The sequence below is a fragment of the Planctomycetota bacterium genome (genome assembly GCA_016125255.1).
In the GTDB taxonomy this organism is placed as follows: domain Bacteria; phylum Planctomycetota; class Phycisphaerae; order Phycisphaerales; family Zrk34; genus RI-421.
Genome location: WGMD01000002.1, coordinates 633,660 through 689,952, shown reverse-complemented (window position 1 = coordinate 689,952; position 56,293 = coordinate 633,660). Strand labels below are relative to the sequence as shown.

Sequence of the window (56,293 nt, the reverse complement as noted above, 5' to 3'; positions counted from 1 at the left end):
CATATCCGATCTGTTCATCCCACGCATCCGACCAATGCCCGCGCTCATCACCCGGCAGCCACAACCCATAACCGGATTTGACGACGTGATAACCCAATGTCCGCGCCATGCGTGACTCCCTGTAAAGCCGCGACCGCTGGTCGCGCTCCGCCAAACGTGGACAACCATACAAAAAGAGCGCGACCGCCGGTCGCGGCTTTACATCATCGAATGCGATCCGCGTCGCGATTCATCTTGATCTTCCCGCCGACAATCGTCGCGATCGCGCGCCCGGTCACGTTCCATCCCCCGAACGGACAATTGCGCGACTTGCTCTCGAACGCGTTCACATCAATGGTCCATGTCTCTTTCGGATCGATGATCGTCACATCCGCATCCGCTCCCTCGGCGAGCGTGCCCTTGCCGTGCAGCCCGCACAGCTTCGCGGGATTGATCGTCATCATCGCCAGCATCGCCGCCCAGTCGATCGCGCCCGAGTCGATCAGCGCCAGGGCGTAAAGCGGCAGGGCGCAGTCCAGGCCGATGATCCCGAAGGGGGCGCTGGCGAATTCCAGTTCCTTTTCCTCGCGCGTGTGCGGGGCGTGGTCGGTGGCGAGGATCGTGATGACGCCGTCCTTGATGCCCTTGATGATCGCCTTGATGTCCGCCTTCGTCCGCAGCGGCGGATTCATCTTCGCGTTGGTGTCATACTCGGCACAGGCGTCCTCCGTCAATAGCAGATGATGCGGCGAGGCCTCGGCGGTCACGGGTTGGCCCGCCTTGCGCGCCCGGCGGACGATGTCGACGCCGCCGGCGCTCGTCAGATGCTGCACGTGATACGCGCAGCGGATCGATTCGTTGAGCATCACGTCGCGCTGGATGATCAGTTCCTCCGCCACCGCCGGCCAGCCGCCGAGTCCCAACCGCGTCGCCAGCAATCCCGCGTTCATCACCCCGCCCTTGGTGAGCGACGGCTCCTCGCAGTGCTGCATGATCGGTCGGCCGGTCGTGGCGATGTAGCGCAGCGCCTTGGCCATCACCGACGCGCTGGCCACCGCGATGCCGTCGTCGCTGAACGCCACCGCGCCGCTGCGCGCCATCAGGTTGATCTCCGCCAGCTCCTCGCCCTTGCGGCCCTTGGTGATCGCGCCCACCGGATACACGTTGCACAGGTCCGCCTTCGCCGCCTGCTTGTAGACGAATTCGATGCGCCCGTCGTCGTCGAGCGCGGGCCGCGTGTTCGGCATGCAGCACACGCTCGTGAACCCGCCATGAACGGCGCTGGCGGCGCCCGTGGCGATCGTTTCCTTTTCCTCCTGCCCCGGCTCGCGGAAGTGCACGTGCGGATCGATCAGGCCGGGGCTCACGAGGCAGCCCGACGCGTCGAACACCGGACCGGTCGGCTTGGCCACCTTGCCGATTTTGGCGACTTTTCCAGCCGAAAGCGTGATGTCCGTCACCGCGTCGAGGCCCGACGCCGGATCAATCACGCGGCCGTTCTTGAGGGTCAATGTCGACATAGAGCCGGTAGATTAACCGCAACGCCCCGTTTCACCAAAGGCGGGGGCACTTCAGTGCCCCCGTGCCTTCACGCGCGCTCAAGTCTCCGTGCGGATCACGCCGTTTTCCTCATCCTGCTGCGTGACGACCTGATGCGCCGCGCGGATGATCCGGTTCATCGTGCCCGTCGGATCGCGATACACCTGCGGGGTCCACACTCGATGCAGCGTCCAGCCCTGCGACTCGAGCACCATCGTGCGGAACGCCTCCCATTCGATCGGGTCCTCCGCCTTCTCGAAGCGCGTCAGGTCGCACAGCACGCCCAGCGTCCGGTCCTCCGCCCGCACCGGATGATGCAGCGCCATGTCCACGCAGAACCCGTCGTTGCCCCAGTGCACATCCGACCCGACGTTGTGCGCGCCCGCCAGATGATGCGCCGTCGCCGCCGCGAACTTCGAGGGGAACGCGCTGGACCGCACGAACACCTGCGCCTTCTCCGCCGTGCGCGCCGCTTCGAGAATCCGGAACTGCTGTTCGTACAACTCGGCGAGCCGCTCCGCGTAATGCAGATACGAAAAGAGCAGATACCCGCCCGTCGGCGCCTGCCCCGGCGGAATCGGCGGCAGGGCGCGGTAGATCTCCGCCGGGATGCTCGTCACCAGATGCACCTCATCGCGCGCCCGCGTGACGAGCACGTTGAGCCGCCGCCCCCCGCCGGCGCGGCCCAATGGGCCGAATCGCCGGTAAAATCGGCCCTTTTCGTCCGGGCCGTACGTCGTGCTGATGATCATGTGATCCCGCTCGTCGCCCTGCACGTTCTCCAGGTTCTTGACGAACAAGCCCTCGAACGAAGCCGTGCCGCGCCGCTGCCGCGCCTCCGCCAGCCGTCGCCCGAACTGGGCATCCTCCATCGCCGCCGCGTCGAGCGTCTCGACGATCAAGTCGCGCTGCGAAAGATTGAAGCACGCGATGCCGATCGACGGCGGACTCGCCCGCTTCAGTAGATCGCGCACGATCTGCACCACGCGCTGGGCCTCCGCCGGGTTTGTCCGATCCTTGTAGATGCCGCCGGCGGTGTAGAGCGTCAGCGGGGCGTAGCGCGTGCGGTTATTCGGATGCCCCGGAATCGGCTGCAACCGGCTGTGATAAAACTGATCGTTGCTGAACGCGATCAGATCGGAATTGCTCGAGCGGTAGTGCACGTCCAGATAGCACGACTGCACCTCCAGACTCAGCGCCGCCGTGAGCAGGTCCTCGATCTCGCCCGTCTGCGATTCGAAAAGCTGCTCCTCGTTTTCGATTTCCTCCGCTTCGGAGGCGACGACGGCGGACTCGAAAAACCGCGTGGGCGGAAGCTGCTTCGGGTCGCCGGCGATGACGACGCGCTTCGCCCGCGTCAGCACGGGTAGCGCTTCCTCCAATCGGCACTGCGAAGCTTCGTCGAACACGACGACATCGAACACCGGCGTGCGCCCGAACACCTGCGCGACCGTCTCGGGACTCGCCATCCACACGGGCCGCAGGTCCATGAGCGGATCGCCCCCCTCGACCGTCGCGCCCAGCGCGACGACCTGCCGCAGGCGCAGCGCATTGCGCCCGCGCATCGTCAGGCGGCGCTTCATGTCTGCGCCGACGCTGTTGAGCCGAGAGCCCGTCGACGCCAGCAGCCGCTCCTTCTGCACGCTCAGCCACCGATGCACGACCGCGTCGCGCACCAGCGTCTTCTTATGTTGATCGAGCTGGCGGTAGCGCGTGAAGCTCGCTTCGATGCGCTGGCCGTCGATGTTCTGCAGGTTCGCATCGCTCTTGAGCCGCCGGGCGATTTCGGCGGCAAACCCGGCTTTTCGCAACACCGCAAGCCCCGGCTCGACGCGCGAGCCGGCTGTAATCAGCGGCTTGACCAGATCGCGCATCGTCTGCGGCAGCGCCGCCAATCCGTCCCGCACGCGCAGCACGCCCTCCAGATGATCCAGCGACTCCGCCAGCGCCGCCACATCGTCGCCGATCGTCTGACCCGCCAGCACATGACCCCACGCCTTGTCCAACCACGCGACCGTGAACAGCTTCGTTCCGCGCAGCCGGGCGAACAGCGCCTCGAGCGCGGCCGCCCGCTTGGGCGACGCCTCCAGTCCGACCATCAGCGGCTCGACGGCCGGCGCCTCCGCCTGCGCCATCGCCTCGAAGATCGCCTTCGCGCATGACTTGAGCGCCGCTTCGCCGTCGACGCGCGTCAGCAGATCGAGCACGGCGGTGTGATCGATGATGCACCGCTCGAGCGTCGCGTCATCGAGCTGCGGCGAAACGGGCGTCTGATGCGTCAGCTCTGCATGCAGTGCGGTGAGCACCATGCGGGCGCGCACGCCTTGCAGGAACGTCTTGAGCCGCTCCGCTGATGCCGCATCGACGCTCAATCCGAACGGCCGCAGCGTCAGTCCCGCCGCCTTCTTCGCGCCCAAACACAGCAGCGCGTACCACTTGTCCGCGATGCTCAGATACGCATCGAGCGCGCCGATGTGCCGGGCCACGTCCGCAATGCTCAGCCGCATCTCGCGGGCGATCATCGCCAGTTCGCTCTCCAGCGGGGCCGCCAGGAAGGTTGTGACATGCGGCTGAGCATCGGCGAGTTTCTGCTTGGCGGTCAGCCGCGCGGCGGGCGTCGCCTCGGCCCAACCTTTGCGCGGCGCCGGCGGAATGTGCGACATCACTTTGCGCAACTCGGGCGCGATCGCCGCCCGCGCCGCCGCCTGCTCGCCGATCGGCGGCGCGACATCGAAGGGCAAACCTCCGGGGGTCGCATCCGCCGCGCGTGCCGCCGTCACGCAGTCGCTCATCGCCGCGCGCACGTCCGCCATCGGCCGTGCCAGAAAATCGCCCAGCGCGACGCCCGCACACTGTCGCCACGGATTCGTCGGATACCCGACCCGCCGCGCATGCTCGAGCACGGTCGTGACATCCGTGACGTGTGCTTCGACCATGTCGGGCGTGACCGCCGCCGCGGCTTCCGCCGGCAGCGTCACCGGCTCGTCGGGCGTGATCGACATCCACTGACCCATGAGCTGATGAAACCCCGCCGCGCCTTCGTGGCCCGGCTGCATGAGCGTGCGCCAGTGGGCGTGCAGTTCGCTGTGAATCTTCTGCAGCTCCTCATCGGTCTTCGCCAGCGCCCGCTCGGCGTTCGCATCGCTGCGCGCCTCGGCGAGATTCTCCAGTTGTTCGCGGATGCTCTTGTAAAGATCGTTCTGATCACGCCGCGGATCGTGCACCAGGGCGCACAAGCTGGCCAGGCCCAGATGTTCGAGTCGATTCGACACCACATCGAGCGCGGTGCGCTTGTCGCAGACGAACAGGACGCGCTGCCCGCGGGCGAGGTGGTCGCCGATGATGTTGGTGATGGTTTGCGATTTGCCGGTGCCGGGCGGGCCGTGCATGACCAGTCCGCGGCACTGGCGGGCGAGCGTGACGGCGCGGGCCTGACACGGGTCGGCCTGCGCGACGAGGCGCTCGTCGGCGAACACGCGCGGGCGTTTGGTCTGCGGCTCGTCGGGCGGGGCGTCGGCGTCAACGATCGGATGATCGAGACTCACGCCGACTTTGATGAAGCTTTCGACGGGCCCGCTCAGCGCGTCGCCGTCGAGCATCGCCTGCGTGTCGCGCATGAGACTTTCGTTGGCCAGCGGGAACAGGCCGATCACCGCACTGGGCAAAATCACCGCGGCGTCGTCGAGATCGTCCGTCCGGGGCGTGGCGCGAAGTTCGAGCGCCGACGGCGGATCGTCGACCTTGAACAGATCGGGCACATCGATCGACAGCGACCCGCAGACGTAACGGACAATGTGCGCGATCTCGCGCCACGGCTGCGTGCCTTCCTCATCGTCAAACAGTTCCGTCGGCGCCTTACCGGTTTGCCGTTCGAGCCACGCCAATAGCGCCGCATTGGGCACGACGCGGTCGATCTCGTCTTCCTTGCAGGCGAGCGTGACGCTCTGCGTCGCGCCGCCGGCGACGGTCAGGGCGACGGGGATGAAGGCGACGGGCGCGAGGATGCGCCTTCCGGCCGATCGGGCCGCGCCCGCGCCGACGCCCGGCGGCAGACTCAGAAGCGGAAACCCGATGTTGAGCACATACGCGCCGGTGTCGGATTCGTACGTGCTCGCTTCGTCAGCGACGATGCGCAGCTTGGTGAAGAGACCGGCCTGATCGAGCCACGCCTGTCGGGCCGCCTTCAGTTCTTCGGTCAGAGGTTGATCATCGTCGTCGGCGTCGAGCGCGCGCCTGGGCGGCGGTTTGACGTGGCCGGTGAGTTTGATGTGTCGCTCATCGCTGAGCATCGTCAGCAGGGCGCGCCCGCCGTCGACATCACCGAGGCGGCCGAGCTGATGAAGATCGACGCGCTGACGGCTGTGATGCGGACGGCAGTTGAGGGAGGGACTGTTGGCCAGGGCGCCGAACAGACGATCGAGCATCATGGAGAGGATGCGAGTTCCCGGTTCGGTCATGATGATACAGCGTAGGCGAAGACAGGAGCCCGCCGCAAGCGGCGTCGCTAAACGGGGGGTACGGCGGTAGGATGGACGCATGAGCGATGTACGTCCGACAATCGGGATCACGATGGGCGACCCGGCGGGGATCGGGGCGGAGGTCGTGGTTAAGGCGCTGGCGGATCCGGCGCTGCGGGCGGAGGCGCGCTTCGTCATTTACGGGATGAACGAATTGCTGGCGTACGCGGCGGACCTGGCGGAGATCAATCCGTACTGGTGGCGCGTGCAGCACGATCAGGCGCGGATCGGGCCGGACATGGTGCATGATGTGACCGTGCTCGATTACGACGAGTACACGCTGCTCGGCCCCAACACGCCGCAGGCGACGCGTCAGGGGGGCGAGGCGTCGATGTCGTTTTTGAATGACGCGATTGATGCGGCGCAGCGCCCGCCCGGCGATCCGGGGCGGCTCGATGCGATCGTGACCGGGCCGATCTGCAAGGAATCGTGGTTCCTGGCGGGGCATCGCAAGTATCCGGGCCACACCGAGCTTTTCGCCGCGCGGACGCAGAGCCGGCGGAGTGTGATGATGTTCTGCTCGCCGAAGCTCAATGTCGCGCTGGCGACGATTCACCTGCCGTTGATGGACATCCGCAACGTGCTGACGATCGGGCGCGTGTTCGATCCGATCGATCTGGGGCACGCGGCGCTGAAGGCGATGGGCGTCGAGGAGCCGGTCATCGGCGTGTGCGGCCTCAATCCGCACGCCGGCGAGCACGGGCTGTTCGGCGACGAGGAGGAACGCCTCATCGCGCCCGCCATCACCATGGCGCGCGAGCAGGGCATCGACGCCCGCGGACCGTTCCCCGCCGACACGCTTTTCATCGAAGCGTCGCGCCATCGCTACGACCTGATCGTCGCCATGTATCACGATCAGGGCCTCATCCCGCTCAAGATGCTCGCCTTCGACGAAGCGGTGAACGTCACGCTCGGCCTGCCCATCATCCGCACCAGCGTCGACCACGGCACGGCCTTCGACATCGTCGGACAAAACAAGGCCAGCGCCCGACCGATGGCGGCGGCGATCCGGCTGGCGATCGCGATGACGAAAATGCGGGCGAAGTAGTGCCTTGTCATCCGTGATATTTCATGTTTTCGTTCAGCCGCGACCCGCAGGTGAGCGTCATCTGTCATCGCGCTGGGGCCCATGTCGAAAAAAACCGGCCCCGCGCTTGACTTTGATTAACATATCGGTTAAATAAGTGATATGTTAAACATATCCGATCCACGACTCGACCGCACCTTCGCCGCCTTGGCCGATCCGACCCGGCGGGCGATTCTCTTGCGTTTGTCGGAGGGCGAAGCGGCGGCGGGGGAGTTGGCGGAGCCGTTTGCGATTTCCGCGCCGGCGGTGTCGCGGCATCTGCGCGTGCTCGAGGAAGCGGGGCTGATCGTGCGGCGGGTCGATGGGCAGCATCGGCGGATGCGGCTCGATCCGGCGGCCCTGCGCTCCGCGTCGGCGTGGCTGGACTTTTATCGAAAGTTCTGGTCCGAATCGCTGGACCAGTTGGATGAGCACCTCAAGTCGCTCGCGTCCCCCAAACCCACTTCCGAAAGGAAAACCCGTGTCCGTACCCGCAAACAGCACCGCCGGTCCAAGTGAGAACATCAGTCTTCGCATCACGCGTCTTTTCGACGCCCCGCCGCAGCGCGTCTTTGACGCCTGGCTCGACCTGGAGCAGTTCGCCAGATGGGTCGGCCCGCGCGATCATGTCGAATCGGTGACGCCCGTCGAGCACGATCCGCGCGTCGGCGGACGATACCGCGTCGAAGTGCATCAGCGCAACATCCCCGAAGCCGGCTGTTGCAAATTCATCGGCGGCGTCTATCGCGAAATCACCCGCTTCACCCGCCTCGTCTTCACATGGGGCTGGAACGATGATCCGACCGAAACGCTCATCACCGTGACGTTCCGGCCTGTCGGGCATCAGACCGAGATGACGCTCGTGCATGAGCGCTTCGACACGACCGATCGCCGCGACGGTCATCAGCACGGATGGGGCGGCTCGTTCGATCAGCTTGCCGCACTGTTGGCGTCGAACGACGAATAGTTTCAACGGTACTGTCGCCACCACCTGCCAAACCCCCCGCGGCCTATGCGGGGGGTTTTTTTGCGGTGTGTGCGTCGAACCATTTGATTCGCGCGGATGTACAAGAGAACGCGGGGCGCTGTCCCGCCGCTAAACGGACTGCGGATCGGTTACACTACGCGCGGTGATTCACCTGGATATGCGAGGCGCTGATGAAGCTGACCCAATACATCAGGGACAATCTGGCGTGGGTGATCGACGGCGAGGGGCAAAGCCGCGATGAACTTTTGCATGCATTGAGCGAGCGGGTGCATGCGGCTTCGTCGGGGATCGCGACGGAGACGCTGTACAAGGCGCTCCTGGAGCGCGAGGGCAAAGGGTCGACGGCCACGCCCGAGGGCGTCGCGCTGCCGCACGCCATGCTCGACGGCATCACGGAGAATTTCGTGGCGGTCGCACTGGTCAGAGGCGGCGTCGATTTCCAGTCGCCGCGCGTCAAGTCGGTCGACCTGGTGTTCATGCTCATCGGCCCGGCGAATCAGGCGTGGGAGCACATTCGCATTCTCGCCCGGCTCGCCCGCATCTGTCACGACCCGTCGGGACTGGCCCGGCTGCGTGACGCGGAAGACGGGGCGGATCTGTACGAGCGCCTCACGGCGGAGGACGGGCGGCATGTCTGACGAAGCCGTCAATCACAAGTTGTTCGTGATCATCCTCAATCAGCCGGACCTGCTGGACGAGATTCTCACGGGTTTTCTGGACGTGGGCGTGCAGGGGGCGACGGTGATCGAATCGCGCGGGATGGGCGAGATCATCCGCAGCGAGATGCCGGTCTTCGCCGGACTGGCCGGGATGTTCGGCGAGAGCACGGGCGGGCGCGTGATCATGAGCGTCATGCCCGAGGCGATGGTCGAGAAGGTGTTCAAGCTGGTGGAGGAAGTGGTCAAGCAGGTGGAGCAGCCGAACACGGCGATGTGCTTTTCGCTGCCGGTGGACGATTTCCGGGGGATTCGGCGGTGAGCGACGAGGTGCGGCGGCGTGGACCGATTCGGCGCGGCGGTCATAGAATGCGGTACTTATGAGCACGATCAATGTCCGACTTCCGGATGAACTCAAGCGTCAGCTTGAAGCGCTCAGCGCCCAGCAGCATCGGCCCACGGCGGACCTGGTGCGCGAATCGCTCCGACGCTACATCGCGGCGGAGCAGATGAAGTCGATCCGCAGGATGACGACGCCGCTGGCGGAGGCGCAGGGGTATCTGACGGACGAGGACATCTTCGGGGCGATCTCTTGAGGGTTGTGCTCGATACGAATGTTCTGTTGGCGGGATTCGCGACGCACGGGTTGTGCGCGGCGCTGGTGCTGCTGTGTCTGCGTGATCATCAGGTGGTGGTCTGCGATCACATTCTCAACGAATTGGCGACGCATTACCGCGACAAATTCAAGGCCACGCCGGAGCAGGTGGAGGCGGTGCTTTCGATGCTGCGGCTGCACACGGAGTCCGTCGTGCCGGCGGCCGTGCCATGGGAAGCGTTTGCGGATGCGGACGATTTGCCGGTGCTTGGCGCGGCGGTGGCGGGGAGCGCGGCTTGCATCGTCACGGGGGACAAGCAGCTCATTGAACTGGGCGCTTATCAGGGCGTGTCGATTCTTTCGCCGCGTGCTTTTTATGATCGCCTTCGCAGTGGATAACTTCTTGTATCCGGCGCGACGCGGCGGGGCGCCGGTGAGTTTGATGTGAGGCAGGGGACGCAGCCAGATGCGGATATTCATCGGACTGGTCATCTTGGTTTCGCTGGCGCTGTTCGCATCGAGCGAGCGGTTTTATGGTTTGCGTCGGACGCGGATCGGGGCGGCGCTGACGACGGGGGGGTGGCTGATGGTGGGGATCGGTTTCGCCATCGGGCCGCACGGGATGCGATTGATATTGCCGGAGCAGCTTCTGGCGGTCGCGCCGCTGATTTATTTTTGCCTGGGGTGGGTCGGCTTGATGGTCGGATTGCAGGCGCATCGCTCGCTGCCGCGGGTCGTGCCGGGGCGGGTGTTCGGGCTGGTGGTGCTTGATGCGGCGTTCAGTCTGCTCATCATCGCGGCGTCGGCGGAACTGGTCATGCTCAGCTTCGGCGTCGATGCGTGGACGGCGATGCCGATGGCGCTACTCATCGGGATTTTCGGCATGGGTTGGTCGCCGGAGGTCAAGAGCTTGCAGCGCGGGCTCGGCGATGCGGAGAAGGTCATGCCGGTCGTGCGCGCCGGCGCGGGGCTGGCGTCGATGCTCGCCCTGGTTCTGTACGGCGTGCTGTACACGGCGTTCGACTTCAACCCGTCGGCGGGCGAGGCGATGTGGTCGGCGAGCCGCATGTTCGGCGGCGTGGGCATGTCGGTGCTGATCGGGTTGGCGATGGGGCTGCTGGGCAAGGGCCTCATGACGATCGCGCAGCGCACGGAGGGCGAGTTCCTCGTCGTGCTGCTCGGACTGGTGAGCTTCACGGCCGGGGCCGCCACGACGCTCGGATGCTCGCCACTGCTGACGGCGGGGGTGACGGGGGCGGTGGTGGTGAATCTGCCGGGCAAGACGCTGGAGCGGTTTCAGCGGGTGATCGTCGATGCGGAGCAGCCGGTGGCGATGCTTTTGATGCTCGTGGCGGGCGTGCTGGCGGACGCGGCGATCGGGATCATGGGCGTCGCGCTGGTGCTCCTTGGTCTGATCGCGCGCGGCGGGGTGAAATGGATCGACCGCATGCATGTGCGTCGGTCGATGAATCTGACGCGGACGCCGCCGGGGATGATGTCGATCGCGCGGCAGAGTCCGTTGGCGTTGGCGCTGGCGGTCGGCTACCGCATGTCGCTTCAGGCCGAGGCGCCGGCGGCGCCGCTGGGCGGGGCGCAGCTTCTGATGATCGTGATCGTGATGGGGCTTGTCGCGGAGGCGATGGCGATCGTGCATCACGAATCGGTGCAGACGGCGGCGGCCAAGGAGAGCGAACCACGATGAAGGTCGCGCTGAGTCTGGTGCTGCTGACGGCGTTGGTGTTCGTGGCGCTGTCGCTGCGCGATGCGGAGGCGCCGCAGCGCATGGTGCTGGGGCTGTCGGTGGGGTATTTGATGCTCGGGGCGTGGCTGACGGGGCGGATGTTCGCGGCGGTGAAACTGCCGCGGGTCAGCGGATACCTGGTGTTCGGGTTGATCGTCGGACCTTCGTTCTGGCGGGTCGCGCTGGAGCCGATGCTCGGCGGGGTGCTGAGCCGGGGCATGCCGCTGATTTCGACGGAGCAGGTGGAGCGGATGCGGTTCATCAAGGACCTGGCGATTTCGCTCATCGCCATCACGGCCGGCGGGGAAATCCGCATCGACTGGCTGCGCGGGCGGATGCGGCGCATCGCGGCGCTGACGGCGGCGAATGTGCTGGGCGTGGCGATCGTGGTGTTCGCGGTGGTGCTCGGGGCGTCGAGCACGATGAACATTTTCGGCACGGCGGAGCCGATGACAAGGATGGAATGGATCATCGCCGCGGCGCTGGTGGGGCTCATCGCCTCGGGCAACAGTCCGTCGATGGCGATCGCGCTGATCAACGAGTGCCGGGCGGACGGCCCGCTGAGCCGGACCACGCTGGCGGTCACGGTCTGCAAGGACCTGTTGATCATCGTGCTGTTCGCCACGCTGGTCGCCGTCGGCAAGGGGCTGCTCGACGAGCAGGCGGCGATTTCGTCGGCGTTCCTGCTGGCGGTCGGGGCGCAGCTTGTCGGTTCGATCGCGCTGGGCGCGGTGATGGGATTGGCGATGGCGTGGTATGTGTCGGGCGTGAAGGCGCATCTGGTGATCTTCGTCATCGGGGCGTGCTTCATGATCGCGCTGCTCGGCGAGCAGGTGTTCACGCTGCCGGGCACGGGGCAGCACATTCACATGGAGCCATTGCTGATGGCGCTGGCGGCCGGGCTCGTCATGGAGAATTTCGCGCCCGAGCAGTCGGCGCCGCTCTTTGACACGATCGAACGCATGAGTCTGCCGGTCTACTGCCTGTTCTTCGCGGCGGCGGGGGCGCAGCTCGACCTGTCCGTGTTCACCACGCTCGTGTCCATCCTCGCCGTCGTCGGCCTCGTGCTCGTGCGCGGCGGAGCGATCTGGGCGATCGTCAGCGGAACCGGTCGGGCGATGAATCTCCAAGGCGCATGGCGAAGCAAATTATGGATGGCGCTGACGCCGCAGTCGGGCGTCACGCTCGCGCTGGCGGCGCTGTTGCTGCAGAGCTTCGAGCAAGAGCAATGGGCGCGGGGCCTGTTCAATCTGATGCTCGGACTGGTGGCGATTCACGCCCTCGTCGGCCCGGTGCTCTACCGCTACGCACTGGTGAGCACGGGCGAAGCCGGGGCCGCGGACGCCACCGACAATCCGGCGGGGCACTGAATCAATTGCATCAATGACGCATCGGCGACGGCGTCGGCGCATCGCTCGACGTATTCGACGGATCGCCGGGCAGCGGGCCGTCCTGATCGGGCCAGTCGTGGATGATGATGCGTGCTTTGCCCATCTGTTTCGCCCGGTACAGCGCCCCGTCGGCGAGGGCGACAAGCTGGTCGGCGCTGGCCGGATGGCTCAGCGACATGCACGCGATGCCGATCGACAGATCGCAATTCGTGTGTTGCGGGAACATGGCCCGGACGGAATCGACGAACTGCCGCTTGATGCGCCGGGCGACCTGCCGCGCGATCGAAGGATCGGTGTGCGGCAGAAGCAGCACGAACTCGTCCCCGCCGTAACGGCCGGCGATGTCGCATCGGCGGCAGTTGGCCTGAAGGATTTTGGCCATCGCCTGAAGCAGCCGGTCGCCCTGCTGGTGGCCGAGCGTGTCGTTGAGCTGCTTGAACCCGTCCAGGTCGATCATGATCCCCGCCAGATCCGTCCCGTACCGCTGCGACTCCGAGAAACTGCGCTCCAGCGTGATCTGGATGTGGCGGCGGTTGGCGAGATTGGTCAAAGGGTCGGTCGACGCCTGATCCTCGAGCTTGTGCACCGCCTCTTCGAGCTGCTGGTTCTTGATGCGCAGCTCTTCGAGCGTCTGCTCCAGTTCGGTATGGAGCTGAAGGTTCTGGGCCTTGATCTGATACACCGCCAGATTCTTCTCGACGATCAGCGGAATCGTGAACAGGTAGTCGCCCGCCTTGACGACGTAGTCGAACGCGCCCTTCTGGATCGCGCGCGTGGCGAGCTCCAGGTCCGACTCGCTGGTGACCATCACGATGGGCAGGTCGCGGCGGCGGGCGAGCAGTTGATCGATCAGGTCCAGCCCGTGCCCGTCGGGCAGATTCATGTCCGAAAGCACCAGGTCGATCGCGCTCAAGTCCATCGCCATTGCCTCCGCCACCGTCGGCGCGTGTACGAGCTGATCGACGTTGAAGTGATCGGCGAGCGTCTCGCGGACCAGCTCGGCGGTGTCCATGTCGTCTTCGACGAGCAGAATGTGCGGCGAAAGGTGTTCGGTCATGAGGCGGCTTCCTGGGGCTGCATGACGGGCCGGGCGGCGCCGCGCACGGCGGCGCGATAGTGCTGCGGGTCGATCGTGAAGTAGAACGTCGAGCCGTGCGGCGGCTCGCTCGCCACCCAGATGCGCCCGCCGTAGCGTTCGATGATCGTCTTGACGGTGGCCAGACCGACCCCTCGGCCGGGGGCGTCGTTGTGCCCGGAATAGCGGGCGCGACGGAACAGAACGAAGATCGCCTGCTGATCCGCCGGGGCGATGCCCATGCCCGTGTCCCGCACATACATCGCCTCGACGCCGTTGACCTTCTCCACGCCCACGCTGATGCGCTTGAGCGGTTGGTCGGCGGGCATGTACTTGATGGCGTTGTCGATGAGATTCTGGAACACCTGCCGCATCCGGTTGCGCTCCGCGTGCAGCACCGGCAGGGGGGTGTCGATCACGAATTCGATCTTGCGCTCCTCCAGATCGAAACTCAGCCCGCCGGCGATCGACTGCACCAGCTCGGCGAGGTCCACGTTCTGACGCCGGCCGTTGCGCGTCTTGATGCGGCTCAATTCAAGCAGGTCGGCGATGAGATCGTTTTCCGTCTTGATGTTCGCGCTGATGCGCTCGAGCTTGGAGAGGACTTCCTCCTCCATCTGCGCCCGGTGCTTGAGCATGAGCATGCTGGTGAGCCCGGCGATGTTGCGAAGGGGGGCGCCCAGGTCGTGGCTGATCGCGCGGATGAACTGGTCCTTTTCGACCATCTCCTGCTCGAGCTGCGCCTTGGCGTGCTCAAGCTGCCCGGTGCGCTCGGTGACTTTCTGCTCCAGATGCTCGTTGGCGTCGACGAGGGCCTGGCGGATATTGGCGAGATTGCGCGCCATCGTGTTGAACGATCGGGCGAGCATGCCAATTTCGTCATCGCGCTTGATTTCCAGCGGCTCGAACGTGCCGTCGGCCCCGAGCCGCATCGTCGCCGCCAGCATCCGCCGCAGCGGCCGGGTCAACCCCCGCACGAGCCAGACGACCAGCGGCATCGACAGCAGACTGATCACCGCCATGATCAGCAGCGTCGCGTCACGCATGTCATTGACCAGCTCGTCCTGCTGCGGATCGACCAGGCCCAGCTCCAGGCATCCGATGATCGAACCCTGATACGTGGTTGCGCCGGGAACCGTGGGCGCGACGGCGGCCTGCTGACGGATGAGCTGGCGTCGAACGACCATCTCGTCGCCGTTGTTGTACGCGAGGCGGATCGACCGGTTGAGCGTCAACGGACTGAGCCGCTCCTGCGGCGTGAGCTGCTGCTGATAACCGTGCCACGCCAGCGGCTCGTTGTAACGCTGATCGATCATGCGCCCCTGCGAATCCCAGATCACCATGAACGCGATGCGCTTGTCCTGTATGACCTGATCCAGCGCGACGCTCAGATCGCGCGTGCGGCCGGCTTCGACGTAGCCCTCGATGAGGTGGCTGGCCGTCTGCGCCAGCACGGCCGAGTCGCGCATCAGATTCTGCTCGAACGCCTCGGCGGCGCGCGCGTGCGTCAGATAACCGCACAGACACGTCGGAATCGTCACCATCGCCATCATCGCCAGCAGCACGCGCGTCTGAACGGACCGCCGCGGACTCGGCAATGAAGGTGTATTGGAAAGCTCTTTCTCTTCCTCGCGCAAGGGGCGCATATCTTCTCCAGCATGCATGAGGCGACGACAAGATGAAAATCGGCACGATCACCACGCCGATTGAGTGAAATCCCTGATCGAAGATGCACCCGATCGCGCCGCGTCGCCGGATCGGCCCGATTATCGGCCCCGTGCGCTGGCGGGCCGGGAGGGCAGGCGATAAACTGGCCCGGCATATGGGTAAAACCTTCCTGATCATCGTCGCCCTCGCCTTGCTGACGCTTTCGCTGGGCGGCTGCGCCCCCAAGGCCGTCGACGTCGACAATCCCATCGACATCGCCGTGCCCGAGTACGACCGCGTGTTCGATGCCGCGATTCTGGTCCTGCGCGAGCGGCGGTACGTGGTGGATCGCAAGGATCGACGCTTCGGCATCGTGACGACGGAGCCGCAGATTTCCGCAAGCGTGTTCGAGCCCTGGCGGAGCGACAACCTCGGCAACGACGAGACGGTCGAATCGACCCTCAACTTTCAGCGTCACATCGTCCGCGTCTCCGTCGCCCCCGCCGCCCCCGAAGGCGCCGCCCCGAATCCCAACGCGCCCAAGGATTACCAACTGCACGTCATCGTCGACATTCAGCGCCGCTACCATCCGCCGCGCCAGCTTGTCACCTCGGCGATGGGCGTCGTCTCCGTCCGCTCCGCCGACTCACGCCATCGCGCGACCTACACCGAGCGCGGCCTCGAAGAAAGCTACTGGGCCACCGTCGGACGCGACGAACTGCTCGAACAGCAGCTCGTCGCCGCCATCCTCCGACGCTCCGTCCAGCTTGATCAGCCGCTCCCGGTGGCGTCAGCGCCCCAGCACGTCAAGTGATGCATTTCCCGGCGGGATGACGCGGGCTTCGACGGCTTTGCGGTGGAGCATGTCCAGCGCCTTATGCCCCGTCTCGCCCAGATCGCGCGTCCATTGATTCACATACAGGTCCACATGCGCGAAGAGCACCTCATCGGTCTGCTCCTGCGCATGGCGGCGCATCGTCGGCAGGGTTTCATCGCGGTGGGCCAATCCATATTCGACCGAGTCGCGAACGACGCCGGCGAGTTTGCGGAGCGTGTCGTCGCCGAGGCGGCGGCGGGCGAGGATGCCGCCCAGCGGCAGCGGCGAGTGCGTCGCCGATTCCCACACGCTGCCCAGGTCCTCGACCCGATGCAGCTTCTGCTCCCGCCAGGTGAATCGGCCCTCGTGAATGCACACGCCGAAGTCGGCTTCTTCTCGCTGCAGCGCCGGCATGATGTCGCTGAACACGACCTGCCGCACAACGCCCTGCTGCGGGTGGAACAATTTGTAGAGGAGCGTGGCGGTCGTGTGCTCGCCGGGGCACAACACGCGGGCGCCCGGCAGGTCGGCGGGGCGGATGCCCGGCTGAGCCGCCAGAAGCAGCGGCCCCACGCCGAACCCCAGCGCCGAACCGGCCGGCAGCACGCCCATCTGATCGCTCAGCAAAAGCGCCGCATGAAAGCTCGCCTTCGCCGCGTCAAAGTCACCGGCGAACAGTCGCGTGTTGAGTTCCTGCACGTCCATCAGCTCGATGCGGAACGAAAGCCCGCGCGTGTCGATGCGATCGGTGAGCAGCGCATGAAAGGCGAACGTGTCGTTCGGACAGGTCGAAATGCCCAGATGGATCGGCGTCGTCATGGTGCCGTCTCCCATGTCGCCGCAAGCGCCGCCGGCAGAACCGCGCCGACCGCCCGCATCGCCTCGTCGATGCGCCACTGCCGGGCATCGCGCTGATGGACCGCATTGGAAATCCCGCGCACGATCGCAAGCGGAACACGGGCCATCGCGCACGCCATCGCCGCGCCGAACCCTTCCATGTCCTCCGCCGCCGCGCCGTGCCCGTCCGCCCCGACGCGCCAGACGGTTTGCAGCGCCCCGGCGCATCGCACGCCCGCCGGCCGCGCCAGCGGTAATGCATCGGTGATGTTCTCCCACTGCGGCATGACGCCCCCGCCGACGGGGTCGATGTGGACGCCGTCGAAGCACACCGCCTGTCCGACCGGCAGGGCGGCGGGGTCATAGGTCCCCGCGATCCCGACCAGCAGCACGCGCTGGTACGCGCCATCGGCCAGCAGTCCCGCCGTCCGCGCCGCCGCCGCAATCGGCCCGAACCCGCACAGATGAACCTCCGCGCGGTCTGTTGACAGGGCCTTGCGTTCCAACTCGGTGGGAATGAGGATCAGCGTGGGCGACATGCATGCAGTTTAGAGCATGTGGTGCGGGGATGAAACGACGGGCTGTCGCGACCACGGGTCATTGGATGAGTCGTTTGTAGATGCCGGTCGGCTCCCGTCGAAGATCGAGCACGGCATGAACGGTTACGGTGTCGCCATTGAGCGTGTAATAGATTCCAAATGGAAAGCGGCGCGCGAGTATTCGATGTTTGCCGTGCGCCATCAGGTTTTGCCCGGCGAATGTGTGAAGGGAGTCGATGTCGGCGATGATGGCTTCGATGAATGCATCGCCGAGACCGGCACGCTGTCGTTCTTAGAACCGCGCACCGGCGACAATGTCCTGCTCGGCGGCGTCGAGGATCAGAATGTTCATTTGGATCGGGTCTGCCGGAGCCGCCGTCTGGCGTCTTCCCAGTCGCTCAGTTTCGCATCGCCGCGGTCGATTTGCGATTGGCGTTCGCGGAGCACACCGGCGTGCCATTCGGGGGAGTCGACGGTCGCCGGATCGCGCGACAGGTCCGCCCACAGCGCCTCCATCAGGTCCAGCTTCTGTTCAACGGACATGTGGTGCAGGGCAGCGGAATCCATGCCGTATGATAGCGCCGGGCGGGAAGGGGACAATGCCGCGATGGCATCGACCGGGTCAGTTCCACGTCGGCATCCGTGGCCGGCCCTTGACGCATCCGGGGCGGGGGACAACAATGATGCTTTACCGAAAGAGCTCCGCCCATGCGCGATACTGATTTCTATGTCGTTGAAATGCCCAGGATGGGGCGTCTGGAATCGACCTATCTGCCGGAGGTGTTCAAGGGTCTGGGGACGACCTTTCGGCACATCGTCGGTTCGATGGGCCGGGGGCCCAAGGCCAAGACGTTCTACTACCCGGAGGAGCGCCGGGAGCAGATGCCGGTGCTCGAGGGCGGGCTCAATCGCGGGAACTACCGCGGGGTGCATCGGCTCAATCGCGATGAGCAGGGGCGGGTCAAGTGCGTCGCCTGTTTCATGTGCGCCACCGCCTGCCCCGCCGAGTGCATTCACATCGTCGGCGAGGAATCGCCCTGGGACGACCGCGAGAAATATCCCAAGCGCTTCGACATTGATGAGCTGCGGTGCATCTACTGCGGCATGTGCGAGGAAGCGTGCCCGGTGGACGCCATCGAATTGACGCCCGAGTACGACATTGTGGGCCTGACGCGTCAGGAGATGATTTTCGATAAGTCAAAGCTGCTCGGGGTTTACGACCGCACGATCGCGGATAAGCCCATGTGAGGCGGCCCAAAATTATTGGGCGGCGCGTCCGCAATCCGCTTGATATTTCCCGAGCCGTTGCTATATTGAGTTTGTGTTTAATGAGTGAACGTACCAGTTCGCGTTGTTTCCAGGGTGGTGACAAACGGTTACTGCGAAGATCGAAAAGTAGTTCAACTTAGCCCTCTCTCTTCCCACCAGCACCGTGTCGTTTCGACGCACGGTGCTGTTTATTTCGGAGCATGGCGATGGCGGACGCAGCGATGAAGACGGCGATCGTGACGGGGGCGGGCAGCGGCATCGGACGCGCGACGGCGTGTCAGCTCGCCGCGGCGGGGTGGTCGCTGGTGCTCGTCGGCCGCAATGAGACGAAGCTCACAGGCACGGCGGACCTCGTCGGCGATGCGCCCACGCTGATTTATCCGGCTGACGTGACGGAGCCGGGGGCGTGCGAGGGGGCGGTGCAGGCGGCGATGGAGCGGTATGAGCGGGTCGATGCGCTGGTCAACGCGGCGGGCTATGCGGCGCTGGCGTCGATCAGCGAGACGGATCCGGCTTTGTGGCGACAAACGATCGACGCGAATCTCTCGTCGGTGATGTACCTGACGCGCGCGGCGTGGGGCCCGCTCGGTCGGCGGGGCGGGATCGTCGTGAACCTCTCCTCCATGGCGTCGATCGATCCCTTCCCGGGCTTCGCGGCGTACGCTGCGGCGAAGATCGGCGTGAACATGTTCACATTGGTGACTGCTCGCGAGGGCGAGTCAAGGGGCATCCGGGCGGTGGCGATCGCCCCGGGGGCGGTGGAGACGCCGATGCTCCGGTCGTTATTCGATGAGGCGACGATCGCGCCCGAGCAGTGCATTTCGCCCGATCGCGTGGCCGACCTGATCGTCGGGTGCATCACGAACCGCAAGAATTTCGACAATGGGTCAGTGATTCCGATCTCGGCTTGACGCTCTGGGGCGGGGCTTCTTACGATGGTGCCCCGAGCAAAGGTCCTCACGGAGACGCATCATCAGCTATCCCACCGCCATCATCTCCGACATCCACGCCAATCTCGAAGCCCTGCGCGTCGTTCTGGCGGACATCGAAAAACGCAAGGTCAAGCGCATCGTGTGCCTGGGCGACATCGTCGGCTACGGGCCCAACCCCCGCGAGTGCCTCGATCTGGTCATTGAGCGCTGCGACTGGGCGCTGATGGGCAATCACGATTACGCGGTGCTCTACGAGCCGACGAATTTCAACGTCGGGGCCGAGACGGCCAGCTTCTGGACCCGGCGGCAGTTCGAACTCGAGCCGGACAAGGCCAAGCGGGCCATGCGATGGAACTATCTCGGCGGGCTGACGATCCGCCAGACGCTTGCCGACGGCGTCATCAGCGTGCACGGCTCGCCCCGCCGGCCCATCAACGAGTACATCTTCGCCGACGACGTGGCCACCGCTCCGACAAAAATGCAGCAGATTTTCGACCGCCTCGAACGCGGATGCTTCGTCGGGCATACCCATGTCCAGGGCGTCTTCACCGATGAACCCGACTTCTACAATCCGACCGAACTGAAGGGCCAGTACAGCTTCCGCGAAGAAGAAAAATTCATCATCAACGTCGGCTCCGTCGGACAGCCCCGCGACCGCGATCCCCGCAGCGGCTACACGCTCTTTTTTGAAGATCACGTCGAATTCGTCCGCCTCGAATATGACATCAAGTCCGTGATCGCCAAGGTCGAGAAAATCCCCGACCTTAACGACTTCTTCGGCCAGCGACTCCTCGAAGGCAGGTAACGGGGGGAACTCGAAAACCGAAGGATGGCCCATCCCTTCGAGTTTCGGTTTTCGAGTTTCGAGTTTTGCGTTTTCCCCATATACTGTGCGACTTCATTTGACCCGACAATAGAGGGTTTCGATGCAACGCTTCGCCATTACTTTGCTTCTTGTCGTCATCGCCGTCGGCATCACCGTCGCGATGGCGTTCCGTTCCGGTTCGACCGCGCCAGACGCTTCGACGGCCAAGCCCGCGGTTTCCACCACGGACGGCGCCCCGCCCGCGCCTGACAAGGCCGGGGAATCCGCCAAGCCCCCCGGCGAGGGAACCCAAACGCCCGCCGCCGTCCCCGACGATGTGAAGCCGATTTCGGGCCTCAAGGTCGTCGACGTCACCGAAAAACAGGATGAGCCCGTCATCGGCTCCACCGAAAAGGACGAGCAGACCAACCCGTACAATCTCGAGGCCAAGTTCACGCCCTGGGGCGGCGGCATCAAACATGTGCTCCTGTCGCGCTACTCGACGAGCGTGCAGGACCACATCCCCTATCCGCTTCAACAGCAGCAGGTCTATTCGCATGACGACGCCACCGGCGCGACAAGCTATCAGTACCCGATGGCCGCCTATGCCGTGGTGATCAACGGCGGGGACCCGGTCTACGTCTACGGGTCGCGCTGGCAGGTTGATCGCGAAAAGACCACCGCCACGACCGCCGTGTTCCATCTGACGATCGCCGACGCCGCGGACAAGCCGGTGCTGCGCCTGACGCGCACATGGTCGCTGCCCGTCGGTCGATACGATCTGGACCTGCATCAGACGTTCGAGAATCTGACGGACGGTCCGCTGAGCGTGCGGTTCACCCAGCTTGGGCCGGTCGATCTGCAAACCGAAGGCGGATATATCGGCGACCGGCGCAAGGTCGTCGAGTGCTATCTTCAACCGTCGCTTTCCAACCCCAAGTCCAAACACCTGACGACGAACGGCCATCATCTGCGCCGCCAGAACGTCGTCAGCCAGAAGACCGACACGCTCTGGCCCGATCCCAAGGACGCCGAAGATTCGGGGCGCGACCTGGCATGGGTCGCCATGACCAACCGTTACTTCGCCGCCGCCGTGCACACGACGGTCGATGAAAAGGTCGAAGGCATCCTTCCGCTCCAGTCGGAGTTCAACACGGTACGGCGGATGACATGGGGCGGGCCCAAGGACACGGACAAGTCGATGGCGCTGCTCATGGACAGCGTGCCGATGCGGATTGACGCGGGCAAGTCGGCGGCGCTTGAGCTTGAGCTTTTCGCCGGGCCGATGGATTCGGACCTGCTCAAGAACGATCCGCTGTACGTGCGGCTCGATCTGGGCGACGTCATCGAGTTCAACCTCGGCGGGTTCTGCGCGTTCTGCACATTCGCCTGGCTGGCCAACGGACTGCTGGCATTCCTTCAGTTCCTGCATTGGATCGTGCGCGACTGGGGTCTGGCGATCATGGGACTTGTCGCGATCGTGCGGACGATTCTGCATCCGTTGACCAAGCGTTCGCAGGTCAACATGATGAAGGTCAGCCGGCAGATGGCCTCGCTCAAACCCGAGTTGGAGCGCCTCAAGGTCAAGTACAAGGACAATCCTCAGAAGCTCAATCAGGAAACGATGGCCCTGTATCGCGAGAAGAACGTCAACCCCGCCGCGATGGGCCTCGGCTGCCTGCCGATGCTCTTTCAGATGCCCATCTGGTTCGCCCTGTACGCCATGCTCTTTTTCGCCATTCAGCTCCGCCACCAGCCCGCGTTCTACGACGTGTTCCACTCGATCGGACAATGGTTCGGCTTCAACTGGCAGTTCCTCCGCGACCTTTCCTCGCAGGATAATTTCATCACCTTCCCCGAGACGCACCTGGGCTTCGTGACGATCTCGAGCATCAACATCATCCCGATCCTCATGTCGTTCGTGTTCTTCATTCAGCAGAAGTACACCACGCAGACGACGCCGGCGATGAACGAGCAGGCGGAGCAGCAGCAGAAGATGATGAAGTTCATCGCGCCGCTGTTTCCGTTCCTCTTCTACAAGATGCCCTGCGGCCTGACGCTCTACATCCTCGTGTCCACCAGCGTGGGCATCATCGAGTCCAAGCGCGTCCGGGCGCACATCAAGGAGATGGAGGACCGCGGCGACTTTGACGCGGGGTCGATGGGCAAGGGCGGGGGCAACAGCCCCAAGAGCGGCGGATTCTGGGACCGCGTCATGAAAGCCGCCGAGGAACGTCAGCGCCAGGCGCAGGCCGCCAAGGGCGGCGGGCCGGGCCCGCGCGGCGGCAAGCGTCGCAAGTGATGCGGCCATGCACGCCGATGACCCCATCATCGCCGTCAGCTCTCCGCCCGGGCGCAGCGCCCGCGGCCTGATCCGTCTTTCCGCCGAGTCGCTTTTGCCGGTCATCGAAGCGCTCTTCGATCGCATGATCGAACCGCGCGTGCTCACGCCGGTGCGCCTTACATTGAAAGCTCAGGGATCGCCTTCCCTGAGCTTTCCGCTTCCGGCGCTCGCTCTGTATTTCCGAGGGCCGCGTTCCTTCACCGCGCAGGACATTCTCGAAATTCAACTGCCGGGCAATCCGGCATTGTTGACCCGCGTATTGCATCATGTGCTGGAGGTCATGCGTCACATCGCCGGCGAGGGCCGGCTCGCCGAGCCCGGCGAGTTCACGCAGCGTGCCTTCACCGCCGGCCGCATCGACCTGACGCGAGCCGAGGGCATCGCCGCCACCATCGGCGCCGTCAGCGATGCGCAGCTCGAGGCGGCCAAACTCCTCCGCGGCGGGCAGCTCGGGCAGTGGGCCGTGCATCAGACCGAATCCCTCGCGCAGCTCCTCGCGCTTGTCGAAGCGGGCATCGACTTCGTCGATCAGGAGGATGTGGTGGCGATTTCGCCCGCGGACCTGGACGCGGGATTGTCGCGCTGTCAGATGGAGCTCAACGGTCTGCGCGATCGCAGTCGCTCGTGGGCGTCGCTCGAAGCGATGCCGTGGGTCGTGCTGGTCGGCGCGCCCAATGCGGGCAAGAGCACGCTGTTCAACGCCTTGCTCGGACACGAGCGCGCGGTGGCGGGTTCGACGGCGGGGACGACGCGCGATGTGCTCACCGAGCCGCTGCGCCTGGGTGATGCGGAAGTCATGCTGGTCGACATTGCCGGGCTCGATGAGCCGACCGCGCTGCTCGATCGCGCCATGCAGCAGGCCGCCCGCGACGCCATCGACCGCGCGGAATTGATTCTGTCGCTGCACGCGCCGGATGCTCCGCCGGTGAAAATCGATGCGGGCAACATGCCTGTACTGAACGTGCGGACGAAGTGCGATCTGGACGGGGCTGAGGGCGTCAGCGCGATGACAGGTTGCGGACTCGACGATTTGCGTGCGCGCATCGCCGAGCGGCTGGCCGATCGGGCGGTGACGCTCGTCGGCGAGATGCTCGCCCTGACCGATCGGCATCGCGATGAGTTGATCGCGGCGATGGAGGCGATCGATGAAGCACGCCGCCTGCTGGGCCCGCAGCGGCATGCGCCGTCGCTCGCCGACATGGAACTGATCGCGGCGGCGATGCGGCGGGGGCTCGATCATCTGGGGGCGTTGGGCGGGCAGATGACGCCGGATGACGTGATCGGCCGGATCTTCGCGACATTTTGTATCGGCAAGTGATCCCGCTACACTCTCGAACCGACATGGCCAAAGGCAAGCCCAAACCGAACGATTCGCCGCGCATCGCCAACCGCAAGGCGTTTCACGATTACCACATTCACGACAAGTTCGAGTGCGGCATCGTGCTGCGCGGCACGGAGGTCAAGGCCATCCGCTCCGGCCGCTGCACGCTCAACGACGCCTTCGCCCGCGTCGAGCCCAAGACGATGGAGCTGTGGCTTTACAACATGGACGTGGGCGCCTACGAACACACCGCCGCGGCTTATCAGCATGAACCCAAGTCACGCCGCAAACTGCTGGCCCACCGCAAGCAGATCGCCGATCTTCTGGTGCAGACGGATTCAAAGGGCATGACGCTCGTGCCGCTGGCGCTGTATTTCAACGACCGGGGCATCGCCAAGGTCGAACTCGCCGTCGCCGGCGGCAAGGGCCACGCCGACAAACGCGAGTCGATGAAGAAGCGCGAATCCAAACGCGAGATCGATCGCGCGATGACGCGCAAACGCATATAGCGATGTGGTGAAGCCGTGAAGTGGTGATGTGAAGATCATTGCGCGGCTTGGTGCTGGGTCACCATCGTCGGCACGCCGATTTTTGCGTGCATTTCGCTGACCGCTTCCCATGCCGCCTTCTGAAGCGTGGCGGCGGTCGTCGGCGGCAGGTCGGCGAGTTTCACGGATTTTCCGCCGACGGCGGTTTCCAGATGCGCGGGCAGGCCGACGGGCGATTCGCCGCTGAGCACGGTGAAGAACACGCACGCGGACAGGTACCCGCCCTGTGCCGACGGGTGCTTGCCGTCTTTCTGAAACAGCTCGATGGTCGGATCGGTGGCGTAGGCCTTGGCGAAGGCGAGTCCTACCGGCGCGAGCACGCCGTTGTTGTCCTTCGTCGCCCGCACATAGGTCACGGTCAATTTTGCGAGCATTGATGCATCATGATTGACGCCCCACGTGCCGTAGAAAATCGGCGTCGCCCCGCGGGCCTTGATCTTCTCACAGAAGCGTTTGGCGTAGTCGAGCGTGTTCGTCGGGTTGACGGCGGGCTGGGCGCTTTGGTCCTGAAGCACGACGAAATCCCACGCCGTCTCGTCGATCATCTGTCTGGCCGACTGGCTCTTCGCATCCGTGCCGTCGGGGAGATTCCAGTGTTTGTCGAGCGTCGCGCCGCCGATCGTCTTTTGCGCGATGACCCACTTGCGGTCGCGCGAGGCGAGCATTGCGCCGACGGTCTGCGGGATGGCGGTGACGTAGGTCAGCGAATTGCCGATGAAAAGAAGCTTCTTCCCGGCGGGCGTGTCGTCGCCGCACGCGATCGAGAACATCGCCCCGACGATCAGCGCGATCACAAACGTGCGTCTTCGCATGATGCGCCTCACTTGGCGGGCCAGGCCAGATTCTTCGTCACCGAAAGCGACTGGCCCGTGACCAGATCATCGAGCGTGACCTTCACCGTCACTTCAGTCACGCCCTCCGGCAGTTTGCCCGGCACACGACACATGAGCGTGTAGTGCGTGCCTGTCAGCCCGGCCCGGTACGCCGCGTCGAAGTCCTTCGCCTCGATCGTCGTCGAGCCGAGCACCGTCGCTTCCTTACCCGCTTCGATGGCCACGACGCTGATCGATACGCGGCCGATCGTCTGCACGAATCGGCCCTTGGCGTCGAGCGTGCTCAGATACAGCCGCAGCGCGTCGTCCACCCGGCCGCTGTAGCGATCGATGGTGATCTTCGTGCATGCGGGAATGACCAGTGACTCGGGCAGCTTGACGCCCCGGCGACTCTGCTCCGCTTGAAGCTGTTTTTCAAGACCGGCGACATGATCGGAAAGCTGCGCGACCTTTTCGGTCAGCGCCGTGTTCTCCTTGCGGAGACGATCGTTGTCGTTTTCGAAATTGCGCGGCCCGCTGGAGCAGCCCGTCGCGCACAGACCCGCCGCGCCGACAAGGAGCGCGAGCAAGCGATGCGTGCGGAATAGGGTCATGAGCAGCCCGGCTTATTCTTCGTCTTTTTCGTGCTTGGTGCCGAAGTCGGCGGGCACATGCTTCAGGACGCCGTCGACGAGGCCGTATTCCTTGGCCGCCTCGGCATCGAGCCACTTGTCGCGATCGCAGTCGGCGGCGATCTTGTCGATGGGCTGGCCGGTCGCGTCGTGCATGATCTCATACATGCGCTGGCGCGTCTTGATCATTTCCTCGGCCTGAATTTCGATGTCGGTGGCTTGTCCCTGGAAGACGCCGCCAATGAGGGGCTGATGGAGCATGATGCGGCTGTTGGGCAGGGCGAAGCGTTTGCCCTTTTCGCCGGCGGCGAGCAGCCACGCCCCCATCGAGGCGGCGAGGCCGACGCAGTATGTCGCGACGGGCGGGCGGATGAACTGCATCGTGTCATAGATGGCCATGCCCGCGCTGATCGAGCCGCCGGGGGAGTTGATGTAGAAATGGATGTCGCTCTTGGCGTCCTCGTTGGACAGGAACAAAAGCTGCGCAATGATCAGGTTGGCTGTATCGTCATCGACGCCGCCGCCCAGAAAGATGACGCGATCCTTGAGCAGACGCGAGTAGATGTCATAGGCGCGCTCGCCGCGGCCGGTCTTTTCGATCACCATCGGAATCAGCGTCATGGCGGTGTCATCCTTGATCAAGATCAGCCGCAGCATCGGCGGCAGGGTGGGGTCGCGGTCGGTTATTTCTTGTCGGGCGTCTGGGCCAGCACTTCGTCGACGAGGCCGTAGCCCTTGGCTTCCTCGGCGGAAAAGTACTTGTCGCGCTCCGAGTCCTTGGTGATCTGCTCGACGCTCTGGCCGGTCTGTTTGGCGATCAGTTCGTTGAGCATACGCTTGGTCTTGATGATTTCCTCGGCCTGGATCTTGATGTCGGCGGTCTGTCCGTAGACGCCGCCGAGGGGCTGATGGATCATGACCTTGGCGTGCGGCAGAGCGTAGCGCTTGCCCTTGGTGCCCGAGCAGAGCACGACCGCGCCGCCGCTCATCGCCCGCCCGATGCAGTACGTCGCCACATCGCAGGGCAGGAACTTGATCGTGTCGTAGATCGCCATCGTGTCGTCGACGCTGCCGCCGGGCGAGTTGATGTAGAGATTGATGTCCTGGTCCTTCTTGAGGTTCGCCAGGTAAAGAAGCCGCATGATTACATTCGTCGCGCTGATGTGATTGATCTCGCCGACGAGGAAGACGACGCGATTTTCGAGCAGCAGCTCGTCGATCGTCATCTCGCGGTAGCGCTGCATGCCGCCGGGTCCCATCGGCGGCATCAGGTGGGGCTGATAAGCGGGGTCGATCGATTGAAGCGGATGTGTCATGGTGCGGTTCCGTCCGTCCCAAAGAGTGCGTGGCGTCGCTGATATTGTCGGTGAATGATAACGGCGGCTTAAGGCAATGCCAAATCTCCGCCGCACCACACCGGCGCGCCGATTCAGTTGTGCTTATAGACGCCGATAACAAGGCGGGGGTTACACGCGCATGCGGCGCGGATCGCGCAATTGCTGCGTACTACTTCGCAGCTTCGTTTGCAAAATGCTTCTGTAAATACGCCGTGACGCGGCGGGCGCCGATGACGCCGATCAGCCGGCCGTCGACGTCGACGACGGGCAGATGGCGGAACATCCCGCTGCCCATCTGATTGAGCACCCGGGCCGGGCTGTCGGTGACGTTCACCACGACCGGGTCCGGCGTCATCACCCGGCTCACCGGCGCGTCCGCCAATTCGTCGTACCGGTCCGCGATGCGCATCAATACATCGCGCTCCGACACGATGCCGACCGGCTTCCCGCTCGACACCACCACCATGCACGCCGCGTCCCGCTCAAGCATCATCCGCAGCGTCTCGCGCACGCTCGTCGTCGGCGTCACATGCCCGAACGGCGTCGACTCGATCGCCGTCGCCGGGTCCTCACACAGCGATTTCTCCAGCGCGTCCGTGTAGTCGAGCGGATCGTAATTGCTCAACGGATCGTTGAACTCGCCCGTGTGCGGCGGCGTGCGGTGTCGCTTGGTCATCAGGCGCCCTCCCGCGTCCGCATGGACACATGGTTCTTGTCGATGGGCTGCACCTTGACCTGACGCGGGAAGTAATCGACGACGTATTCGATGAGCCCGCGCAGGCCGGTCAGGGCGGTGGGCCGGCCCTGCTCGTCGATGATGCACACCCAGCGCAGACTGAACTCCTGCATGATCGCCAGCAGTTTGGCGATCGAGTCGCTCTCGCGCACCGTCACCAGCCGGGGCGTCATGTGCTTCTCGACCGGCTCATCGAGCGATCCGGGCGATTCGAGCAGCAGGCGGATGAGCAGCTTTTCGTTGAACATGCCCGCCGCGCGCCCGTCCGAATCGACAATGATGGCGGCCCCGATCCCTTGGCGCTTCATCGCTTCGATCGTCTGCCGCACCGTCGCCGAGCGCGGCATCGCGACGACCGGCCGAAGCGTCAATTCGCTGATCGGATCCCGCAAGATGTTTTCACGCAAACCCATGGTGACTCCTGACGGTGATCGGCCTCAGGTGGTCGGCACACATGAAAATGAACAACGCTTTGTTTTTATCGCGCGGTCCGCGGGGTGTCAAGAAATTTACCGCCGTTTTAGATGAAGCCCACGCTTTTTAAGCGTGGGACTGCCTTCGATGCCCTTCCCGTGTACACTGTCCGCATCATGATTCTTTCGCGCATCGAACGGGTCGGCGCCAAGTTGACGAACACCCTCGCCGGGTTCGGTCGCTTCGTGATCTTCTGCGTGCAGACGGTGATGTGGCTCTTTCGTGATGCGGGCAATCGGCGGCGATGGAAGCTCGTCTGGCCGCAGTTTTATGAGGTCGGCACGCGGAGCATCCCCGTCGTCGCCCTCACCGGCGCGTTCATCGGCATGGTGCTGGCGGTCGAGCTCTACAACCAGTTCCGGCTCATCGGGCAGGAAACCCAGCTCGGCGGCATCACCGGCATCACGGTCGTCAAACACCTGGGCCCCGTGCTCGCCGCCGTCATGCTTGCCGGCCGCGTCGGCGGAGCGTTCGCCGCGGAACTGGGCACCATGGCCGTCACCGAACAGATCGACGCCCTGCGCGTCATGGGCGCCGCGCCTGTCGGATACCTCGTCGTCCCGCGCGTCATCGCCTGCGTCATCATGATCCCCATCATGACCATCTTCAGCGACCTGCTCGGCGTCCTGGGAAGCTGGGGCATCGTCGTCGGATCGTTCGGCGTGACCAATCACGAATACTGGGTCAACGCCGGCCGATTCGTCTCGCTCTGGGATATCAACACCGGCCTCGTCAAGAGCATCTTCTTCGGCATGTCCATCGGACTCATCTGCTGCTACAAGGGCTTTTTCTGCACCGCCGGCGCGCAGGGCGTCGGCCGCGCCACCACCGACGCCTTCGTCACCAGCTTCGTCACCATCATCATCCTCAACTTCTTCCTCGCCAAATTCGCCAACGACCTGTACAACATTCTCTTCGGCTTCGTCGAGTTTTCGCCGTTCGGGTAAAGGCGCTTAACACAGAGACACGAAGACACGGCCATGTGGAGAAGGGCATGAGGAAGCTGACAGGATTACAGGATGGACAAGATCAGGACACTGGTTTTCAACTTCATCCTGTCCATCCTGTAATCCTGACTAATCGTCTTCCTGCGTGCCTCCGCGTCTGTGTGTCTTCACGCTGAATTTCCCATGCTCACCAGTCTTTCCAACCCGCGGGTCAAACATCTTGTGCGGCTGCAGACGCATTCGTCGCAGCGGAAGCACGACGGCGTGTTCTGCATCGAATCGAAACGTGAGTTGGATCGCGCGCTGGGCGTGGGCTTTGAACTGGTGGAGGCCTATGTGTGTCCGCCGCTGTTCAGCGAGCACATGGACGGTGCGGTCACGTATGTAAACGAGCCGGTGCTTCGGAAGATCGCCTATCGCCAGAACCCGGAGGGGTTCGTCGCCGTGATGCGGTCGCGGACGATCCCGCTGGGTAAAGCGCCACTGGAGGGGTTGGTGCTGGTGCTCAGCGCGCTGGAGAAGCCGGGCAATATCGGGGCGATTCTTCGGTCGGCGGACGCGGCGGGGGCGAGCGCGGTCATCGTCGATCAATGCGACTTTGACTGGTTCAATCCGAACACGATCCGCGCCAGCACAGGCGCGGTGTTCACGCTGCCGATCGTCAGTGCGGACCGCGCGACGCTCATTGAATATCTGAAACGCTCATCGGTGCCGATCATGGCGATGACGCCGGAGGGTGCGGCCAGCTATACGGACGTGGAATGGACGGGCCGTCGAGCGATCGTGCTGGGCGCGGAGGCGGAGGGGCTCGACAAGACATGGCGCGACGCGGCGGATGTGGCGATCTCAATCCCCATGCGCGGACTGGTCGATTCGCTCAACGTCTCGGTCAGCGCGGCAGTGGTGCTTTTTGAAGCGATGCGCCAGCGTCAGGCGGCGGGCTTGAAGCGCTGAAGTTCCGCCGCCCACTGTTTTCCCGGCGGGTCGTCCGCGTCTTTGATGATCACCGGACCGTCGTCGTCACCGGGCGCAATCGCGCGGTTGATGAGTTCGACGTTGCGCTTCCAGATTTCCGAGTCGATGTGCGTGTCGGGGTCATCGATCATGTGCACGTGCTGAAGACTGATGAGCGAGCGGCGGACGAACAGGAAGATCGCCATCAGGGCCGCGATGCCCGAGAAGAACATCGCACTGGCGATGGTCAGGCGGTTGGACGAAAGCGGCGCGGGGTCGAGCGTGGCGGGTCGGACGACGGTGAGCGTGTTGATCGACGAGCCGGTGACGGCGCTGTTCTGCGCGAGTGCGGTGTAGGCCTCGACGAGGGCGCCGAGAATGGGCTGAAGCTCGCGGCGGTTGGAGCCGGTCAGTTCGATCTGAAGCCGACCGGGGCCTTTGGCGTAAAGCGTCAGGCCTTCGCCCAGGCGTTGCTGGAGATATTCGGGTTGGGCGGCGCCGGTGTAGCCGTTCATGCGGATGGCGTTGGCGGCCCGATTGACAGCGTTGGTGCTGGTGAGCAGGACGCGTTGCTGATCGACCCAGTCGGGTCGGGCGGCGAGGGCGCTATCGGTGTTCTCGACGAGCGCATCGGCGACCCACGTCTGTGACGCGAGCTTGTCGGAGACGAAGTAGCTGCCTGCCATGAGGAGGACGAGGCAGATCGAGGCGGCGAGCGTGGCGGGGACGCCGCGGTGCTGCGCCCAGCGGTGAATCATTTTCTGCTCGGCTTCGGCCAGCTTCATCTGCACTTCGCGCAGCGACTGCCGCTGCGTCACGATCGACTGGGCCGCCTGTCGCAGCGGCTCGACGGAGGCGTGCTGCTGGCGCACCTCGCGCGAGCGCTCGCGCATCAACTGCCGCGAGAGCTTGAGGCGCTTGCGGCGGCGGCGCAGATGCTGACGCACGGTTTCATACTCATGGGCGCGTTCATTGAGCAGTTGTGCCCGCTGCGACGCTTCTTTTTCGAATTTGATCCGTCGGCGGCGCAGCCAGCCGACGGTCCGCTTGCTGCGGCGGGCGAACTGGTCCTCGCGGTCCGACAGTTCGGCGAGCGCCTTTTCAAGCTGTGCGTTCCGCTCGGCGTAGCGCGATTTGGCGTCGTTGATCTTCGTCGCCTGTTCATTGAGCTGCTTGATGCGCTGGGCCTGTTCGGCCGCCTTGGCGCGCAGCTTCTCCTCGCGCTGCTCGATCTCCGCGGCCTGTGCTTCGAGGCCCAGGCGCTGCGAAGTGAGCTGCATCATGCGATGGTCATACGAATGACGCTCCTCCTGGGCCTTGCGGGCGGCGAGGGCGACCTTGGCGCGCTCGGCGTCGAGGTCGGCCTTGAGCTGGTCGAGCTTTTGACGCTCGGCGGCGAACTCGGCTTCGACCGCGCGGCGGGCTTCGATCATGGCGCGCTCGGCGACCTGCTGCTGCGACTCGACGAAGGCATCGAACTGCCGGCGCATCGCGTCCAGCGCGTCGCCGGGCGGGGGGGGATCGGATGGGGAACTCGATGTCATAATGCTCTCTCTGACGGCGGAGGTATCAGGCGGAAGCACGCCGCGAGCGGCGTCGCTAAACGGAGGAGCGGGCGGTCGCCTGATGCTGATCTCTGTCCTTCGCCTTATCGGCTTGTTTGCCAGGGCGGTTTATTCGATACAGTCGCGCCAGAGGGATGTATGGTAGAATGAGCGTCCGCGGGGGAGGCAGGCCGCCGGTTCGACAAGCTCACCGTAAAGCAGCGGCCTCGCTAAACTGGGGAGCGGGGGAGCTTTCGAGGGATGGTGATTTATGGAATTGCCACACATTCTGATGGGCCTGTGCATCGGTATCGGACTCAGCGCGGCGTGCGGGTTCCGCGTGTTTATTCCGCTCTTGTCGATGGCAATCGGGGCGCGGTGGGGGCATCTGACGCCGTCGCCGGGCTTTGAATGGGTCACCAGCGACGGCGCGATTCTGGCGCTGGGCGTGGCGACGACGGCGGAAGTCGCGGCGTTCTACATTCCGTGGTTCGATCATCTGATGGACACGATCGCCACGCCCGCCGCCCTGGTCGCCGGCACGTTGGCGACGGCGGCGGTCCTGCCGGATATGGGACCCATGGTCAAATGGGGCCTGGCGACGGTCGCCGGCGGCGGTACGGCGGGGGCGGTGCAGGTCGCCACCGTCACGACCCGCGCGTTATCGACCGCCACGACCGGCGGACTGGGCAATCCGATCGTCGCCACGGGGGAAAACGGCGGGGCGGTCGTCATGAGCATCATGGCGATCGTCATCCCGATCATCGCGGCGATTCTGGTCTGCGTCGTGCTGTTTTTCGCCATTCGGGCGATCGTGCGCTGGTGGCGGCGTCGGTCGGCGGCGCGCGTGGAAGCGATGGTAGTGACGGTCGCCAATAACGACACGCCGCCAAACGGTCGAATGTAAAGCAGTGAGCGCGATCGATCCATCTCAGAAACAGGCCGCCCGGCGCGAGGCCGAGGCGCAGTCCACGCCGCTGATGCGTCTGGACCAGTGGATGCACGAACATCCGTGGCACCCGCGGGTGCTGCCGTTCGTGGTCTGGGTGGCGATGCTGTACCTGATCATCCCGGCGCGGGCGATGCATCCGCTGACGTATCCGATTCTCGTGGCGGCGCAGATGGCGATGGTGTCATGGATGCTCTGGCGTTACCGGGGCCTGATGCCGGAGATCAACTGGCGTTTTCACTGGAGCGCGATCGTGGGCGGCGTCGGGGGCGTGGCGGCATGGGTCGCGCTGGGGCAGGGAATGATCGCGCTGTTTCCGGGTTGGTTCGACGATCCGGGGACGGATGTGTATCGCGAGATGGGGCCCGCGCTGGGCGCGGTGTCGCTGTCGATGCATCTGGCGGCGATGGCGATCGTCGTGCCGATGTTCGAAGAGGTGTTCATCCGCTCGGCACTGATGCGCAGCATGGTCAACTGGCGTCCGACGCTCGCTTCGGCGATCGATCTGCTGCACGACCTGCCGATCATCGGGCCGATGATTTCCGAATCGAGCATGGTGCATTGGGCGGAGCAATACCCGCGTCCGATGCGGCGGGAATTCGAGGCGCATCACGTGGGCGAATTGAGCGTGTTCAACGTGCTGTTCGTGGGGCTGCTCTGGTGCGTGGTGAGTCACGCGCGCCGCGACTGGCCGGGCACGATCGCGTGCGCGGTGATGTGGGCGTGGGTGCTCTGGCTGACGAACCGCAAGGGGCGTCGGTACGGGCTGGGCCCGGCGATCTGGTCGCATGCGATCACCAACGCGCTGCTGTGGGCGTACGCGATTCTCTGGGGCCAGTGGCAATTCCTGTAACGCCGGGCGCGTGCTATCATGGTGCATCACCCCTTTGGAGACGCACCATGCAACGACTGGCCACTTTGATGTTCGTCGCCTTGCTCGCCGGCTGCTCGCTGGCTCACGCCGAGGACGAAAGCGGCTTCGTGAGTCTTTTCGACGGCAAGACGCTCGACGGTTGGAAGGTCGGCAACAACGCCAGCTCGTTCTCGGTCGCCGACGGCCAGATCGTCGCGCACGGGCCGCGGGCGCATCTGTTCTATGTGGGCGACGTCGCCGATCACAACTTCAAGAACTTCGAGTTCCGCTGTCAGGTCATGACCAAGCCGCATTCCAACTCGGGCCTGTACTTCCACACCGAGTACCAGGAAGACGGCTGGCCCGCCAAGGGCTACGAAGCACAGGTCAACAACACGCACGCGGACCGCAAGAAGACCGGCGGACTCTACGCCGTGCAGGACGTGATGGACAATTCCCCCGCCAAGGACGACGAGTGGTTCGACTACACCATCCGCGTCGAAGGCAAGCGCATCATTCTCATGATCAACGGCAAGACGACCGTCGACTACACCGAGCCGGACCATCCGGAGCGGCCCAAGGGCATGGAGCAGCGCCTGCTTTCCAGCGGCACGTTCGCCATTCAGGCCCACGACCCCGGCTCCGAAACGCACATCAGGAACATCCGCGTCAAGGTCCTGCCCTGATCCGTTGAACCGAAGGAGCGCTTCATGCTGCGTGGCCAATCGATGATGATCGTGCTGGGCATCGTGTCGGTCGCGATGGCCGGCTGTCAGCAGCCGGCGGCGCAGGCCGACGACGCCAAGGCGCCCGAAGCGCCGGCGGCGGCGGCGGTCAAGCCCGTGTCGATGCCGTTCGTCGATGTGAACCTCAAGGAAGGTTACGTCGATGTGGCCGGCAGCGTGTGTCTGCGCGAAGGGCCGCTGGAGCTTTTCGCCACCGTCGCCAGCGGCAAGGAGCACGAGTCGATCATCACGATCAAGGCACGCCCGCAGAATGTGCACTTCGCTCTGCTCATGCTCGGCGCCAAGCCCGGCTCGCCGGGAAGCTGGGAATACAAGGACAACAAGCCCATCCCGCATGACCCCAAGGGCGATCATCTGAAGCTGACGCTGCTCTATGACAAGGACGGCAAGAAAGTCGAGCGGCCGATCAATGAGTTCGTCCGCGACATGAAGACCCGCAAGACGCTCGCTTCCAACGTCTTCGTCTTCGCCGGCTCGCGCATGACCAAGGACGAGAACGGCAAGGAGTCCTACGCGGCGGATTCGACGGGCGACGTCGTGACGCTCGTGTCGTTTTATGAGGAAATGATCGCGCAGCCGAAGGCGGCGTCCAACTCCAATGAGCAGTTGGAATGGGAGGCCAACACGCCGGAGATTCCGGAGGTCGGGACGCCGGTGACGCTTCGGATTTATTTTGATCGCGAGGCGGCGGAGCCCAAGAAGAAGTAAAGACATCGGGCCGCACCGGGCGATGTGATGCAAGCTATGTCTGATCGTCCGAGTCCAGCCCGCCGCTCCCTGCCGCATGATCATTATTTCCTGCGCTCCCAGCAGCCGCTTCAGTCGCTTGTCTTCCTCTTTCCGCTGATTCTCGTCTACGAGATCGGCGCGCTCTATTTCACCAAAGACCCCGCCACCGGTCGGCCCATCTCGATCAGCGCTTATTCGTTCCTTCAGGACTTCCTCAAGATGTTCGGCGCGGTCAGCACCTTCATGCCCGGCCTCGCCGTCGTCGTCATCCTGCTGGCGTGGCACATCGCACGGCGCGACCGCTGGCGGTTGTATCCGAAGCTGTATCTGGGCATGAGCGTCGAGTCGATTACGCTGGCGATTCCGCTTTTGATGTTCGGCCTTCTGGTGGGCCCGCGTCATGCGGCGGCGGCGGGCGTCGGCGTCGACCCGGCGACACTGCCGTGGAAGGCATGGGTCGTCCTGTCCATCGGCGCGGGCGTCTACGAGGAGCTGGTCTTCCGGCTCGCCGCCATCGCCGTCCTGCACATGGCTTTCGTCGACGCGCTGGGCGTCCCGGAAAAACGCGGGGCGATTCTGTCGGTGGTCTGCTCGGCCGTGCTCTTCGCCGCGTATCACTTTTCCGACGGATCCGACTTTGAAACGGCCCGATTCGTCTACTACTTCGCCGCCGGCATCTACTTCGCCGTCATCTACGTCATGCGCGGCTTCGGCATCGTCGCCGCCACCCACGCCGCCTACGACCTGCTCATCTTCGCCATCATGCAGGATAAATTGCCGGCGAGATAGGGATTGAGGATCATGGGTCGGGGATCAGGGATCGGTCTCCCCCATTTAGCGACGCCGCTTGCAGCGTGACTCTTTGTCCGATCTCCGCCCCCCGATTCCCCCTCTTGTTATCATGTCCCCATGAGCGCCAAGAAAAAAGACACACCTGACGAACAACCCCTGCCGGGCTTCGAAGCTTCGCTGGCCCAGCTTGAGGCGATCATCGAGGCGATCGAATCGGGCGATGTGACGCTCGAAGAAAGTCTCGAACGCTACGGGCAGGGCATGAAGCTCATCACGCATTGCCGCTCCGTGCTCGATCGGGCCGAGTCGAAGATCAAGGAGCTGACGCTGACGGCCGACGGAAAGATCGCGGAGACGGAGGGCGCATGACGCTCGTGCCCTGGCTGATCTTCACGCTGCTCATCGGCGCCTGCGTTGGCAGCTTTCTGAACGTGGTGATCTACCGGCTGCCGGCGGGGCAGAGCGTGGTGCATCCGCCCTCAAGCTGCCCCCGCTGCGGACATCGGCTCGCATGGTACGACAACGTGCCGGTGCTCGGATGGTTCTGGCTGCGCGGCAAGTGCCGCTACTGCGCGAACCCGATCGCGTTTCAATATCCGCTCATTGAAGCGATGACCGCGCTGATCTGCGCGGGGTGGTTCGCGGTGTGTTACATGACGGACCTGCGCCCCGACTTTGCCGGGCCGGGCATCGGGGCGACCTGGCCCATCTTCGCCGTCAACATCGCGCTCCTCGCCGGGCTCATCGCCGCGACGGTCGTCGATGGGCGCTACTTCATCATCCCGCTGGGCATTCCCTGGACTCTCGCGGCGGTCGGATGCATCGCGCTGCCGATCATCGTCTCGGCGACGCCCGCCGCCGTCGGCATCGTGAATCTGCCGCCGGTGACCGAGCGGGGCGTGCCGCTGCTGACGCAAGAGCGTATGGAGCGCATTGACCCGCCGGCGTACCAGCGTGTCGCCACGGTCGAAGCCGCCATCGCCGGGCGCGAGACAGGCATGCAGCGCCTCTGTGCCGCGCCGCTCGCCGGGCCGGGCCTCGCCGCCGCCGCGTTGGGCGGGACGCTCGGCTGGGTCATCGCGCTGGTGCTCCTGAAGCTTCGCATCCTCCCGCTGAGCTTCGCCGATGACCCCGCTGCACACGATGAACCCGAGCAGCTCGCCGAACACGAGGAAGGCATCCGCCAGTTGCCGCTGCTGCTGGGCCCGATCATCGGCGCCGCCGGCGGAGCGCTGTGGCTTGACCGCCATTGGAACGGATCATGGGCGCGGTTGTCGCCCGTGACGACGATCGGGCTTTGCGCCTTGGCGGGCTACGTATCGGCGGCGGCGATCATGGTGGGCCTGACCCTGCTGACGCGCCGCGAACCGGAGACGCAAGCGCCTGCGGATGAGGAAGATGGCGTCGTGTTTGAACCGCACCCCCATGCCCGGCGGGAGATCATGAAGGAAATCCTGTTCGTGAGTCTGCCATTGGCGGGGGCGCTGGGGGCGTGGTGCATCCTGCGCGGGCCCGGCTGGGACGAATGGCTGGCGGGAAGCCCGGCGGTGACGAGTCTGACGGGGTCGCTGGCGGGGCTGCTTTTGGGGGCGGGGACGGTCTGGGGGGTGCGGATCGCCGGGACGCTGGGGTTTGGGAAGGAGGCGATGGGGCTGGGCGATGTGCATCTGATGATGGCGGTGGGGGCGGTCTGCGGTTGGCCGGTGGCGGTACTGGCGTTTTTCGTCGCGCCGTTCATCGGGCTCGTGCACACGTTTGCCGCGGTCGGTCTCGGGTCGATGCTCCGGTTTCGCGGGCGTCAGATTCCCTACGGTCCGCACCTGGCCGCCGCCACGCTCATCGTCATGATCGCGCGCGAGCCCTTGCTCTCATATTTTGGTATGCTCATGTCCGGCAATCCCGGCTGACGCGAACGTCGGATTGTTCCGCGCCGCGTCATCTGGTCGAATAAGATAGAATCAAATGACCGAGACCGTTGGACCGGCCGGTCCCATCAGGGTGGTCGAATCATGGACGATTCGACGCAAAGCAACAGGAGCTTGTCATGACGATGCGACTTGTGAACGTGCGACAGGGGTTGATGCTCGGACTTCTCATGCTGACCGCCGCGCTGGCCGGCTGCGACGACAAGGTCAAGGCCGAACGCGATGCGCTCTATCAGCAGAATCAGGAACTGCAGGGCGAGCTGACCACGTCACGCGGCGCCCTCGAAGCCGCCAACTCCGACCGCTCGCGCCTCGAATCGCAGGTCGCTGATCTGCAGGGCCAGATGGCCGCCAAACCCGCGCCGAGCAAAGGCGCCGCCAATCCCTTCGGCGGCATTGAAGGCATCGACGTCACCGCCGGCAACGGCGTCATCACCGTCCGCGTCCCCGGCGACGTGCTCTTTGAGTCCGGAAAGGTCGACATCAAGTCCACCGCCAAAAAGACCCTCGGCCAGATCGCCTCGGTCATCAAAACCCAGTACCCCGGTAAGGTCGTCCGCGTCGAGGGCTACACCGACTCGGACCCCATCAAAAAGAGCAAGTGGGCTGACAACAAGGAACTGTCCGCCCATCGCGCCCTGGCGGTCGAGCGATACCTGATCTCGCAGGGTCTGCCCGACGACAAGCTCTACTCCGCCGGCTTCGGCGAGGCGAACCCGCGCTCCACCAAGGCGCTGTCCCGCCGCGTCGAAATCGTCGTGGTCATGAACTGACCGCACGTACCCTTGTTCCCTCTCGAGGCGGGGAGACTTCAGTCTCCCCGCCTTCTTTATTTAACCCGCCTATGCTTCGCCCATGATCGGTATCGTTGACTATGGCATGGGCAATCTCCGCAGCGTGCAGAAGGCGCTACAGCGCGTCGGTGCCGATGCGACCATCATCCGTCAGCCCGATCAGATCGCCGCATGTGACAAATTGATCCTCCCGGGCGTCGGCGCGTTCAAGGACGCCATCGCGCACCTCGTGGATCGCAACTACGTCGAATCGCTCAGGAACTTCGTCGCCACCGGTCGCCCCTTCCTGGGCATCTGCCTCGGGCTTCAGCTTCTATTCGACACGTCCGAAGAAGACGGCGTGCACGCCGGCCTGGGTTTTATCCCCGGCAAAGTCATCCGTTTCAATCCGACCGAGCACGCCCTCAAAGTCCCGCACATGGGCTGGAACACGCTCGACTGGACCGGCGGTGACAACCCGCTGCTGGCCGGCCTCGCGCCCGGCGCGAGCGTCTATTTCGTCCACTCCTATTTCGCCGTCCCCGCCGACGCCGCCGATATTGCCACGACGACCGACTACGCCGGCCGCTTCTGCTCAGCCGCCCGGCGCGACAATGTGTTCGCCACGCAGTTTCACCCGGAAAAGTCCCAGCACGTCGGGCTCAAAATGCTCTCCAACTTCGCGAGTCTGTAAATGGAATTCGCCGCCGAAACAACGCTGACCGCGCTGCCGCTCATCGCCGACCTCGACACGTACCGGGCCGACACGCTCGACATGGAACGCGACGCCGACACACGTGAGTTCTGGCTCCGGGTCTTCGAGCACAACACGCCCAGCTACACCCAGCGCGCCATCAGCTCCGACGCCCGCCCCGACGCCGCGCAGCGCGGGGCCGCCTTCTCCGCCGGCTTCCTCACGCATCTGCAAACGATCCGCCGCGACCCCAAGGCGATCGGCTACCTGTCGATCGTCTCGCTCTGCGCCCTTCGCCGCCGCTACCTGCTCCAGTACGACTTCGCCGACCCGTACCTGGCGCTCAAACAGCAGGAGAACGAAGCGGCGCTGCGCCTGCTGCCCGCGCTATTGGCGGAGCTGGACGACATGCCGGCTGACAAGCGCCTGCTGACGCTCGTCACCGGCATTTTCGCCGGCAACATCTTTGACATGGGCTGCGCCTCGACGATCGCGCTCTACGAAAACGGCGAGACGGATTTCCACGCCGTCCGCGCCCGCATCAAGCCGCGCCCCTGGCGCGTCGATGACTTCGACGCCTTCGCCGGCGCATTCAGTCGCGGGTATCGCAAGACCGTCATGTTCGTCGACAATTCCGGCGCCGACATCGTGCTGGGCATGATCCCCTTCGCCCGGCATATTCTCCAGTCCGGCTCCGACCTGGTCATGACCGCCAACACGCACCCGGCGCTCAACGACATTACGCACACCGAGCTGGTCGACCTCATCGCCCGCGTCGCCCGCATCGATGCGACGTTCGCCGATGCGCTCGACGCCGGTCAGCTCACGCTGGTTCCTTCGGGCAATGATTTACCCGTGATTGATATGACCCGCGTGTCGCCCGAGCTGGCGGAGGCGTCGCGTGATGCGGACCTGCTCATCATTGAAGGCATGGGCCGGTCGCTGGAGACCAATTACTTCATGCGCTTCGCCTGCGATACGCTCAAGGTCGCCATGATCAAGGAAGAGGACGTCGCCAAGATTTTCGACGGCGGGCTTTACGATGTGGTCTGTCGCTTCGAGCCGGCGGACGGGGATTGATCAGCGCCGCTGCATGATGTACGTCGCGATGGCGTTTCGGATCCATGACGAAAGGACGCATCCCCACAGCGTCACGGTCCGCAGCGTGCGGCCGATGCTTGCGCTTTGCTGAAACCGCGGATCGCGGACGGCCTTCTCAATCGCCTCGCGCAGCACGGCGGGGTCATTGGTGAGGGGCAATTGAGCGAAGTGGGTCACCGCGTCGTGATAAAACCACAGCGACGCCGCCCCGCACGCCGCGAGCACCAGGAACACGCCCCCGCCCACGCGGCGCATCAGCGGATGGCGCCCGCGCACCGCGCCCGACAGCGGAACGAGCAGCAGGGGAAACGGAATCATGACCGACAGCGTGCCGATCGTCATCGCCGTGGCAATCAGCGCGATGACGATCACCACGCCCGCGCCGAACAGATACGCATCGCGCTTCTGCTCGACGCCCAGCGCGTGCCGGCCGTAGCGGTCGAGCAGCAGAAGCAGATCAAAGAGCGGGCTGCCGATCCAGGTGAACATGGCGAAAGCTGCATAAGCGAGCATCAGACTGAACACGAGCGTATCGAGCGCGGGCGACAGGTCGCTCAGATTCTGATTCAGAAGGATGATGCCGACGACGAGGCCGACCATCATGCCCCACTGCGTGCGCTGCGACAGCGAAGCGCTCCAGAGCGTATAGCGCAGGAGCCAGCGGTAGATCGGATTGCGGGCTTTGAGCGCTTCGACGATGCCGGCGCGGGCCCATTCGTGTTCGGGGTCGAGGCGGAGCGCTTCCTGAAAATGGACGAGCGCCTGTTTGGCGTCGCCTTCATGGAGCAGGGTCCAGCCCTGGTTGGCGTGCGTCTGCGCGTTTTCGGGATTGCGGTGGAGAGTGTCGCGGATGGTTTGTCCCGCTTCGTCGCGCCGGCCGAGCTTCGTCAGGGCGGTCGCGCGCACGTTGGCGCAGGTGACGTCCTCCGCATCGATCTGAAGTCCCTGATTCGCCGCCGCCAATGCCTCCGCCCACTGGTTCTTGGCCAGCAGCAGATTCGCCTTGAGCCCGAAGTAATGCTCGCTGTAGGGGAACATCGCGATGGCGCGATCGACCGCTTCGATCGCGGGCGTGTACTTGTCCGCCGACATGAGGGCGAAGGCGTGAAAGTAGTGGCCGTTGGGGTTGTCGGGCTCGAGGCCGATGGCGTGCGTCGCGGCGGCGAGGGCGTCGTCGTGCCTGCCGCGCTCGCTCAGACAGACGCTCATCAGACTGTGCGCCCGCGCGAGATTCGGCTCAAGCCCGATCGCCGCGGCGAGTTCCTCTTCGGCCATGGCGTAGCGGTTCTGGTCGATGAGCAACTGCGCGCGTTGGATGTGAATCTGAGCCGAATGCATGGGCGCTTCCCGGAATCAGTGCGGTCACTTCATCTTCAGATACTCGAGAATCTCGTCATATGCGCCGCCCTGATTGGCGTACAGGGCGTAGTTGCGGGCGGAGGCGAACCACTCGCGCGTCGTCGGTTTGACCTGCTTGGCGGCATCGAGCAAGTCGCGCGTCGAAAGCGGTTGCGGCATCCCGGTCTTCATCGCCGCACGCAGTTTCGCATCGACCGCCAGATCGATCACCGCCTTCAGGTCCGCGCCGCTGAAACCCTCGGTCTTTTTGCCCACCTGGGCGTAGTCGATGCGGTCCACCGGCTTGTCGCGCAGCAACAGGCGCACAATCGCCGCCCGCGCCTCGCCGTCCGGCGGCGGGACGAACAGAACGCGATCGAACCGCCCCGGCCGACGAAATGCCGAGTCCAGATGCCACGGCGCATTGGTCGCCCCCAGCACCAGCACGCCTTCATTGTCATGCTCCGCGCCGTCGAGTTCGGCGAGGAACTGATTGATCACGGTGCGGCCGGCGGTCTGGCGCATGTCGGTGCGCGAGGCGCCGAGGGCGTCGACTTCGTCGAAGAACAGGACGCTGGGCGCGTTGCGGCGGGCCTGGTCGAAGATGGCGTGAAGCTGCTTTTCGCTGGAGCCGATCCACATGTCCAGCACATCGTGAATGCCCACGCTGATGAAGTTGGCCTTGATTTCGCCGGCCGTGGCGCGGGCGAGGAAGGTCTTGCCGCAGCCGGGCGGGCCGTACATGAGCATCCCGCCGCCGACCTTCTTGCCGTAGGCCTTGAAAAGCTGCGGATTGGTCAGAGGGTGAATGATCTTGATGCGGATTTCCTCTTTGAGCGACTCCATGCCGCCGACGTCGGCGAAATTCAGACGGGGCCGTTCGATCTCGGTGCCCGCGTCGCTGCTCGTCGGGGGCAGATCGCCGGCGGGGGCGCGCATGGCGAAGGGCGATTCCTCTTCGTCCGCCTCTTCGTCCGCCGCGTTCGCAGCCGCCTCTTCCTGAAGCTCGCCAGCGCTGACGCCCAGTTCGTTTTCGAGGTAATCGTCGGTGAGGTTCGGGTTGAGCCCGATGGCCTCCATGTACTGTTGCCGCGCCATCGGAGCGCGACCCGCGCGGAGCAGCAGGCGGGCATGCAAAATATATGTCTCAGCCGTGACGGGCTTGCGGCCGAGCAGGTCCTCGACGATCACCAGCGCCTGCGAATTCTTGTCCTGCCCGTAAAAGCACCACGCCAGCGCGAGCTTGATGTCCGCCGCTTCCGGATCGCACCGCAGCAGTTCGCGATACTCCGCCTCCGCGGCCTCGTGCCGACCGCTGCGGGCGAGTGTGTCGGCGTAAAGACGGCGAAGCGGGGCGTTGTCCGGCGAAAGACGCAACGCCTCCGCCAACGACTTGATCTGATCATCCGCGTTCATGATCGCTCCCGGCGTCACTCAAAATTGAATCGGCAATCCCTCCGCCTTCCACTTCTCGATGAGCAGCTTCGCTTCCTTGAGCATCTCGTCGAGCCGCTGGGCGGCATCGGTCAGGTTGTCGTAAAGGGCCGGGTCCTGTAGCACTTTGCCGAGCGTGCCTTTGCCGGCCTTTGCATCGGTCATGATCTGATTCATACTCGCCATCGTCTTGCTCAGTTCGTCCGCCACCGCGACGTACCGGCTCGTCAGTTCGCCAAGCTGCTTCTTCGCATCCGCCGTCAGGTCACGCGTGTTGGCCACCGTCTGCTTCAGGTCTCCGACAAGCTGTTCGTCGCCGACGATTTTGTTGATGGAGTCGATGGTCTTTTTCATCTCGCCCAGCCGCGCATCGGCCCGGGCGATCATCGTCGCGACGTTGCCCTGCACTTTCCCCGCGTCCACGTCGGCGAGATTATGCTGCTCCAATAGCGTGTTGAGCTTCTGTCCGATCGCGATGTACTCATCGGCCAGCGTCTCGATCTTCTTGGACAGCTTGCCGAAGTTGTCGAGCTGGGCCTTGAGATCATTACGCAGATCGCGCGCCACGCCGGCGACGGCCGAACTCATCGTCGTCACCGTTCCATGCAGTTCGCCCGATCCGTCGCGCGGCAGGTAGGTGAGCGGCGGGGCGTCCGGCGTCCGTTTCGTCGGCGTGATGGCAAGCTGCGACGCGCCGCCGAGCAGACTGCCCGCCGCGTTGACGCTGGCGCTTGAGGGAATGTTACGGCTCGTGTCGATGAGGCACGTCAGTTCCACCTGCTCGGCGCTTTCGTCGGTGAATCGAAGCGATTTGACGTAGCCGACGTCGATCCCGCTGAGTTTGACGCGGCTTCCGATGGCGAGTCCGGTGGCGTCATTGAGGACGATTCGGATAGGGTAGTTTTCGGTGGTCCATCTTTCGAGTTCACCGAAGATGAACGCGAGCCAGAGCACGGCGACGAGGCCAGTGATGGCGGTGATCCCGACGGTGATGTTGCGTGTGCGTTCGGTCATGTTTTGCCCGCCGGTCGTGATTCGGACGCGCTTTCCAGGCCGTCGATCTGATGCAGATCGCTGCGGCCCTCGATGAAGGCGCGGACAATGGGGTCGTCGGTGGCGCGGACCTCGTCAGGGGAGCCGTCGACGATGATATGGCCATCGTAGAGCATGACGATCCGGTCGGCAATTTTATACGCGCTGGTCATATCGTGCGTGACGACGATGCTCGTGGCGTGAAGCTCCTTCTGGAGCTTGATGATCAATTCGTTGATGACGTCGGAGCGGATCGGGTCCAGGCCCGTCGTCGGCTCGTCGTAGAGAATCACCTTCGGATGCAGCGCGACCGCCCGGGCCAGCGCGATCCGCTTGCGCTGTCCGCCGGAAAGTTCCGCGGGGACTTTGCGCTGCGTGTGCTCCATGCCGACCATGCCCAAGACCTGTGCACACCGCTCGCGGCGTTCCTTGAGCGTCATGTTCGCATGCTCCTCCAGCGGGAAGCACACATTCTGCTCGACGGTCATCGAGTCAAAGAGTGCGCCAAGCTGGAAGAGGTAGCCGAAGTCCGTGCGGATTTCGACGAGGTCATGTTCGTTCATCTGGTCGACGCGGTGGCCTTCGTAGTAGACCTCGCCGCGGTCGGGGCGGAGGAGGCCGACGATGTGCTTGAGCATGACGGATTTGCCGCATCCGCTGGGGCCGATGACGACGGTGGTCTGACCCTTGATGAAATCGAGGTTGACGCCCTGGAGGACGCGCAGGCGACCGAACGACTTGTAGACATCGCGCAGGCGGATGACGGCTTCGTCGCGGATTGGCCCGTTCGCATCACTCATGCGAGCGACAGTTTACTCGTAAAACGCCCGCATCACAGCCGCAACCTCTTCCTGCTGCTCTTCGCTGAGCGTGGGGAACATCGGCAGACTGACTACTTCGTCGCACGCCGCCTCGGCGACCGGCAGCATGCCCTTGCGATAGCCCAGCGATTCGAAGCACGGCTGAAGATGCAGCGGCAGCGGGTAGTAGACCTTGTGCCCGATGCCGTTGGCCTTGAGATGATCGCACAGGGCGGCGCGGTCGGTGGAGCGGATCGTGTATTGGTTGAACACGTGATACTGCCCCTCGGCGGTGACGGGCAGCGTGATCGGCAGATCGCCAAGCAGGTCTTCATATCGCTCCGCCGCCGCGCGACGCCCCTCGGCGTACGCATCGAGATGCGCCAGCTTGATCGTGAGCACGGCCGCCTGAAGGGCGTCGATGCGGAAGTTGCCGCCGACGTACTGATGGCGGTACTCATCGGTCTGCCCGTGCATGCGGATCTGCCGCAGCAGCGTGAGCAGCTCCACGCGCGGCGTCAGCACCGCGCCGGCGTCGCCGAACGCACCGAGGTTCTTCGTCGGATAAAAGCTCAGACACCCGTAGTCGCCCATCGAGCCGGCGGGGCGGTCGTGATCGCGTGCCCCGATGGCCTGCGCGGCGTCTTCAATGACGATCAGTTCATGCTTCTTCGCCAGCGCGAGCGTCGCCGTCATGTCCGCGCACTGGCCGAACAGATGCACCGGAATGATCGCGCGGGTTTTATCCGTGAGGGCGGCCTCGGCGGCGGTGACGTTCATGTTGAACGTCGCGGGGTCGATGTCGACGAAGACGGGCGTCGCGCCGGTGCGGGCGACCGTCCCGCCGGTGGCGAAAAACGTGAACGTGGGCACGATCACTTCATCGCCCGGCCCGATCCCCGCCGCCATCAGTGCGATCAGCAACGCATCCGTCCCGCTCGACACGCCCACCGCATGCGGCGACTGACAGTACCTGGCGAGCCGGCCCTCAAAGCCCTCGACCGTTTTGCCGAGGATGAACTGGTTGGTGTCAATGATGGCGTCGATGGCGGCGCGCGCCTCGGCGGCGATCGCACGATTCTCCGCGGCCAGATCAAGCATGGGAACGGACATGGCGGGGCTCCAATGGGAAACGTCACAGGATAAGAAGCCCGCCATGGAATGTCGAATCGTCGGCCACGTCGGATATCATGTCGCCATGAACAAGATGCGTGAAAGTCGGCGGATTTTTGAAGGTGTCAAGGTCAAGCTCGATCTCGTGAAGATTACCACGCCCGACGGGCGACAGGTCGAGCGGGAAGTCGTCGTGCACGGCGGGGCGGTGGCGATTCTGGGGATTCTCGATGACGGGCGGATCGTGATGATTCACAACCATCGTCACACGCTCGATCAGACCTTGTGGGAGCTTCCCGCCGGGACGCTCGAAGCGGGCGAGGACCCGGCGGTCTGCGCCGGGCGCGAGATGATCGAGGAGACGGGTTACGAGGCGGCGAAGATCGAGCCGCTGTGCGAGTTCTACACCTCGCCGGGCATTTTGACGGAGCGGATGTACTGCTTCGTCGCCACGGGGCTCAAGCATGTGGGGCAGGCGCTGGAGGAAACGGAGCAGATCACGGTCGAACCCGTCGCGCCCGCAATCGTCCTGGAGATGATCAAACGCGGCGAGATCGTCGACGGCAAATCGGTGGCGGCGCTGTTGTACTGGTGGACGTTTGTGCGCGATCATTGATGGATGACGCTCGTCGCGGACCGCGCCATACCCCGTGGCCACCTTCACCCCGGCCCACTCCCGTGGGAAGAAGGGGCGACGGCGCTACACTTGTCGTGACATGGGCATTTATGAGCGTGATTATTATCGACGGGATCTGCTGCCGCCGGCGACGATCGGGCCGCGGCTGCCGATGTGGTCGATCAACACCTGGCTGATCGTCATCAACGTGGCGGTGTTCGTGCTCGACGGGCTGCTGATGGGCACGGTGGGGTACTACAACTATCATGGCATGCGCATGGGCCCCATCGAATACTGGGGCTTTTTCTCGGCTCAAACGGCGATCGAGCACTGGCAGCTCTGGCGATTCATTTCGTTTCAGTTCCTGCACGCCACGTTCGAGCACATCCTCTTCAACATGATCGGCCTGTACTTTTTCGGATCGATGATCGAGCAGTACCTGGGCTCGCGGCGTTACGTGGCGTTTTACCTGTTGTGCGGCGCGGCGGGCGGGCTTTCTTATGTCGCGCTGTGGGAAGCGCACCTGATCATCTCGGCGAGCTGGATGCCGCTCATCGGCGCGTCGGCGGGGGTGTACGGCGTGCTGATCGCCTCGGCGCGGCTCGCGCCTGACGAGATGATCTTCATCTTTCCGATTCCGGTTCCGATCAAGCTGCGCACGCTGGCGTGGTTCCTTTTGGCGCTGGCGGTGGTCGTGATCATCCGTCACCGACCCGGCGAAAACGCGGGCGGACAGGCGGCGCACCTCGGCGGGGCGCTGGTGGGCTTTTTGCTGATTCGCAACATCGGCCTGCTCAATTTCCTGACCGGCCTCACGCTGCCGACCTTTCGGTTCAGGCGGCGCGACGTCGACGAAGTGAACCGCCCGAGCGATCGCGCGTTCGATTACGAGATCGACCGGATTCTCGCCAAGATCGCCCGCCAGGGCATGGACAGCTTGAGCGAACAGGAGAAGAACCTGCTCCGTCAGGACACGCAGCGCAGGCGACGCTAGACTGATCGCGCCATGGGATTTTCCGACCGACCTTATTCGTATGACGATCAGCAGCCGACGCTGCGCGGCCAGTTGGCGGGGACGAGCGTGACGGTCTGGCTGATCGTCATCAACGTGCTCGTGTACATCCTGACTGCGATCTTCACGCAAAGCGCCCGCGCTTCGGCGCTGTCGCCGCTCGAATGGGGCGGGTTCAACATTGATGACGGCGTGTACCGGATGCAGCTTTGGCGCTGGTTCACGTACCAGTTCATTCACGCGGGTCTGTTTCACATTCTGTTCAACATGATGGTGCTGTTTTATTTCGGGCCATGGATCGAGCGCATGCTCGGCCCGCGGAAATACCTGGCGTTTTACCTGCTCTGCGGATGCTGCGGGGCGGTGGTGTACACGCTGTTGTCGATGGTGCCGGGCCTGCTGGGCGAATTCGAGGGGGGGATGCTGGTGGGCGCATCGGGGAGCATCTTCGGCCTGATCGTGGCGTGTGCCGTGCGTATGCCGCATCAGGAAATCATGCTCTGGGGCGCGATCCGCATGACGATGCGGACGCTGGCGCTGATCCTTCTGGGCGTGGCGGTGTTGAGCGTGGTGGTCGGCTCGATGAACGCCGGGGGCGACGCGGCGCATCTCGGCGGGGCGCTGCTCGGGTTCGTCCTGATCCGCAACGATCACTGGCTCAACCTCTTCGACCGCCTGTCGACGCGCCACATTTCCCCCGCCCAATTGCGCGACCGCTACAAGCGTGGCCGTTTTCAGGACAAGCTCAAGAAACAGGCGGCGTCCGAACAGGAGATCGACCGCATCCTCGCCAAGGTGTCACAGCAGGGACTGCAGAGTCTGACCCGCCGCGAGCAGAAGTTCCTCCGGCAAACCTCCGAAGAAAAGCGCGGACAGGATTAGCCCATTGAGCGGCGGGGCCGTTCGGCAAGCTCACAGCAAACAAGCCCCGCCGCAAAATGATGTCAATAATGTCGACGGAGACACAGCGGCATGGTGAACACACGGGGGTCCAATTCGCCGGGTGTACGGATTCTGCTTTGCGGCCTGATGGGTCTGCTCGCGCTGTTTCTGGCGAGCGCCGCAATGGCGGGCGTGGTCGTGGTCTTCTTTCTTTTGGCATTGATCACGGGCGTCGATCTGTTCGTCGCGATCATCATGTATCCGATTGCAATTGTGCTGTATCCAATCATTGCGTTCTGGCGTTGGGTTGCGCCGACGGAGCCGGGGTTTGGATGGCTCGACCTGCAGTTTCGGGTGATCGTCACATATATTGTCGTCGGGTTATTAGGCGGTATCATCGTCGGGTTCGCGCTGGAGCGCCGCCACAGGAAACGGGCGATGGTGATGCAGCGTTGCTAAATGGCCACATGGCGCGCCATCGTATTTCGTCTATCGCGCATTCGGCGGTATCATCGACGGAATGTCCGCCATTCGATTCGACATTGACGCCAGCTCAAAAGAATGCCATGCCCGCGTCGGCCGCGTGACGACGCCGCATGGGAGCTTCGACACGCCGGCGTTCATGCCCGTGGGCACCAAGGCGTCCGTCAAAGGTCTGCTGCCTGAACTCGTCGAGGAAACCGGCGCCCAGATCATCCTCAACAACACCTACCACCTGATGCTCCGCCCCGGCACCGCCCTGATCGACCAGCTCGGCGGGGTGCACCAGTTCATGCAGTGGCGCCGCCCCATCCTCACCGACTCCGGTGGGTTTCAGGTCTTCAGCTTGGGCGACATCCGCAAGATCGACAACGACGGCGTGACCTTCCGCAACGATGTCGACGGAGCGGAGACGCGCCTGACCCCCGCTGCGTCGATCGAGGCGCAGAACCAGATCGGGGCGGACATCATCATGGCCTTCGACGACTGCCCTCCGGCGGTGGTCGAGGACCCGGACAACGCGCCCGCCCCCAGCGGGGAGGACCGGTCGATGCTGCGTCATGCCGTCAAACCGGCGGATTATGACGCCCGCAATCGACTGGCGGTGGATCGGACGATCCGCTGGCTCGAACAATGCGTCAAGGCCCACCGCCGGGCGGATCAGGGCCTGTTCGGCATTGTGCAGGGGGGCGTCGATCTGGAATTACGATCGCACTGCGCAAGGGAGCTTCGGGGGTTTGACCTGCCGGGGTATGCGATCGGCGGGGTGGCGGTGGGGGAGGGTCACGCCGCGATGAAGGCGGTGGTGGAGCACACAGCCCCGCTGCTGCCGTCCGATAAACCGCGGTATCTGATGGGCGTGGGTTATGAACGGGACATTTACATGGCGGTGCGGGCGGGCGTGGACATGTTCGACTGCGTCCTGCCCACGCGTAACGGGCGCAACGCCAACGCTTTCACGCCGACCGGCCCGATCCGCTTGCGGAACGCTCAATTTCGGGATGATCCGGGCCCGATTGACGCTTTGTGCGACTGCACGGCCTGCCGGCGCTTCAGCCGGGCGTATTTGAGGCATCTTTTTTTAGCCGGGGAAATGCTCGGCCCGATCCTCGTGAGTCTGCACAATCTGCGACATTTCCAACGGCTGATGCTGGACATACGCACCGCAATACGTAATGATGACTGGCCTTTTCTCCGGTCACGGTGGCCGGTTCTGACTGCGGAATAAGGGGCTGCCCGCTGCGCGTTTGGCGCGGAGGGGTATTCGGCCCGCCCTGTTACGGAGCCCTTGCTCATGTTCGATCATCTGACGCTGACGCTGGCCCAGAGCGACGCGCCGCCGCCCCCACCCGCCGCACCGGCCGGTGATGCCGCCAACACGACGACGCAGTCGCAGACCGGCGCCGCCGGGGCCAAGCCGCTGCCCGACAAGCAGTCGAGCGATTCCGGTTCGCTGTTCGGCATGATGACCCCGATCATCATCCTGCTGGCCGTCTTCTGGCTTTTGATTCTCATGCCCCAGAAGCGCGACAAGAAAAAGCGCGCCGCCATGCTCGCGAGCATCAAGAAGGGCGACCGCATTCAGACGATCGGCGGGATCCTCGGCAACGTCGTCGAGGTCCGCGAGCACGAAGTGATCATCAAGGTCGATGAATCCAACAACACGCGCCTGCACTTCGCCCGCGGCGCGGTTCAGGCCGTCCTGCCCGACGGCAAGCCCGAGGAACCTCAATAATCATTCGGAGTCGGGCCGCGACGCCTGCGGCGGGCCATCGAGCCCGCGGCGCACGAACGATCGCCCCGGAGTCTTATGCAAAGCAATCAGTTCTGGAAAGTGATCGTCATCATCGGCGCCCTGCTCGTGTGCGGCCAGTCGATGTGGCCGCCCAAGGATCGCCTCAACCTCGGCATCGACCTGCGCGGCGGAACCAGTCTGCTCTACGAAGTGGACACCGCCGACGCCCGCAATCCCGAAGAGGTCATCAAGCAGACGATCGCCGTGCTTCAGAAGCGCGTCGACCCGTCCGGCGTGCGGAACCTCATCTGGCGCGTCGAGGCGGGTAACCGCATCGAAATCCAGATGCCTTTGGCCTCGCAGACCGTCATCGACGCCCGCAAGGCATGGAACGACGCCTTCGACAAGATCGACGATCAGAACGTCACCCGCGCTCAGGTGAATAATGCCCTGCGCGCCGCCCCCGATGCGCAGACTGAACAGCTCAAAAAGCTCGAACAGGGCGTGTCCGGTCGGCTCGAAAAGCTCGAAGCCGCCGCGACTGCTTATGACCAGCTTCAGGACGCCCGCGCGTCCTACGAGAAGGTCAAGGACGATGCGGACAAGCGGATCGACGAAGCGGGCAAAGTCGCCCGGGCCGAGCTGGCGTTCGACGCGGCGATGAAGGCGGTCGTCGAGACGAACATCGACCCGGTGCATCTGGGTCAGACGCTCGAGCTTTCGACGCTGCCGCAGCTTGACGACAAGACGCACGAGCCGATCCCTGATTCGAGCCCGCGCGACAAGGCGCTGGCGGCGATCTACAAGGCGCATCCGGGCCGGGTGGATCAGATCAAACAGGTTGTGGCGGCCTATGACGCGTACCAGAAGGTCAAAGGACCGCTCGACGACCCCGAGGACCTCAAACGTCTGCTCCAGGGCGCCGGCGTCCTCGAGTTCCACATCGCCGTGCAGCAGGATCAGGCGACGAACCTTCAGGAGCTTCGCCAGCAGCTCGCCGAGCGCGGTCCGCGCAGCGCCGCCGATGCGCAGCAGAAGTGGTACATCATCGACGCCCCGAGCACCTGGGCCGACACCCCCGACGCCCTCAAAGCCCTCAAGGCCGACCCCGTCGGCTACCTCGCGCGCCGCGGGCTCATCGGCGCTGAGTATGGCGGCGAGTACTACATCCTGCTCTGGGATGTGCCCGGCCGATCGATGACGCAGCGTGATCGCGGCTGGGAGTTGAGCCGCGCTTCGAGCGGCGCCGACCAGCGCGGCTTCCCCGCCGTCGATTTCTCGCTCAATGAAATCGGCGCCAGTCTCATGGGCCAGCTTACCGGCGACAATCTCCATCAGCAGATGGCCATCGTCCTCGACGGCCGCGTGTTCTCCGCTCCGACGATTCAAAGCCAGATCCGCGGCAGCGGGCAGATCACCGGGGGTCGAGGCGGATTCAGCCAGAAAGAGCTCGAATACCTGATCCAGACCCTCGGCGCCGGCTCGCTTAAGGCACGCCTCAGTTCCGAGCCGATCTCCGAGCGCAACATCGGTCCGTCCCTCGGTGCTGACAATCTCGCCAAGGGCCTCAAGTCCGCCACCGACGCGATGATCATCGTCGCCGGCTTCATGTTCGTCTACTATTTCTTCGCCGGGCTCGTCGCTGACGTGGCGCTGGCGGCGAACATTATCATCATTCTCGGCATCATGGCGTCCATCAAAGCGACGTTCACGCTGCCCGGCATCGCCGGCGTCGTGCTGACCATCGGTATGGCCGTCGACGCCAACGTGCTGATTTACGAGCGCATCCGCGAGGAAATCCGCGCCGGACGCGACATGGCGGCCTGCCTGCGTCTCGGTTACGGCAAGGCCTTGAGCTCCATCATCGACGGCAACCTCACGAACCTGATCGTCTGCGTCGTGCTCGGCTACACCGCCACCGCCGACGTCAAGGGCTTCGCCGTCACCCTCGGCATCGGCATCTGCGCGACGCTCTTCACCGCCCTGTTCATGACCCGCGTCATCTTCGAAATCTACAGCCGCGTCGTCGGCATCAAGAAGCTCAACATGCTTCCGCTCGCCGTCCCCGCCATCGAGCGATTCTTCACTCCCGCCGTCAACTGGATCGGCAAGCGCTACATGTTCTACACCTTCAGCGGCTCGCTGATCATCCTGAGCATCATCGCCATCGGCGTCCGTGGCAAGGACATCTTCGACATCGAATTCCGCGCCGGCACCGAGGTCGAATTCGACCTCAAGGACGGGCAGATGATGAAACTCGATGACGTCCGTGCCCGATTCAACGGCACGGTCATGGAGAACGACAAGACCGTCGTCGCCATCGGGGCCGTCAGCGCCGACCACGCCGCCCACCGCTTCGCCGTCATCACCACCAACACCGACTCCGGCAAGGTCGCCGACATCGTCCGCGACGCGTTCAAGGATGTCATCGACATTCAGCCGGTGATCCATTTCGCCGGCGAGAACGCCGAGAGTCTCGCCGCCGCGCCGGTGTATCCGATCACCAAGTCCAAGCTCGCCGAGGTCGTTAATCGCCCCGAGGTCGTCGAAGATGCGCCCGATGAACTGGGCGGCGTGGCGATTCTGCTCGACAAGATCTCCCCGCCCGAATCCGCGCAGGCGCTGTACGCCCGCATCAAGTCGATGCGCCTCCAGCCGGACTTCGAGCAAATGCAGTTCCGACCCTTCCGCGTCATCGGCATCGCGCCCGACAAGGACAACCCCAAGGTCTTCACCAGCGCGATCGTCGTGACCCCGCCCAGCGAGCATGCCAGCTACTTCGAAGACCCCGGCTCGTGGGAGAAGTTCGCCGGCGACGAGTGGAAGGTCGTCCACGAAGGCCTCGTCCGCGAAAAGAGTCTCGACAAGGTCTCCAACTTCACGCCGACCGTCGCCACCACGATGGTCAACAATGCGATCGTCGCCCTGATCCTCTCGCTTCTGGCGATCATCGTCTACATCTGGTTCCGCTTCGGTTCGCTGCGCCACGGCCTGGCCGCCACCGCCGCGCTCTTCCATGACGTGATCATCACGCTCGGCCTCGTCGCCATCAGCGGATTCATCTATGACAACGTCCTCGGGCACGTCCTGCTGCTCGACCCTTTCCGCATCAACATGGCGATGATCGCCGCCGTCCTGACGATCATCGGCTACTCGCTCAACGATACGATCATCGTCTTTGACCGTATCCGTGAAAACCGCGGCAAGCTCGCCGTGGCGACCCCGGCGATCATCACCGACTCGATCAACCAGACCGTCAGCCGAACCGTCATCACCTCGGGCACGACCTTCCTGGCCGTGTTCATGATGTACCTCTTCGGCGGCGACGGCGTGCACGGGTTCACCTTCGCCATGACCGTCGGCGTGATCGTCGGCACGTACAGCTCGATCGCCATCGCCTCGCCCCTGCTGCTCATCGGCACCAAGTACGCCCGCGCCTCCGCCGAGTCGTCAGCCCCGTCGCCGCGGACCGAACCGCCGATGGCGTGACGCCGGCCGCTCGAATCCGCCGCTTGCGGCTTCGCAGTGAAGGCGCTTTTTGCATCGCACGGGGGCTTGACGCTACGATGTGGTTGGACCGTATCGAAGGAGCCGCTCCATGAAGCTCGCGACCCGTTGGATGCTGATCGTGGCGATCGCCGCCGTGCCCGTCCTGACCGCTCAAGCCGTCCGTGCCGCGGAGGAACCCAAGCGCAATCTCAACGACGATGTGCTGGACATCCTCACGCGCACCGCACGCGAGGAGAAGAAGGAAGCGCCCAAGAGCGAAACCTCCGCCGTCAAGACCGAGGACGCGGCCAGGCCGGCTAAACCCGCTGAAGCTCCTGCGGAAAAGCCCGCCGAGAAACCGGTCGCGCCCGCCGAAGCGCCCGCACCCAAGCCCGCCGAGACGAAACCCGCCGAATCCAAGCCCGCGCCGCCGCCCGCGCTGTCGATCGGCCCGGCGAACGAGACGAGCAAGCCCGCCGACAAACCGGCCGAGAAACCCGCCGCCGATGCGCATCCCGGCGAGCATCAGTACACCATTCGCGAGGGTGACACGTTCAGCACGATCGCCGTCGCGCTCTACCGTGACGAAGCCAAGTGGATCGCCATCGCGCAGGCCAACCCGCTGGTGGACCCCAAGCATCTGAAGGTCGGTCAGGTGATCCGTCTGCCGGACCTGGCGACCTTTGAGCGTCAGCGGGAGCAGCAGCTTGACGCCATCAAGGAAGCCGTCGCCAAGCCCGACGGTCAGACCAAGACCGTCCTCGTGCAGCCCGGCGACACGCTCAGTCATATTGCGGTGCGCGTCTACGGCAAGGCCTCCCTATGGCGCGTCATCTTCGAAGCCAACAAGGCCGAACTCGAATCGCCCGACGCGCTCAAGGTCGGGATGAAGCTGACGATCCCGCCCAAGCCCAAGGAGTAAGTAAGTGGTGATATGGCGAAGTGGTGAAGTGGCGATGTGAAGCCGCTTCATACATCACCACTTCACGATTTCACCACTTCACCACATCATGCGTACCTGCCTCATCGACATCCCGGGTTTGTCGTCGCGGTTGCTCGAAGCATTGGCCGGTGAGTCGGCTCCGCCGTGGTTCGATGCGGTGGTCGATCGGGGTCAGTCGGTGATTCGGCCGGTGCTGCCGGCTCTGACGATGACGGTGCAGGCGACGTACGGCACGGGCGTTTCGCCGGCGGACCACGGCATGATCGCCAACGGGCTGCCCGCGTACCGGTTGCCGGACATCACGCCGCATCTGGACCTGTCGAATTTCAGCGACTACCGCTGCAATGTGAGTTTCTGGGAGCAGTCGACGAAACTGCTGACAGCCCCGCGCATCTGGGAGGAGTCGGGTCGGCGGGTGGCGATGCTGTTCGTGCAGTCGTCGATGGGCGGGGCGGCGGAGGTGGTCGTCACGCCCAAACCGCAGCACACGCCCGACGGCAAAACGATCAGCATGTGCTGGTCGGACCCGGCCCAGCTTTATCCGAAGCTGCGCGAGCAGCTCGGCGAATTTCCGCTGCACCATTACTGGGGTCCGATGGCGGGGATGAAAAGCAGCGAATGGATCGCGGCGGCGGCCCGGCTTGTGTGGGAATGGGAGCCGACGGATTTGCAGTGGGTGTACATCCCGCAGATGGACTACGACCTTCAGCGGCTCGGACCCGACGATCCGCGGTGCGCCAAGTCATTGGCGGCCCTGCTCGGCGTGCTGACGCCGCTCGTCGAGAAGGTCCATGCCGACGGCGGGCAGGTGCTCA

The 56,293-nt window shown here is 64.3% G+C and carries 56 protein-coding genes (2 of these 56 only partly in view); 36 read left to right on the top strand and 20 right to left on the bottom strand.

Annotation, left to right across the window (positions count from 1 at the left end):
• The 3 genes from GC162_04060 to GC162_04050 form a co-directional block, all read right to left on the bottom strand.
• A protein-coding gene (locus GC162_04060) for a hypothetical protein (GenBank protein MBI1367810.1) crosses the window boundary here: on the bottom strand, positions 1–109 show its 5' portion. 437 nt of this gene lie to the left of the window's left edge; the window shows 109 of its 546 coding nt (coding positions 1–109); the start codon lies at positions 107–109; the stop codon falls past the left edge of the window.
• Positions 110–203: 94 nt separating this feature from the next.
• Entirely contained in the window at positions 204–1,499 is a 1,296-nt protein-coding gene (locus tag GC162_04055; protein ID MBI1367809.1) for an amidohydrolase family protein, read from the bottom strand.
• A gap of 78 nt (positions 1,500–1,577) precedes the next feature.
• Complete coding sequence (locus tag GC162_04050) at positions 1,578–6,173, bottom strand: DUF4011 domain-containing protein (GenBank protein ID MBI1367808.1); 4,596 nt, start codon at positions 6,171–6,173, stop codon at positions 1,578–1,580.
• On the opposite strand from GC162_04050, the gene pdxA reads away from it, so the two are divergent.
• From pdxA to GC162_04010, 8 genes are all read left to right on the top strand, one after another.
• Complete coding sequence (gene pdxA / locus GC162_04045; protein ID MBI1367807.1) at positions 6,055–7,083, top strand: 4-hydroxythreonine-4-phosphate dehydrogenase PdxA; 1,029 nt, start codon at positions 6,055–6,057, stop codon at positions 7,081–7,083. The genes GC162_04050 and pdxA overlap by 119 nt on opposite strands.
• A gap of 150 nt (positions 7,084–7,233) precedes the next feature.
• A complete protein-coding gene (locus GC162_04040) occupies positions 7,234–7,620 on the top strand; it encodes a metalloregulator ArsR/SmtB family transcription factor (GenBank protein ID MBI1367806.1) in 387 nt (128 codons plus the stop codon).
• Positions 7,529–8,068 (top strand): SRPBCC domain-containing protein, encoded by a 540-nt coding sequence (locus GC162_04035; GenBank protein MBI1367805.1) that lies wholly within the window; start codon positions 7,529–7,531, stop codon positions 8,066–8,068. The genes GC162_04040 and GC162_04035 overlap by 92 nt, the downstream gene beginning before the upstream one ends.
• A gap of 191 nt (positions 8,069–8,259) precedes the next feature.
• Complete coding sequence (locus GC162_04030) at positions 8,260–8,727, top strand: hypothetical protein (GenBank protein ID MBI1367804.1); 468 nt, start codon at positions 8,260–8,262, stop codon at positions 8,725–8,727.
• Positions 8,720–9,067: a hypothetical protein gene (locus tag GC162_04025; protein MBI1367803.1), complete on the top strand. Its 348-nt coding sequence runs from the start codon at positions 8,720–8,722 to the stop codon at positions 9,065–9,067. The genes GC162_04030 and GC162_04025 overlap by 8 nt, the downstream gene beginning before the upstream one ends.
• A gap of 58 nt (positions 9,068–9,125) precedes the next feature.
• Positions 9,126–9,341, top strand: coding sequence for a ribbon-helix-helix protein, CopG family (locus GC162_04020; protein MBI1367802.1), 216 nt, complete (start codon positions 9,126–9,128; stop codon positions 9,339–9,341).
• A complete protein-coding gene (locus GC162_04015; GenBank protein MBI1367801.1) occupies positions 9,224–9,739 on the top strand; it encodes a putative toxin-antitoxin system toxin component, PIN family in 516 nt (171 codons plus the stop codon). Before GC162_04020 ends, GC162_04015 begins: the two co-directional genes overlap by 118 nt.
• Positions 9,740–10,561: 822 nt before the next feature.
• Positions 10,562–12,451: a hypothetical protein gene (locus GC162_04010; GenBank protein MBI1367800.1), complete on the top strand. Its 1,890-nt coding sequence runs from the start codon at positions 10,562–10,564 to the stop codon at positions 12,449–12,451.
• A 10-nt stretch (positions 12,452–12,461) separates the two neighbouring features.
• Here GC162_04010 and GC162_04005 read toward each other — a convergent pair whose 3' ends face one another.
• Positions 12,462–13,529 (bottom strand): diguanylate cyclase, encoded by a 1,068-nt coding sequence (locus GC162_04005; GenBank protein MBI1367799.1) that lies wholly within the window; start codon positions 13,527–13,529, stop codon positions 12,462–12,464.
• Positions 13,526–15,211, bottom strand: coding sequence for a HAMP domain-containing protein (locus GC162_04000; protein ID MBI1367798.1), 1,686 nt, complete (start codon positions 15,209–15,211; stop codon positions 13,526–13,528). The genes GC162_04005 and GC162_04000 overlap by 4 nt, the downstream gene beginning before the upstream one ends.
• Before the next feature lie 158 nt (positions 15,212–15,369).
• On the opposite strand from GC162_04000, the gene GC162_03995 reads away from it, so the two are divergent.
• Complete coding sequence (locus GC162_03995; protein MBI1367797.1) at positions 15,370–16,008, top strand: hypothetical protein; 639 nt, start codon at positions 15,370–15,372, stop codon at positions 16,006–16,008.
• Here GC162_03995 and GC162_03990 read toward each other — a convergent pair.
• From GC162_03990 to GC162_03980, 3 genes are all read right to left on the bottom strand, one after another.
• Positions 15,985–16,845: a hypothetical protein gene (locus GC162_03990; protein MBI1367796.1), complete on the bottom strand. Its 861-nt coding sequence runs from the start codon at positions 16,843–16,845 to the stop codon at positions 15,985–15,987. The two genes, GC162_03995 and GC162_03990, sit on opposite strands and share 24 nt — an antisense overlap.
• Positions 16,827–17,387: a hypothetical protein gene (locus tag GC162_03985; GenBank protein MBI1367795.1), complete on the bottom strand. Its 561-nt coding sequence runs from the start codon at positions 17,385–17,387 to the stop codon at positions 16,827–16,829. Before GC162_03985 ends, GC162_03990 begins: the two co-directional genes overlap by 19 nt.
• A 348-nt stretch (positions 17,388–17,735) precedes the next feature.
• Positions 17,736–17,954 (bottom strand): hypothetical protein, encoded by a 219-nt coding sequence (locus tag GC162_03980; GenBank protein MBI1367794.1) that lies wholly within the window; start codon positions 17,952–17,954, stop codon positions 17,736–17,738.
• 141 nt (positions 17,955–18,095) lie between these two features.
• On the opposite strand from GC162_03980, the gene GC162_03975 reads away from it, so the two are divergent.
• The 6 genes from GC162_03975 (at position 18,096) to smpB (ending at position 24,567) form a co-directional block, all read left to right on the top strand.
• Positions 18,096–18,635 (top strand): 4Fe-4S dicluster domain-containing protein, encoded by a 540-nt coding sequence (locus GC162_03975; protein ID MBI1367793.1) that lies wholly within the window; start codon positions 18,096–18,098, stop codon positions 18,633–18,635.
• 221 nt (positions 18,636–18,856) lie between these two features.
• A complete protein-coding gene (locus GC162_03970; protein ID MBI1367792.1) occupies positions 18,857–19,567 on the top strand; it encodes an SDR family NAD(P)-dependent oxidoreductase in 711 nt (236 codons plus the stop codon).
• Positions 19,568–19,628: 61 nt separating this feature from the next.
• Entirely contained in the window at positions 19,629–20,393 is a 765-nt protein-coding gene (locus tag GC162_03965; GenBank protein ID MBI1367791.1) for a metallophosphoesterase, read from the top strand.
• Positions 20,394–20,514: 121 nt separating this feature from the next.
• Complete coding sequence (gene yidC, locus GC162_03960) at positions 20,515–22,695, top strand: membrane protein insertase YidC (protein MBI1367790.1); 2,181 nt, start codon at positions 20,515–20,517, stop codon at positions 22,693–22,695.
• A gap of 7 nt (positions 22,696–22,702) precedes the next feature.
• Positions 22,703–24,055 carry a GTP-binding protein gene (locus GC162_03955; GenBank protein MBI1367789.1) on the top strand — a complete coding sequence of 451 codons (1,353 nt, stop codon included), beginning with the start codon at positions 22,703–22,705 and terminating at the stop codon, positions 24,053–24,055.
• Between the two features lie 23 nt (positions 24,056–24,078).
• Positions 24,079–24,567 (top strand): SsrA-binding protein SmpB, encoded by a 489-nt coding sequence (gene smpB / locus GC162_03950; protein ID MBI1367788.1) that lies wholly within the window; start codon positions 24,079–24,081, stop codon positions 24,565–24,567.
• Positions 24,568–24,602: 35 nt separating this feature from the next.
• Here the strand turns inward: smpB and GC162_03945 are convergent, their stop codons facing one another.
• From GC162_03945 to GC162_03920, 6 genes are all read right to left on the bottom strand, one after another.
• A complete protein-coding gene (locus GC162_03945) occupies positions 24,603–25,418 on the bottom strand; it encodes a hypothetical protein (GenBank protein ID MBI1367787.1) in 816 nt (271 codons plus the stop codon).
• An 8-nt stretch (positions 25,419–25,426) separates the two neighbouring features.
• Positions 25,427–26,032, bottom strand: coding sequence for a hypothetical protein (locus GC162_03940; GenBank protein MBI1367786.1), 606 nt, complete (start codon positions 26,030–26,032; stop codon positions 25,427–25,429).
• A gap of 12 nt (positions 26,033–26,044) precedes the next feature.
• Positions 26,045–26,671, bottom strand: a complete 627-nt coding sequence (locus GC162_03935; protein ID MBI1367785.1) for an ATP-dependent Clp protease proteolytic subunit — start codon at positions 26,669–26,671, stop codon at positions 26,045–26,047.
• Between the two features lie 62 nt (positions 26,672–26,733).
• On the bottom strand, positions 26,734–27,318 hold the full coding sequence (locus GC162_03930; protein MBI1367784.1) for an ATP-dependent Clp protease proteolytic subunit: 585 nt from the start codon (positions 27,316–27,318) through the stop codon (positions 26,734–26,736).
• Positions 27,319–27,556: 238 nt separating this feature from the next.
• Complete coding sequence (locus GC162_03925) at positions 27,557–28,063, bottom strand: CBS domain-containing protein (GenBank protein MBI1367783.1); 507 nt, start codon at positions 28,061–28,063, stop codon at positions 27,557–27,559.
• Complete coding sequence (locus GC162_03920) at positions 28,063–28,536, bottom strand: CBS domain-containing protein (protein ID MBI1367782.1); 474 nt, start codon at positions 28,534–28,536, stop codon at positions 28,063–28,065. The genes GC162_03925 and GC162_03920 overlap by 1 nt, the downstream gene beginning before the upstream one ends.
• A gap of 177 nt (positions 28,537–28,713) precedes the next feature.
• On the opposite strand from GC162_03920, the gene GC162_03915 reads away from it, so the two are divergent.
• On the top strand, positions 28,714–29,544 hold the full coding sequence (locus tag GC162_03915; GenBank protein ID MBI1367781.1) for an MlaE family lipid ABC transporter permease subunit: 831 nt from the start codon (positions 28,714–28,716) through the stop codon (positions 29,542–29,544).
• 183 nt (positions 29,545–29,727) lie between these two features.
• Positions 29,728–30,498, top strand: a complete 771-nt coding sequence (locus GC162_03910) for an RNA methyltransferase (protein MBI1367780.1) — start codon at positions 29,728–29,730, stop codon at positions 30,496–30,498.
• Here the strand turns inward: GC162_03910 and GC162_03905 are convergent.
• Positions 30,474–32,042 (bottom strand): hypothetical protein, encoded by a 1,569-nt coding sequence (locus GC162_03905; GenBank protein ID MBI1367779.1) that lies wholly within the window; start codon positions 32,040–32,042, stop codon positions 30,474–30,476. The genes GC162_03910 and GC162_03905 overlap by 25 nt on opposite strands.
• A 271-nt stretch (positions 32,043–32,313) precedes the next feature.
• On the opposite strand from GC162_03905, the gene GC162_03900 reads away from it, so the two are divergent.
• From GC162_03900 to GC162_03855, 10 genes are all read left to right on the top strand, one after another.
• On the top strand, positions 32,314–32,949 hold the full coding sequence (locus GC162_03900) for a DUF4126 family protein (protein ID MBI1367778.1): 636 nt from the start codon (positions 32,314–32,316) through the stop codon (positions 32,947–32,949).
• A 4-nt stretch (positions 32,950–32,953) separates the two neighbouring features.
• A complete protein-coding gene (locus GC162_03895) occupies positions 32,954–33,844 on the top strand; it encodes a hypothetical protein (GenBank protein ID MBI1367777.1) in 891 nt (296 codons plus the stop codon).
• A gap of 47 nt (positions 33,845–33,891) precedes the next feature.
• The gene (locus tag GC162_03890) at positions 33,892–34,530 is read left to right on the top strand and encodes a DUF1080 domain-containing protein (protein MBI1367776.1); all 639 of its coding nucleotides are present in this window, start codon (positions 33,892–33,894) and stop codon (positions 34,528–34,530) included.
• A gap of 24 nt (positions 34,531–34,554) precedes the next feature.
• A complete protein-coding gene (locus GC162_03885) occupies positions 34,555–35,298 on the top strand; it encodes a hypothetical protein (protein ID MBI1367775.1) in 744 nt (247 codons plus the stop codon).
• Between the two features lie 27 nt (positions 35,299–35,325).
• Positions 35,326–36,108, top strand: a complete 783-nt coding sequence (locus GC162_03880) for a CPBP family intramembrane metalloprotease (GenBank protein ID MBI1367774.1) — start codon at positions 35,326–35,328, stop codon at positions 36,106–36,108.
• A gap of 120 nt (positions 36,109–36,228) precedes the next feature.
• Positions 36,229–36,480 carry an exodeoxyribonuclease VII small subunit gene (xseB, locus tag GC162_03875; GenBank protein MBI1367773.1) on the top strand — a complete coding sequence of 84 codons (252 nt, stop codon included), beginning with the start codon at positions 36,229–36,231 and terminating at the stop codon, positions 36,478–36,480.
• Complete coding sequence (locus GC162_03870) at positions 36,477–38,018, top strand: hypothetical protein (protein MBI1367772.1); 1,542 nt, start codon at positions 36,477–36,479, stop codon at positions 38,016–38,018. The genes xseB and GC162_03870 overlap by 4 nt, the downstream gene beginning before the upstream one ends.
• 137 nt (positions 38,019–38,155) lie before the next feature.
• Positions 38,156–38,809, top strand: coding sequence for an OmpA family protein (locus GC162_03865; GenBank protein ID MBI1367771.1), 654 nt, complete (start codon positions 38,156–38,158; stop codon positions 38,807–38,809).
• An 82-nt stretch (positions 38,810–38,891) separates the two neighbouring features.
• The gene (hisH, locus tag GC162_03860; protein MBI1367770.1) at positions 38,892–39,503 is read left to right on the top strand and encodes an imidazole glycerol phosphate synthase subunit HisH; all 612 of its coding nucleotides are present in this window, start codon (positions 38,892–38,894) and stop codon (positions 39,501–39,503) included.
• On the top strand, positions 39,504–40,583 hold the full coding sequence (locus tag GC162_03855) for a DUF89 family protein (GenBank protein ID MBI1367769.1): 1,080 nt from the start codon (positions 39,504–39,506) through the stop codon (positions 40,581–40,583). It begins immediately after the preceding gene.
• Here the strand turns inward: GC162_03855 and GC162_03850 are convergent, their stop codons facing one another.
• The 5 genes from GC162_03850 to GC162_03830 are packed head-to-tail and all read right to left on the bottom strand — an operon-like array spanning position 40,584 to position 46,321.
• The gene (locus GC162_03850; protein MBI1367768.1) at positions 40,584–41,942 is read right to left on the bottom strand and encodes a tetratricopeptide repeat protein; all 1,359 of its coding nucleotides are present in this window, start codon (positions 41,940–41,942) and stop codon (positions 40,584–40,586) included.
• A 24-nt stretch (positions 41,943–41,966) separates the two neighbouring features.
• On the bottom strand, positions 41,967–43,358 hold the full coding sequence (locus GC162_03845) for an AAA family ATPase (GenBank protein ID MBI1367767.1): 1,392 nt from the start codon (positions 43,356–43,358) through the stop codon (positions 41,967–41,969).
• A gap of 18 nt (positions 43,359–43,376) precedes the next feature.
• Complete coding sequence (locus GC162_03840) at positions 43,377–44,390, bottom strand: MCE family protein (protein ID MBI1367766.1); 1,014 nt, start codon at positions 44,388–44,390, stop codon at positions 43,377–43,379.
• Positions 44,387–45,208: an ATP-binding cassette domain-containing protein gene (locus tag GC162_03835; GenBank protein MBI1367765.1), complete on the bottom strand. Its 822-nt coding sequence runs from the start codon at positions 45,206–45,208 to the stop codon at positions 44,387–44,389. Before GC162_03835 ends, GC162_03840 begins: the two co-directional genes overlap by 4 nt.
• Positions 45,209–45,220: 12 nt before the next feature.
• A complete protein-coding gene (locus tag GC162_03830; GenBank protein ID MBI1367764.1) occupies positions 45,221–46,321 on the bottom strand; it encodes an aminotransferase class I/II-fold pyridoxal phosphate-dependent enzyme in 1,101 nt (366 codons plus the stop codon).
• A 94-nt stretch (positions 46,322–46,415) separates the two neighbouring features.
• On the opposite strand from GC162_03830, the gene GC162_03825 reads away from it, so the two are divergent.
• The 9 genes from GC162_03825 to GC162_03785 all read left to right on the top strand — a co-directional run.
• Positions 46,416–46,937, top strand: coding sequence for an NUDIX domain-containing protein (locus tag GC162_03825; GenBank protein ID MBI1367763.1), 522 nt, complete (start codon positions 46,416–46,418; stop codon positions 46,935–46,937).
• Between the two features lie 100 nt (positions 46,938–47,037).
• The gene (locus GC162_03820) at positions 47,038–47,931 is read left to right on the top strand and encodes a rhomboid family intramembrane serine protease (protein ID MBI1367762.1); all 894 of its coding nucleotides are present in this window, start codon (positions 47,038–47,040) and stop codon (positions 47,929–47,931) included.
• A 12-nt stretch (positions 47,932–47,943) separates the two neighbouring features.
• A complete protein-coding gene (locus GC162_03815) occupies positions 47,944–48,831 on the top strand; it encodes a rhomboid family intramembrane serine protease (GenBank protein MBI1367761.1) in 888 nt (295 codons plus the stop codon).
• Between the two features lie 90 nt (positions 48,832–48,921).
• A complete protein-coding gene (locus GC162_03810) occupies positions 48,922–49,290 on the top strand; it encodes a hypothetical protein (protein MBI1367760.1) in 369 nt (122 codons plus the stop codon).
• Positions 49,291–49,351: 61 nt separating this feature from the next.
• Positions 49,352–50,539 (top strand): tRNA guanosine(34) transglycosylase Tgt, encoded by a 1,188-nt coding sequence (gene tgt, locus GC162_03805; protein ID MBI1367759.1) that lies wholly within the window; start codon positions 49,352–49,354, stop codon positions 50,537–50,539.
• A 66-nt stretch (positions 50,540–50,605) separates the two neighbouring features.
• Complete coding sequence (gene yajC, locus GC162_03800) at positions 50,606–51,046, top strand: preprotein translocase subunit YajC (GenBank protein MBI1367758.1); 441 nt, start codon at positions 50,606–50,608, stop codon at positions 51,044–51,046.
• A 75-nt stretch (positions 51,047–51,121) separates the two neighbouring features.
• Positions 51,122–54,535 (top strand): protein translocase subunit SecD, encoded by a 3,414-nt coding sequence (secD, locus tag GC162_03795; GenBank protein ID MBI1367757.1) that lies wholly within the window; start codon positions 51,122–51,124, stop codon positions 54,533–54,535.
• A 109-nt stretch (positions 54,536–54,644) separates the two neighbouring features.
• Positions 54,645–55,457: a LysM peptidoglycan-binding domain-containing protein gene (locus GC162_03790; GenBank protein ID MBI1367756.1), complete on the top strand. Its 813-nt coding sequence runs from the start codon at positions 54,645–54,647 to the stop codon at positions 55,455–55,457.
• An 88-nt stretch (positions 55,458–55,545) separates the two neighbouring features.
• Positions 55,546–56,293, top strand: partial view of an alkaline phosphatase family protein gene (locus GC162_03785; protein MBI1367755.1) — the 5' portion only. The gene runs 569 nt beyond the window's last position; the window shows 748 of its 1,317 coding nt (coding positions 1–748); it begins with the start codon at positions 55,546–55,548; its stop codon lies off the right edge, out of view.

What these genes read in the sequence shown, in the direction of transcription:
- GC162_04055 (MBI1367809.1), bottom strand. Translation starts at nt 1,499, where the DNA reads ATGTCGACATTGACCCTCAAGAACGGCCGCGTGATTGATCCGGCGTCG.
- pdxA (MBI1367807.1), top strand. Translation starts at nt 6,055, where the DNA reads ATGAGCGATGTACGTCCGACAATCGGGATCACGATGGGCGACCCGGCG.
- GC162_04050 (MBI1367808.1), bottom strand. Translation starts at nt 6,173, where the DNA reads ATGACGAAGCGCGCCTCCGCCCGCAGCGCCGGATCCGCCAGCGCCTTA.
- GC162_04035 (MBI1367805.1), top strand. Translation starts at nt 7,529, where the DNA reads ATGAGCACCTCAAGTCGCTCGCGTCCCCCAAACCCACTTCCGAAAGGA.
- GC162_04030 (MBI1367804.1), top strand. Translation starts at nt 8,260, where the DNA reads ATGAAGCTGACCCAATACATCAGGGACAATCTGGCGTGGGTGATCGAC.
- GC162_04025 (MBI1367803.1), top strand. Translation starts at nt 8,720, where the DNA reads ATGTCTGACGAAGCCGTCAATCACAAGTTGTTCGTGATCATCCTCAAT.
- GC162_04020 (MBI1367802.1), top strand. Translation starts at nt 9,126, where the DNA reads ATGAGCACGATCAATGTCCGACTTCCGGATGAACTCAAGCGTCAGCTT.
- GC162_04010 (MBI1367800.1), top strand. Translation starts at nt 10,562, where the DNA reads ATGCTCGCCACTGCTGACGGCGGGGGTGACGGGGGCGGTGGTGGTGAA.
- GC162_04005 (MBI1367799.1), bottom strand. Translation starts at nt 13,529, where the DNA reads ATGACCGAACACCTTTCGCCGCACATTCTGCTCGTCGAAGACGACATG.
- GC162_04000 (MBI1367798.1), bottom strand. Translation starts at nt 15,211, where the DNA reads ATGCATGCTGGAGAAGATATGCGCCCCTTGCGCGAGGAAGAGAAAGAG.
- GC162_03995 (MBI1367797.1), top strand. Translation starts at nt 15,370, where the DNA reads ATGGGTAAAACCTTCCTGATCATCGTCGCCCTCGCCTTGCTGACGCTT.
- GC162_03990 (MBI1367796.1), bottom strand. Translation starts at nt 16,845, where the DNA reads ATGGGAGACGGCACCATGACGACGCCGATCCATCTGGGCATTTCGACC.
- GC162_03985 (MBI1367795.1), bottom strand. Translation starts at nt 17,387, where the DNA reads ATGTCGCCCACGCTGATCCTCATTCCCACCGAGTTGGAACGCAAGGCC.
- GC162_03980 (MBI1367794.1), bottom strand. Translation starts at nt 17,954, where the DNA reads ATGGATTCCGCTGCCCTGCACCACATGTCCGTTGAACAGAAGCTGGAC.
- GC162_03975 (MBI1367793.1), top strand. Translation starts at nt 18,096, where the DNA reads ATGCGCGATACTGATTTCTATGTCGTTGAAATGCCCAGGATGGGGCGT.
- GC162_03970 (MBI1367792.1), top strand. Translation starts at nt 18,857, where the DNA reads ATGGCGATGGCGGACGCAGCGATGAAGACGGCGATCGTGACGGGGGCG.
- yidC (MBI1367790.1), top strand. Translation starts at nt 20,515, where the DNA reads ATGCAACGCTTCGCCATTACTTTGCTTCTTGTCGTCATCGCCGTCGGC.
- GC162_03955 (MBI1367789.1), top strand. Translation starts at nt 22,703, where the DNA reads ATGCACGCCGATGACCCCATCATCGCCGTCAGCTCTCCGCCCGGGCGC.
- smpB (MBI1367788.1), top strand. Translation starts at nt 24,079, where the DNA reads ATGGCCAAAGGCAAGCCCAAACCGAACGATTCGCCGCGCATCGCCAAC.
- GC162_03945 (MBI1367787.1), bottom strand. Translation starts at nt 25,418, where the DNA reads ATGCGAAGACGCACGTTTGTGATCGCGCTGATCGTCGGGGCGATGTTC.
- GC162_03940 (MBI1367786.1), bottom strand. Translation starts at nt 26,032, where the DNA reads ATGACCCTATTCCGCACGCATCGCTTGCTCGCGCTCCTTGTCGGCGCG.
- GC162_03935 (MBI1367785.1), bottom strand. Translation starts at nt 26,671, where the DNA reads ATGACGCTGATTCCGATGGTGATCGAAAAGACCGGCCGCGGCGAGCGC.
- GC162_03930 (MBI1367784.1), bottom strand. Translation starts at nt 27,318, where the DNA reads ATGCCGCCGATGGGACCCGGCGGCATGCAGCGCTACCGCGAGATGACG.
- GC162_03925 (MBI1367783.1), bottom strand. Translation starts at nt 28,063, where the DNA reads ATGACCAAGCGACACCGCACGCCGCCGCACACGGGCGAGTTCAACGAT.
- GC162_03920 (MBI1367782.1), bottom strand. Translation starts at nt 28,536, where the DNA reads ATGGGTTTGCGTGAAAACATCTTGCGGGATCCGATCAGCGAATTGACG.
- GC162_03915 (MBI1367781.1), top strand. Translation starts at nt 28,714, where the DNA reads ATGATTCTTTCGCGCATCGAACGGGTCGGCGCCAAGTTGACGAACACC.
- GC162_03910 (MBI1367780.1), top strand. Translation starts at nt 29,728, where the DNA reads ATGCTCACCAGTCTTTCCAACCCGCGGGTCAAACATCTTGTGCGGCTG.
- GC162_03905 (MBI1367779.1), bottom strand. Translation starts at nt 32,042, where the DNA reads ATGACATCGAGTTCCCCATCCGATCCCCCCCCGCCCGGCGACGCGCTG.
- GC162_03900 (MBI1367778.1), top strand. Translation starts at nt 32,314, where the DNA reads ATGGAATTGCCACACATTCTGATGGGCCTGTGCATCGGTATCGGACTC.
- GC162_03890 (MBI1367776.1), top strand. Translation starts at nt 33,892, where the DNA reads ATGCAACGACTGGCCACTTTGATGTTCGTCGCCTTGCTCGCCGGCTGC.
- GC162_03885 (MBI1367775.1), top strand. Translation starts at nt 34,555, where the DNA reads ATGCTGCGTGGCCAATCGATGATGATCGTGCTGGGCATCGTGTCGGTC.
- GC162_03880 (MBI1367774.1), top strand. Translation starts at nt 35,326, where the DNA reads ATGCAAGCTATGTCTGATCGTCCGAGTCCAGCCCGCCGCTCCCTGCCG.
- xseB (MBI1367773.1), top strand. Translation starts at nt 36,229, where the DNA reads ATGAGCGCCAAGAAAAAAGACACACCTGACGAACAACCCCTGCCGGGC.
- GC162_03870 (MBI1367772.1), top strand. Translation starts at nt 36,477, where the DNA reads ATGACGCTCGTGCCCTGGCTGATCTTCACGCTGCTCATCGGCGCCTGC.
- GC162_03865 (MBI1367771.1), top strand. Translation starts at nt 38,156, where the DNA reads ATGACGATGCGACTTGTGAACGTGCGACAGGGGTTGATGCTCGGACTT.
- hisH (MBI1367770.1), top strand. Translation starts at nt 38,892, where the DNA reads ATGATCGGTATCGTTGACTATGGCATGGGCAATCTCCGCAGCGTGCAG.
- GC162_03855 (MBI1367769.1), top strand. Translation starts at nt 39,504, where the DNA reads ATGGAATTCGCCGCCGAAACAACGCTGACCGCGCTGCCGCTCATCGCC.
- GC162_03850 (MBI1367768.1), bottom strand. Translation starts at nt 41,942, where the DNA reads ATGCATTCGGCTCAGATTCACATCCAACGCGCGCAGTTGCTCATCGAC.
- GC162_03845 (MBI1367767.1), bottom strand. Translation starts at nt 43,358, where the DNA reads ATGAACGCGGATGATCAGATCAAGTCGTTGGCGGAGGCGTTGCGTCTT.
- GC162_03840 (MBI1367766.1), bottom strand. Translation starts at nt 44,390, where the DNA reads ATGACCGAACGCACACGCAACATCACCGTCGGGATCACCGCCATCACT.
- GC162_03835 (MBI1367765.1), bottom strand. Translation starts at nt 45,208, where the DNA reads ATGAGTGATGCGAACGGGCCAATCCGCGACGAAGCCGTCATCCGCCTG.
- GC162_03830 (MBI1367764.1), bottom strand. Translation starts at nt 46,321, where the DNA reads ATGTCCGTTCCCATGCTTGATCTGGCCGCGGAGAATCGTGCGATCGCC.
- GC162_03825 (MBI1367763.1), top strand. Translation starts at nt 46,416, where the DNA reads ATGCGTGAAAGTCGGCGGATTTTTGAAGGTGTCAAGGTCAAGCTCGAT.
- GC162_03820 (MBI1367762.1), top strand. Translation starts at nt 47,038, where the DNA reads ATGGGCATTTATGAGCGTGATTATTATCGACGGGATCTGCTGCCGCCG.
- GC162_03815 (MBI1367761.1), top strand. Translation starts at nt 47,944, where the DNA reads ATGGGATTTTCCGACCGACCTTATTCGTATGACGATCAGCAGCCGACG.
- GC162_03810 (MBI1367760.1), top strand. Translation starts at nt 48,922, where the DNA reads ATGGTGAACACACGGGGGTCCAATTCGCCGGGTGTACGGATTCTGCTT.
- tgt (MBI1367759.1), top strand. Translation starts at nt 49,352, where the DNA reads ATGTCCGCCATTCGATTCGACATTGACGCCAGCTCAAAAGAATGCCAT.
- yajC (MBI1367758.1), top strand. Translation starts at nt 50,606, where the DNA reads ATGTTCGATCATCTGACGCTGACGCTGGCCCAGAGCGACGCGCCGCCG.
- secD (MBI1367757.1), top strand. Translation starts at nt 51,122, where the DNA reads ATGCAAAGCAATCAGTTCTGGAAAGTGATCGTCATCATCGGCGCCCTG.
- GC162_03790 (MBI1367756.1), top strand. Translation starts at nt 54,645, where the DNA reads ATGAAGCTCGCGACCCGTTGGATGCTGATCGTGGCGATCGCCGCCGTG.